General features: G+C 47.0%; 53 protein-coding genes. 25 read left to right on the top strand and 28 right to left on the bottom strand.

Going from position 1 to position 53,345, the window contains the following annotated elements; all coding sequences use genetic code 11:
* Positions 1-70: 70 nt before the first annotated feature.
* From ccmE to MBO_RS03205, 3 genes are read right to left on the bottom strand one after another with little or no spacing between them, the layout of a single operon-like run.
* A complete protein-coding gene (gene ccmE / locus MBO_RS03215) occupies positions 71-580 on the bottom strand; it encodes a cytochrome c maturation protein CcmE (protein ID WP_036363567.1) in 510 nt (169 codons plus the stop codon).
* A gap of 36 nt (positions 581-616) precedes the next feature.
* Complete coding sequence (gene ccmD, locus MBO_RS03210; protein ID WP_036363564.1) at positions 617-850, bottom strand: heme exporter protein CcmD; 234 nt, start codon at positions 848-850, stop codon at positions 617-619.
* A gap of 18 nt (positions 851-868) precedes the next feature.
* Positions 869-1,669: a heme ABC transporter permease gene (locus tag MBO_RS03205; RefSeq protein ID WP_036363561.1), complete on the bottom strand. Its 801-nt coding sequence runs from the start codon at positions 1,667-1,669 to the stop codon at positions 869-871.
* Positions 1,670-1,878: 209 nt separating this feature from the next.
* On the opposite strand from MBO_RS03205, the gene MBO_RS03200 reads away from it, so the two are divergent.
* The gene (locus MBO_RS03200; RefSeq protein ID WP_052585273.1) at positions 1,879-2,484 is read left to right on the top strand and encodes a hypothetical protein; all 606 of its coding nucleotides are present in this window, start codon (positions 1,879-1,881) and stop codon (positions 2,482-2,484) included.
* Positions 2,481-3,623 (top strand): glutathionylspermidine synthase family protein, encoded by a 1,143-nt coding sequence (locus MBO_RS03195; protein WP_036363559.1) that lies wholly within the window; start codon positions 2,481-2,483, stop codon positions 3,621-3,623. Before MBO_RS03200 ends, MBO_RS03195 begins: the two co-directional genes overlap by 4 nt.
* Before the next feature lie 93 nt (positions 3,624-3,716).
* Here MBO_RS03195 and MBO_RS03190 read toward each other — a convergent pair whose 3' ends face one another.
* A complete protein-coding gene (locus MBO_RS03190) occupies positions 3,717-5,063 on the bottom strand; it encodes a NarK family nitrate/nitrite MFS transporter (RefSeq protein WP_036363556.1) in 1,347 nt (448 codons plus the stop codon).
* A gap of 222 nt (positions 5,064-5,285) precedes the next feature.
* The gene (locus MBO_RS03185) at positions 5,286-6,548 is read right to left on the bottom strand and encodes an MFS transporter (protein WP_036363554.1); all 1,263 of its coding nucleotides are present in this window, start codon (positions 6,546-6,548) and stop codon (positions 5,286-5,288) included.
* A gap of 314 nt (positions 6,549-6,862) precedes the next feature.
* Between MBO_RS03185 and MBO_RS03180 the strand changes: the two genes are divergently transcribed.
* A complete protein-coding gene (locus MBO_RS03180; RefSeq protein ID WP_036363550.1) occupies positions 6,863-8,839 on the top strand; it encodes an ATP-binding protein in 1,977 nt (658 codons plus the stop codon).
* Positions 8,840-8,920: 81 nt separating this feature from the next.
* A complete protein-coding gene (gene narL, locus MBO_RS03175; RefSeq protein WP_036363547.1) occupies positions 8,921-9,580 on the top strand; it encodes a two-component system response regulator NarL in 660 nt (219 codons plus the stop codon).
* Between the two features lies 1 nt (position 9,581).
* On the opposite strand, the gene MBO_RS03170 is transcribed toward narL, so the two are convergent.
* A complete protein-coding gene (locus MBO_RS03170) occupies positions 9,582-10,406 on the bottom strand; it encodes a Crp/Fnr family transcriptional regulator (protein WP_152545091.1) in 825 nt (274 codons plus the stop codon).
* 158 nt (positions 10,407-10,564) lie between these two features.
* Here MBO_RS03170 and can point away from each other — a divergent pair, with 158 nt between their 5' ends.
* A complete protein-coding gene (gene can, locus MBO_RS03165; protein ID WP_036363543.1) occupies positions 10,565-11,188 on the top strand; it encodes a carbonate dehydratase in 624 nt (207 codons plus the stop codon).
* A 13-nt stretch (positions 11,189-11,201) separates the two neighbouring features.
* On the opposite strand, the gene MBO_RS03160 is transcribed toward can, so the two are convergent.
* From MBO_RS03160 to moaA, 10 genes are read right to left on the bottom strand one after another with little or no spacing between them, the layout of a single operon-like run.
* On the bottom strand, positions 11,202-11,813 hold the full coding sequence (locus MBO_RS03160; RefSeq protein WP_036363541.1) for an ATP-binding cassette domain-containing protein: 612 nt from the start codon (positions 11,811-11,813) through the stop codon (positions 11,202-11,204).
* 3 nt (positions 11,814-11,816) lie between these two features.
* Positions 11,817-12,500: a molybdate ABC transporter permease subunit gene (modB, locus tag MBO_RS03155; protein WP_036363539.1), complete on the bottom strand. Its 684-nt coding sequence runs from the start codon at positions 12,498-12,500 to the stop codon at positions 11,817-11,819.
* A gap of 25 nt (positions 12,501-12,525) precedes the next feature.
* Positions 12,526-13,269: a molybdate ABC transporter substrate-binding protein gene (gene modA, locus MBO_RS03150; protein ID WP_052585276.1), complete on the bottom strand. Its 744-nt coding sequence runs from the start codon at positions 13,267-13,269 to the stop codon at positions 12,526-12,528.
* A gap of 35 nt (positions 13,270-13,304) precedes the next feature.
* A complete protein-coding gene (locus MBO_RS03145) occupies positions 13,305-13,793 on the bottom strand; it encodes a molybdenum cofactor biosynthesis protein MoaE (RefSeq protein WP_036363537.1) in 489 nt (162 codons plus the stop codon).
* 1 nt (position 13,794) lies between these two features.
* A complete protein-coding gene (locus MBO_RS03140; protein WP_036363535.1) occupies positions 13,795-14,064 on the bottom strand; it encodes a MoaD/ThiS family protein in 270 nt (89 codons plus the stop codon).
* The gene (moaC, locus tag MBO_RS03135) at positions 14,054-14,527 is read right to left on the bottom strand and encodes a cyclic pyranopterin monophosphate synthase MoaC (protein ID WP_036363533.1); all 474 of its coding nucleotides are present in this window, start codon (positions 14,525-14,527) and stop codon (positions 14,054-14,056) included. Before moaC ends, MBO_RS03140 begins: the two co-directional genes overlap by 11 nt.
* Positions 14,524-15,228 carry a molybdenum cofactor guanylyltransferase gene (mobA, locus tag MBO_RS03130; RefSeq protein WP_227712658.1) on the bottom strand — a complete coding sequence of 235 codons (705 nt, stop codon included), beginning with the start codon at positions 15,226-15,228 and terminating at the stop codon, positions 14,524-14,526. The genes moaC and mobA overlap by 4 nt, the downstream gene beginning before the upstream one ends.
* Positions 15,229-15,231: 3 nt before the next feature.
* Positions 15,232-15,798: a molybdenum cofactor biosynthesis protein B gene (gene moaB / locus MBO_RS03125; protein WP_052585272.1), complete on the bottom strand. Its 567-nt coding sequence runs from the start codon at positions 15,796-15,798 to the stop codon at positions 15,232-15,234.
* A 34-nt stretch (positions 15,799-15,832) separates the two neighbouring features.
* Positions 15,833-16,534 carry an MOSC domain-containing protein gene (locus tag MBO_RS03120; protein ID WP_036363531.1) on the bottom strand — a complete coding sequence of 234 codons (702 nt, stop codon included), beginning with the start codon at positions 16,532-16,534 and terminating at the stop codon, positions 15,833-15,835.
* A gap of 48 nt (positions 16,535-16,582) precedes the next feature.
* Positions 16,583-17,587 carry a GTP 3',8-cyclase MoaA gene (gene moaA, locus MBO_RS03115; protein WP_406812848.1) on the bottom strand — a complete coding sequence of 335 codons (1,005 nt, stop codon included), beginning with the start codon at positions 17,585-17,587 and terminating at the stop codon, positions 16,583-16,585.
* 382 nt (positions 17,588-17,969) lie between these two features.
* Here moaA and MBO_RS03110 point away from each other — a divergent pair, with 382 nt between their 5' ends.
* Positions 17,970-19,346, top strand: coding sequence for an MATE family efflux transporter (locus tag MBO_RS03110; protein ID WP_265013582.1), 1,377 nt, complete (start codon positions 17,970-17,972; stop codon positions 19,344-19,346).
* A 126-nt stretch (positions 19,347-19,472) separates the two neighbouring features.
* A complete protein-coding gene (locus tag MBO_RS03105; protein WP_036363529.1) occupies positions 19,473-20,915 on the top strand; it encodes a lytic murein transglycosylase in 1,443 nt (480 codons plus the stop codon).
* 90 nt (positions 20,916-21,005) lie between these two features.
* Here MBO_RS03105 and MBO_RS03100 read toward each other — a convergent pair whose 3' ends face one another.
* From MBO_RS03100 to MBO_RS03090, 3 genes are all read right to left on the bottom strand, one after another.
* Positions 21,006-21,179, bottom strand: a complete 174-nt coding sequence (locus tag MBO_RS03100) for a hypothetical protein (protein WP_226997789.1) — start codon at positions 21,177-21,179, stop codon at positions 21,006-21,008.
* Positions 21,180-21,281: 102 nt separating this feature from the next.
* Positions 21,282-22,145, bottom strand: a complete 864-nt coding sequence (gene murI / locus MBO_RS03095; protein ID WP_036363525.1) for a glutamate racemase — start codon at positions 22,143-22,145, stop codon at positions 21,282-21,284.
* Positions 22,138-22,755 (bottom strand): DUF1285 domain-containing protein, encoded by a 618-nt coding sequence (locus tag MBO_RS03090; RefSeq protein ID WP_227712657.1) that lies wholly within the window; start codon positions 22,753-22,755, stop codon positions 22,138-22,140. The genes murI and MBO_RS03090 overlap by 8 nt, the downstream gene beginning before the upstream one ends.
* Before the next feature lie 259 nt (positions 22,756-23,014).
* On the opposite strand from MBO_RS03090, the gene MBO_RS03085 reads away from it, so the two are divergent.
* The 3 genes from MBO_RS03085 to MBO_RS03075 all read left to right on the top strand — a co-directional run bounded on the left by MBO_RS03085 (position 23,015) and on the right by MBO_RS03075 (position 26,805).
* Positions 23,015-24,685 carry an electron transfer flavoprotein-ubiquinone oxidoreductase gene (locus MBO_RS03085; protein ID WP_036363521.1) on the top strand — a complete coding sequence of 557 codons (1,671 nt, stop codon included), beginning with the start codon at positions 23,015-23,017 and terminating at the stop codon, positions 24,683-24,685.
* A gap of 175 nt (positions 24,686-24,860) precedes the next feature.
* Positions 24,861-25,496 carry a 2OG-Fe dioxygenase family protein gene (locus MBO_RS03080; protein WP_052585271.1) on the top strand — a complete coding sequence of 212 codons (636 nt, stop codon included), beginning with the start codon at positions 24,861-24,863 and terminating at the stop codon, positions 25,494-25,496.
* A gap of 73 nt (positions 25,497-25,569) precedes the next feature.
* Positions 25,570-26,805, top strand: a complete 1,236-nt coding sequence (locus tag MBO_RS03075; RefSeq protein ID WP_052585270.1) for an aminotransferase class V-fold PLP-dependent enzyme — start codon at positions 25,570-25,572, stop codon at positions 26,803-26,805.
* Between the two features lie 34 nt (positions 26,806-26,839).
* Here the strand turns inward: MBO_RS03075 and MBO_RS03070 are convergent, their stop codons facing one another.
* Positions 26,840-27,295 carry a DMT family transporter gene (locus tag MBO_RS03070; RefSeq protein WP_036363580.1) on the bottom strand — a complete coding sequence of 152 codons (456 nt, stop codon included), beginning with the start codon at positions 27,293-27,295 and terminating at the stop codon, positions 26,840-26,842.
* A gap of 80 nt (positions 27,296-27,375) precedes the next feature.
* Entirely contained in the window at positions 27,376-28,932 is a 1,557-nt protein-coding gene (gene ahpF, locus MBO_RS03065; RefSeq protein WP_036363515.1) for an alkyl hydroperoxide reductase subunit F, read from the bottom strand.
* Between the two features lie 288 nt (positions 28,933-29,220).
* Here ahpF and MBO_RS03060 point away from each other — a divergent pair, with 288 nt between their 5' ends.
* Positions 29,221-29,442 carry a YdcH family protein gene (locus MBO_RS03060; protein WP_036363512.1) on the top strand — a complete coding sequence of 74 codons (222 nt, stop codon included), beginning with the start codon at positions 29,221-29,223 and terminating at the stop codon, positions 29,440-29,442.
* A 110-nt stretch (positions 29,443-29,552) separates the two neighbouring features.
* Here MBO_RS03060 and ahpC read toward each other — a convergent pair whose 3' ends face one another.
* Entirely contained in the window at positions 29,553-30,119 is a 567-nt protein-coding gene (gene ahpC, locus MBO_RS03055; protein WP_036363509.1) for an alkyl hydroperoxide reductase subunit C, read from the bottom strand.
* Between the two features lie 194 nt (positions 30,120-30,313).
* Between ahpC and MBO_RS03050 the strand changes: the two genes are divergently transcribed.
* The gene (locus MBO_RS03050; RefSeq protein ID WP_036363506.1) at positions 30,314-31,222 is read left to right on the top strand and encodes a hydrogen peroxide-inducible genes activator; all 909 of its coding nucleotides are present in this window, start codon (positions 30,314-30,316) and stop codon (positions 31,220-31,222) included.
* A gap of 6 nt (positions 31,223-31,228) precedes the next feature.
* On the opposite strand, the gene MBO_RS03045 is transcribed toward MBO_RS03050, so the two are convergent.
* Entirely contained in the window at positions 31,229-31,882 is a 654-nt protein-coding gene (locus tag MBO_RS03045; RefSeq protein WP_227712656.1) for a M48 family metallopeptidase, read from the bottom strand.
* A 92-nt stretch (positions 31,883-31,974) separates the two neighbouring features.
* Positions 31,975-32,634, bottom strand: coding sequence for an OmpA family protein (locus tag MBO_RS03040; protein ID WP_036363500.1), 660 nt, complete (start codon positions 32,632-32,634; stop codon positions 31,975-31,977).
* A 499-nt stretch (positions 32,635-33,133) separates the two neighbouring features.
* Here MBO_RS03040 and MBO_RS03035 point away from each other — a divergent pair, with 499 nt between their 5' ends.
* From MBO_RS03035 to minE, 5 genes are all read left to right on the top strand, one after another.
* Positions 33,134-34,096, top strand: coding sequence for an acyltransferase (locus MBO_RS03035; RefSeq protein ID WP_036363497.1), 963 nt, complete (start codon positions 33,134-33,136; stop codon positions 34,094-34,096).
* A 34-nt stretch (positions 34,097-34,130) separates the two neighbouring features.
* Entirely contained in the window at positions 34,131-35,237 is a 1,107-nt protein-coding gene (locus MBO_RS03030) for a hypothetical protein (protein ID WP_152545090.1), read from the top strand.
* Between the two features lie 127 nt (positions 35,238-35,364).
* Positions 35,365-36,117: a septum site-determining protein MinC gene (minC, locus tag MBO_RS03025; RefSeq protein WP_036363494.1), complete on the top strand. Its 753-nt coding sequence runs from the start codon at positions 35,365-35,367 to the stop codon at positions 36,115-36,117.
* A 205-nt stretch (positions 36,118-36,322) separates the two neighbouring features.
* Positions 36,323-37,138, top strand: coding sequence for a septum site-determining protein MinD (gene minD, locus MBO_RS03020; RefSeq protein WP_036363491.1), 816 nt, complete (start codon positions 36,323-36,325; stop codon positions 37,136-37,138).
* Between the two features lies 1 nt (position 37,139).
* Complete coding sequence (minE, locus tag MBO_RS03015) at positions 37,140-37,415, top strand: cell division topological specificity factor MinE (protein WP_036363487.1); 276 nt, start codon at positions 37,140-37,142, stop codon at positions 37,413-37,415.
* Between the two features lie 59 nt (positions 37,416-37,474).
* On the opposite strand, the gene MBO_RS03010 is transcribed toward minE, so the two are convergent.
* A complete protein-coding gene (locus MBO_RS03010) occupies positions 37,475-38,011 on the bottom strand; it encodes a cytochrome b (RefSeq protein WP_080702173.1) in 537 nt (178 codons plus the stop codon).
* A gap of 169 nt (positions 38,012-38,180) precedes the next feature.
* On the opposite strand from MBO_RS03010, the gene MBO_RS03005 reads away from it, so the two are divergent.
* From MBO_RS03005 to MBO_RS02995, 3 genes are all read left to right on the top strand, one after another.
* Entirely contained in the window at positions 38,181-39,257 is a 1,077-nt protein-coding gene (locus MBO_RS03005; protein ID WP_036363484.1) for an efflux RND transporter periplasmic adaptor subunit, read from the top strand.
* Positions 39,258-39,456: 199 nt separating this feature from the next.
* Positions 39,457-40,179 (top strand): response regulator transcription factor, encoded by a 723-nt coding sequence (locus MBO_RS03000; protein WP_036363481.1) that lies wholly within the window; start codon positions 39,457-39,459, stop codon positions 40,177-40,179.
* 58 nt (positions 40,180-40,237) lie between these two features.
* The gene (locus MBO_RS02995; RefSeq protein WP_052585269.1) at positions 40,238-41,782 is read left to right on the top strand and encodes a sensor histidine kinase; all 1,545 of its coding nucleotides are present in this window, start codon (positions 40,238-40,240) and stop codon (positions 41,780-41,782) included.
* A gap of 62 nt (positions 41,783-41,844) precedes the next feature.
* Here MBO_RS02995 and MBO_RS02990 read toward each other — a convergent pair whose 3' ends face one another.
* Complete coding sequence (locus tag MBO_RS02990; protein WP_036363570.1) at positions 41,845-44,019, bottom strand: carboxy terminal-processing peptidase; 2,175 nt, start codon at positions 44,017-44,019, stop codon at positions 41,845-41,847.
* 169 nt (positions 44,020-44,188) lie between these two features.
* Between MBO_RS02990 and nagZ the strand changes: the two genes are divergently transcribed.
* Genes nagZ through MBO_RS02975 form a run of 3 tightly spaced genes read left to right on the top strand, consistent with a single transcriptional unit; the run spans position 44,189 to position 46,704 of the window.
* The gene (gene nagZ / locus MBO_RS02985; RefSeq protein WP_036363478.1) at positions 44,189-45,265 is read left to right on the top strand and encodes a beta-N-acetylhexosaminidase; all 1,077 of its coding nucleotides are present in this window, start codon (positions 44,189-44,191) and stop codon (positions 45,263-45,265) included.
* Positions 45,266-45,274: 9 nt separating this feature from the next.
* Positions 45,275-46,252, top strand: coding sequence for a manganese-dependent inorganic pyrophosphatase (locus MBO_RS02980; RefSeq protein ID WP_036363475.1), 978 nt, complete (start codon positions 45,275-45,277; stop codon positions 46,250-46,252).
* Between the two features lie 11 nt (positions 46,253-46,263).
* On the top strand, positions 46,264-46,704 hold the full coding sequence (locus MBO_RS02975) for a LysE family transporter (RefSeq protein WP_227712655.1): 441 nt from the start codon (positions 46,264-46,266) through the stop codon (positions 46,702-46,704).
* A gap of 303 nt (positions 46,705-47,007) precedes the next feature.
* Here MBO_RS02975 and MBO_RS02970 read toward each other — a convergent pair whose 3' ends face one another.
* Together MBO_RS02970 and MBO_RS02965 are read right to left on the bottom strand one after the other, a co-directional pair.
* Positions 47,008-49,170 (bottom strand): malate synthase G, encoded by a 2,163-nt coding sequence (locus MBO_RS02970; RefSeq protein ID WP_036363473.1) that lies wholly within the window; start codon positions 49,168-49,170, stop codon positions 47,008-47,010.
* A gap of 92 nt (positions 49,171-49,262) precedes the next feature.
* Positions 49,263-50,864 carry an isocitrate lyase gene (locus tag MBO_RS02965; protein WP_036363470.1) on the bottom strand — a complete coding sequence of 534 codons (1,602 nt, stop codon included), beginning with the start codon at positions 50,862-50,864 and terminating at the stop codon, positions 49,263-49,265.
* Between the two features lie 439 nt (positions 50,865-51,303).
* Here MBO_RS02965 and MBO_RS02960 point away from each other — a divergent pair, with 439 nt between their 5' ends.
* Both MBO_RS02960 and glyA read left to right on the top strand, forming a co-directional pair.
* Entirely contained in the window at positions 51,304-51,756 is a 453-nt protein-coding gene (locus MBO_RS02960; RefSeq protein ID WP_036363467.1) for a chorismate--pyruvate lyase family protein, read from the top strand.
* A 180-nt stretch (positions 51,757-51,936) separates the two neighbouring features.
* Entirely contained in the window at positions 51,937-53,319 is a 1,383-nt protein-coding gene (gene glyA, locus MBO_RS02955; protein ID WP_036363464.1) for a serine hydroxymethyltransferase, read from the top strand.
* Positions 53,320-53,345 lie beyond the last annotated feature (26 nt).

Here is a 53,345-nt window from a genome sequence, read left to right as displayed (position 1 = left end):
AGTAGTAGTAGTTTTTTTTGTTGGTATGGTTAAATCTTCACAACTAATATCATTACGATTTTTAAGTGCATTATTTTTGAGCGTTACGCTCATCAATCTCCGACATCGGCACAGCAGGCGTGAACTGTTCACCGCTCACATCTGCACCACGTTCGGCGTGTTCTTGTTTGAGCGATTTGGCGACTTCTGGCGGCATGTAATTCTCATCATGCTTGGCAAGTACTTCAGATGCAACGAACACGCCATCTTTTAGCTCGCCAGTCGCCACAATGCCTGAATTCTCAGCGAATAAATCAGGCAATACGCCGCGATAAGTCACAGGCACGACTTCTTTGTAGTCCGTGATTTCAAATTGAACGTTAAGCTGGTCGCTAGGATCGCGCTTAACGCTACCTGCAACGACCATACCGCCCGCGCGGATGCGCTTTTCTTCAGGGGCTTTACCTGCTGCGATGGCTGTCGGGTCAAAATAATAATCCGTCTGCTGGCGAATGGCGTACAGAATCAGACCAACGGCAATCACCGCGCCAACGAGCATGGCGATGACCCACATAAGCTTTTTTTGTCGAACGTTATTCATGATTTCTTTGTCTTTATAAGTGTATTTAAAAGGTGGTTAGCGTGGTGCACCAGTGCCTAATTCTTTGCGCTGTTTATTGGTTAGGCGATTGGTTTTTTTGGTGGTATTGGCTTGGCGCTGCAGTCGAACGATGGTTGACGTACGTTCAGAGATCGCATGCCAAATCAACACAGCGATCGCCACAAAGGTGATGCTGTAGCACGCCCATACGAACGCGCCATGACCACCCATCTGCACAAAGTCGCTGACATTAGAAAAATATGGTTTCATCGCTTGCTCCCCTGTTGTTTAGTTTGGGTTGGCTGGCTTGTTAATGAGTTTTTGCACCCATGATTTATTATAATCACGAGCCAAGATCAGTGAATTGGTGCGATAGATGGCAAGTGCCGCCACCAAGAAGTACATGCCAAACAGCATGATAAGCAATGGCACCCACATACTCGCTGACATCTTTGGCGCATTCGTCACGGTAAAAGTCGCGCCTTGATGTAGCGTATTCCACCATTCCACCGAGTACTTGATAATGGGCAGATTCACCGCACCCACGATCGATAGAATCGCTGCTGCCTTGCCGCGGTTCTGACTGTGCTCAAAGGCAGAAAACAGCGCCATCACCCCAACATACAAAAACGCCAAAATCAGCATCGAGGTCAGTCGCGCATCCCACACCCAGTACGTTCCCCAAGTTGGCTTCGCCCAAATCGAACCTGTCAAAAGACTAAGTATACAAAACACAAAGCCGATCGGGGCGACCGCCTGAGCGACGATGTTGGCAGTCTTAATTTTCCACACCAAAAAAATCACCCCAAGCACCGCGAGCGCAAAATAAATACTCATGGCAAGGCTGGCCGCCGGCACATGAATAAAAATAATACGATAGCTGTTGCCCTGCAGATAATCAGGTGGTGCAAATCCCAAACCCCATACCGTACCAATGCCAAGCAGTACCGCAGCGATAAGCGCAAGCCATTTCACCCATGGGGAGAAAATATTAAAAAAACGCTCTGTGCCGACCGTCGTCAAAAAACCTTGCCATAGACGACCAAAAAAACCTACTTTGGCGACATTTTTGGGATGAGTATCAGGCATGAGATATTACCGCATCAAGGGGTTAAATTAAAAACATAAATCAGCTAGATTATAGCATGACTTGGCGTTTTGGGAAATATATTGGCAATCAGCAGACAGCATTTATGCCAAAAATTCCTTGTAAAATCACTCATTTATCCGCATAATAATCATTACCGGTGCGATTTGATCGCCCTTTTTAAATTCTGGCAACTAAGGCAGTCTATTTAATGAACCAAAAAACTCGTAAATCATCCAAAAATATCTCACTGGTACTTCTAGGTGTTGGCGCGCTAGGTCTGTCCGCCTGTGCGCCTGCACCAAGTGAAGCACCCAAGACCAGCGAGCAGTCCTTGGCAGATGCTGAGCGTGAACTTATCGCTGCCCAAGAACGTCTGGCCGCCGCACAAGCCAAAGCAGAAGCAGAACAGCTCAACAACGCCGCTGCACAGCTTGAAGGCGATGCGACTGCCGTACTAGATGAGCAAGCAGCCGTCGAAGGTGAAGCGAGCGCTGAGGGTGGTATGGGCGCAGGTGGCGCACTCTTAGCGGGTGCAGCAGCAGGTGCAGCGGCGGGTTATCTTGCCACCAAGGCCGCCAATAACCGTGTGGCAAATGCATCACAAAACGCGCAAACCCCCACCATGACACAGCAGCCAGCCGCCACCAACCAAGCGCAATCTGCTCAGAGTGGTCAAGCAGCTGGCGCGCGTCAAAGTGCCGCCCAAAGCACCCAAAACTATCAAAGCAATCAAGCACAAAATCAAAACCAAACCACCAACCGCAGTGGTTTTGGCAGCACAGCCAAATCATCAAGCGTGGGAGCGACTTCGTGAAGCGAGTTAATATCGCCCCACGTCCGAATTGGCAAGATGAGATGCTTCGCATCGGCTTTGATTATCACAGTGTCGATGGCAACTACTGGCAAGAAGATGCCTGTTATGTCTTTAGCGAAGCGCAGATTGATGAGATTGAGCGCGTTACCGAAGAGCTGCATCAGATGTATTTTGCCGCGACCAGACACGTCGTGCAGACAGGCGATTATGCCCGCCTTGGGGTAAATGATGTCGCAGCCGCGTTGATTGAGTCGAGTTTTAAGGCACAAGAGCCGACTTTATATGGGCGTTTTGACTTGTGCTATGATGGCACGAACACGCCCAAGATGTACGAGTATAATGCCGATACGCCAACTTCTCTGTTTGAGGGCAGTGTCGCGCAGTGGTACTGGCTACAAGCCAGAAATGGCGAGCTTGCCGATGCTGATCAGTTTAACAGCATCCACGAAAGGCTGATGGTCGAATTCAAGGCACTAAAAGGCGACAGCCCTCTATACTTCACCGCTGTCGCAAGCAACGAAGAAGACTATATCACCACGCGCTACCTACAGGACGTGGCGGTACAAGCTGGTCTTGATACGCGTTTTATTGACATTCATGACATCGGTCATCGCACATCAGATGGTAAATTCGTCGATTTGCATGATGCGCCAATTCGTCAGCTGTTCAAGCTATACCCGTGGGAATGGCTGGTTGAAGAAGACTTTGGTAAGCACATCCTAGGTAGTGGCACGCAGTTTATCGAGCCTGCTTATAAGCTATTATTTAGCAATAAAGCCTTGCTTGCGGTGCTATGGGAGCTGTTTCCAAACCACCCAAATCTACTGCCTGCCTATCTGGATGAGGGTCGCTTATCTGGGGATTTTGTCAAAAAACCTTTCTTCTCTCGTGAAGGCGCAAACGTCAGCCTGCACACCTCGGCAGGCATCGAGACCACCGATGGCATCTACGGTAAAGAAGGTCACGTCTATCAGCAGGCGCATGCTCTACCGACTTTCGTCAACGCCAGAGGTCAGACCATGCATACGCTCATCGGCAGCTGGATCGTCGGACATAGTGCCGCAGGCATCGGAGTGCGCGAAGATTACACCGCCATAACCAAGGACACGAGCCTGTTCGTGCCACATGTGTTTAGATGACGATATTATAAATCTTTTTAAGATTTGTTTTATATCTTTAATGCAACAAAAAACAGCCCATGAAGAGCTGTTTTTGACGCTTTTATGGTGCGATTAGCACGGATATTCCGCCCCTTTACGGCTATAATACCACCATGTAATCACAAGGCAAAGCACATAAAAAACGATGAGCATGATAAGCGTGCTGTTCGCCCCAAACCAGCCGAACATCTTAGGGATAAAGAACCCGCCATAAGCAGCGAACGCCCCTGTAAAGCCGACCACCGCCGCCGATTCTTTGCGAGCGACATTGATAAGGTCGGGCGAGTTTTTGCGTTCGTGCAGGGTGCGAAAGATGACGGGAATCATGCGAAATGTCGAGCCGTTGCCGATACCCGTGGTAATAAATAGCACCATAAAGCACGCAAAATACCCTGCAAAACTACCGCCTGTGCCATCTTTTGGCAAAAAGACAATCACACCAACGGTCGCTGCCGCCATGACAATGAAGTTAAAAAACGTCACCCTAGCCCCGCCCATCTTGTCAGCGAGCCAACCCCCAACAGGACGGAACATCGCCCCCACTAACGGTCCTAAAAAAGCGACTTTTAGCGGGTCAACATCGGCAAAAGACTGCTTGATAAGCATGGGGAACGCCGCCGAAAAGCCGATGAACGAGCCAAACGTGCCAAGATATAGGATGCACATAACCCAGTTGTGATGGCGTTTGAAAATGACAGACTGGTCTTTAAAAGACGCTTTGGCGGACGATAAGTCATTCATAAAAAACCACGCAAGTGTCGCCATCAAAGCGATAAACGGCACCCATACAAAGGCAGCGTTGTGCAGATACAGGGTCTTACCGTTATCAAGCGTAACAACCGTGCCAATGACTGACAAGCCGATGACCGCAGGCACGACAAACTGCACGGTAGATACGCCCAAGTTGCCAAGCCCTGCGTTTAGACCCAAAGCCATGCCTTGCTTGGATTTGGGATAAAAAAACGAGATGTTGGACATACTAGACGAGAAGTTACCACCACCCAATCCGCAAAGCAGGGCGATGATGACAAAGACACCAAATGGCGTATTGGGGTTTTGTAGAGCAAATCCCATCCACAGCATGGGAACAAGCAGGCTTGCCGTGGACAGAGCCGTCCACCGCCGTCCACCAAACACAGGCACCATAAACGAATAAAAAATCCGCAAAGTCGCCCCTGATAAGGCAGGTAAGGCGGTAAGCCAAAATAGTTGGTCTTTGGTAAAATTAAAGCCAGCGTCAGGCATACGCACGACCACCACCGACCAAATCACCCATACCGCAAAGCCTAGCAGTAGAGCAGGAATAGAAATCCATAGGTTGCGACTGGCGGTCTGCTTACCGCCATTTTCCCAAAACTCATCATCTTCGGGTCGCCAGTCGTGAATCACGCCCCCGCCTTTTAGTTCTTTATTTGTCATATCTCCCCCTTCTAGGAATGATGCGATCTGCAGATCACTCACTTGGATTGATTAAAGTTAAGGATTTTTGATGATTGACATTGTAGACAGATTTGCGCAAAATTTCGCTTATCCTAATGACTGACAAACCCAGCCAACTATGATACTTTGGGGGTAGATGAATTTGTTTAGACAATAAAAAACAGACAATCCATAAAGATTATCTGCCTATATCAGTCATGCTCATTTTTGGTTTTTCATTTTTAGCATGGCTTGATGACCTTCTTCCATCTTAGGCTTAACTTCCGAGATGTAGATCCAGATCAAGCTCACCCACACCACGCCAAACATGATCATAAACGCTGATGAACGAACGCCTGTAATGTCCACCGCCGCGCCGAACATGATGGGCAAGATGAATCCGCCCAAGCCCCCTGCCAGACCGACCACGCCAGAGACCGCACCCATGTTGTCTTTATATTCGTCCGATAGGTATTTGAACACGGACGCTTTACCGATGGCAAAGGCAATGCCTAACAGGAAAATTAAGACGGTAAAGACAGCAGAATTTAGGCCGATGTTAAAGGCGCGCTCACCATCGACGGTTTGTACGATAAGGCTTGTCTGCGGATAAGACAGAACGAACAAGAACAAGAATGACGCCCACAGTACCCACCATGTTACAGTATGGGCTGAGTATTTGTCCGACAACCAGCCACCCAGCGCCCGCAGCACACCACCAGGCAAACTAAAGCACGCTGCTAGGAATGCCGCTGTTTGAAGTGTAAATCCATACTCATTGACATAGTATTTGGTCATCCACAGAGCAAGGGCGACATAACCACCGAACACGATAGAATAGTACTGACTATAACGCCATACGTTCGGGTCTTTTAGCACCGCCAATTGGCTGGCCACGCTGACATTACTTGCGGTGTGGTGTTCTTTTTTGTCAAATGATAAGAACCAAAAACCAATGGCAGTGATCAGCATAATGCCTGCATAGACTTTTGGTAAGAACTGCCAGCCACCATACGCAATGATCGCAGGGCCTACCATCTTAGTCAGTGCTGAACCTGCATTACCCGCACCAAACACACCCATGGCAAAGCCTTGACGCTCCTGCTTGAACCATTTGGCGACATAGGCGATACCCACCGAGAACGAACCGCCTGCCAGACCTGCAAACAGACCCAAGATCAAAAACTGCCAATACTGCGTGGCGTAACTCATCAAGAAAATCGGCACAACGGTCGCCATCATCAGCACAAAAAACACAATGCGTCCGCCATATTTATCCGTCATCATGCCCAGCGGCAGACGAATGAGAGAGCCTGTCAATACTGGTGTCGCCGCCAGCAGACCGAATTCAGTTTCATTTAATCCAAGCGCTTCTTGGATGGGAATCCCCAGGACCGCAAACATCATCCAAATCATAAAGCATACAGTAAATGCGATCGTGGACGACGCCAGCACGAGATTTTGTTTGGTTGCTTCTGTTGCCATCATCTTCTCCTTGTCAGAAGGTTGGCGTTATTAAGATTGAGAAAATTATTGCCAAAGCCTTATAAACTCTGCATATTTATTAGTCTTATGATAAAAAATATTTATTCTAAAAAAATTGATTCTAATCAATTTTTCCTTTGGTTATTTTTTGTTATGATGCATGCTTAATACTTTAGTGGTATGGAAAAAAATACGGAATTATATTATAAAAACACCATATTTTTCATGGATTTAAAAGATGAATTCTGGCAGGATTTTTGGAATAATTGCTAAAAATCAACACCAATTCATCATGGCAATTCTTTAGGGGTATCATGGCGAATAATGACATGATGAGCGGTATCTTGAAGCGATTTGATTTTCATCATTCCTTTGTCACGCGTGCGTGGACGATGGTGATGTTTATTACGCTGATCATCGCAATCTTAGGCGCGATGAGTTTTTCTTTATCTAAAGTCGCCAAGGCGGACGCCCAAGCCATCAACCAAGCCGGTGCCATTCGCATGGCAACTTACCGCATCAGTCACGCCCTAAGCATCGATGCCAAAGGCACACCCATTGACGTTCAGGCATTGAACGAAGACATGCTGATGCGCCTGTCACAGCTACGCAATTACCAATCCCTAGCCGGCAACCAACATGACAACATCGATCAATCCTTAATAAAAATAGAAAATCTATGGCATGACAATCTACAACCACGCCTGCTATCAGAAGATAATATCGGCTTTTATGAATCGTCGCTGGTTTATCTGACCAAAGTTAATAACTTCGTGCTAGACATTCAAAAACGCAGCGAAGTGCGTAGTCAGCAGCAGCAATACCTGCACATCGGTACGCTACTGCTGATCTTGACCGCCATGATCATCGGCATGCACGAGCTAAATAAAAACGCCCTAATCCCCCTAAAACGACTCACCGAGACCACCAACTCCTACAGGCAAGGCAGCCTAAAGCTTGCCGGTAGCAATCTGTCAGTCAAGGGCTACCGAGAAATCAATCAGCTCTCCGATGCGATGAGTGCGATGCTTGGCACTATTAACACGCATCAAAGCCAATTAAAAAGCGAGGTTCGCCGCACTACCGCACACCTTACGCAGGCCAATCAGGCGATCTATGCGCTGTATAACTTCGCTCAAAAAATCGTCACAGGCAACCTATCCAGCCTACAACTTCAATCTCTAGTTAAAGAATTCTCCGCTCTGCTCCCCAACAGCGAAATGTCATTGTGCCTACACGAAGAAGACAATCAGAACAACATCATCCTATCGCTGTCAGATAAAGAGATTCCTGAGTTTTGTACTCCTGAGGAGTGTGATGAATGCCAATTAAAAGCGCACAGCAACACACGCATCATCCCCATCGAAGCATCGGGCAAACGCTGGGGCGAGCTGCTCGTCAATAACGCCAAAGAAAGCCAACTAAAAATCGACGTGGTGAATCTGGACGACAATCAATTCTTACCTCAAGAGGATTTATTGATTGCACTGGCCAACTTGGTTGCGCTGGCACTCGTCTCAAAAGAAAAGAAGAAACAAGAACAAGAGCTGCTACTGTCAGAAGAACGCAACACCCTAGCGCGTGAACTGCACGACTCCATCGCTCAATCATTATCATATCTAAAGATACAGCTAAGCATGCTAAAAACACTCATGCAGCAAAGCCAAAACTCGCTTGATGATGGGACTCGTTCCCTTCTATCAGAATCACATGCCAAACAGGCTCAGCTACTCACTCAGATGACCGAAGGGCTAAATGCCGCCTATGGACAGCTTCGCGATCTATTGACCACATTCCGCCTGCGCATCGATGGCGGGGATTTTAATGAGATTCTGTCTGCAACAATGGATGAATTTGCCCAAAAAGGCGGATTCAGCACCGCGTTTGACAATCAGATTCTAACCGTGCATCTGTCCGCTTCAGAGCAGATTGACCTACTACAGATCATACGCGAGGCACTCTCCAACATCCTAAAACACGCCAGGGCCAGTCACGTAAGCCTAGCACTATGCCAAGACAGCGCCAGCCAAGATGTCGTCATGATAATCAAAGACGATGGCATCGGCATCGAACAAAGCGACAAACAAAAACAAGGTCATTACGGGCTTAGCACCATGGGTGAGCGCGCCGTAAACCTTGGCGGCATGATTGATATCTCTAACGCCGTACCGCACGGCACACAAGTCTCGGTACGATTCATGCCGCAGTTTTTCTTAAAACAATCCAAATCACCACCCCCAAAACCCAAACTAAACAGCTGGAGCGATGACCCAATCAACACCCTAACTTAGGCACTCGATGACGAATTAAATCATCAAGTGACCAATTAAATTAATAAAGCCAATATTGCAATATCAGCCAAAAGGTAACTCATGAGTCAAAAGATATACACCGCCGAAAATCCCGCCAAACTACTGCTCGTCGATGATCATCCGATGCTAAGACGCGGACTGTCTGATTTACTAAATCTAGAGATTGACGTTAGTGTCATAGGACAAGCCAATCATGGTGGTGAAGCGCTTGACTTCTTAGCCCAGCACGATGTCGATCTTATCGTATTAGATCACAACATGCCCATCATGAATGGCATTGAGACACTAAAAGCCGTGCGCGAACGCGAGATTGGTGTAAAGGTGCTATTATTCACAGTGTCAGACAATCTAAAAGATGTGCAAGACGCGCTAGAGCTGGGTGCTGATGGGTATCTATTAAAGGACATGGAGCCAGAGAAAATCATCGGTAATATTCGCCGAATCCTGCGCGGTGAGCTGGTGATCAGCCCTGCACTTGCGCCCATCCTAGCGGCTGCCATGCGAAAGCCCAACCAATCAGAAGCCACGCTAGACCTTACCGACAGAGAATTACAAGTACTTCACATGATCAAAGACGGCATGAGCAATAAGATGATCGGTAATAAGCTGGGTATTGCCGAATCCACCGTCAAAGTACACGTTAAGCACATATTGGCAAAAATCGGACTTCGCACGCGCGTGGAAGCTGCCGTGTGGGCGGTTAATCATTTACCAAGCTAGCTTATTCGCTAACAAGAGCCAGCAGCCCTTCGATGTCGATGATTTGATAGGTGGCGCCTTCTTTTTTAATGAGGTTTGCCGCCATCATTTCTTTTAAGGTGCGCGATAAAGTCTCTGGGCGCAGACCAATTTGTCCCGCCAATTGCTTTTGGGTGCATAGCAGCTTAAAAGGCTTATCAATCGGATAATGCGTGATAAAATAATAGCTTAGCTTAGATTTTGCCTGCACGAAAGCCAGTAAATCACTGCTGACAATGTGATGATGCAATCGCTTGCTGATGCATTCGCAGAACCATTTTAACAGCCCACCAAGCTCAAACTCATCAAGCGTCTTAAAATAACTCTCCACGCACAGGCTTGCCACGAGTGACGTACCGCGACTGGTGGCAGTGAGCTGATGGATACCGCCTTTGGTGCTAAGCAGCGCCGAATGCTTAGCAGCGATGGTTTCTTTGTTTTGAAGTGCAGATAAGTCTTCACGATCGGTCTTTTGCCAATCCCAAAGCACGCTTTCGTTAATAAGTCCGCTGCTGTCGTACTGAGCGATGAGCGATTCTTGACCGCTGGGCAGCTGCCGATGGCAATCCACTCGCCCATCCAATAAAAAATATAAATTCACCACAGGGCTATGCTGCAAGAACACAATCTCGCCTTTGGTGTATTCGTGGATAGACACCATCGACAATAGGGATTTTTTGATATCAATGCCCTGCTGGGTATTTGGCAGCAGCGCAAAGATGGGATGGCTTTCTAGCGCTAATAGATACGCCTGGTGAGATATGTCATTTAATTTCATGATGTTATTGGTATGGCTATTTTGTGCCATCTTAGCCAAATCATCCCAAAAACCACATTCCCCAAAAGTGCTGATCCCCACACCAAAACTACCCCCTTTGGCTAAGCCATCCTACCTGTATTTGGTATGGTAGATTTAGGCGGGTGTGCTATTTTAAAGTCATAATTTGGCTTTATTTGGTATTCATCATGCTATCCGACCTATTAGAATCCAACCGTTTCTGGGCAGAGAGTCTGTCTGCCCGAGACCCTGATTATTTTCCACGCCTTGCCCGCCAGCAGTCGCCCAAGTATTTTTGGATTGGCTGTTCTGACAGTCGCGTGCCTGCCAATGAAGTGGTGGGACTGATGCCAGGGGAGCTGTTTGTCCATCGCAACGTGGCGAACATGGTCGTCGCCACCGACATGAATCTACTATCCGCCCTACAATATGCGGTGGATATGCTAAAGGTTGAACACATCATCGTCTGTGGGCATTATGGCTGTGGTGGGGTGCGGTCAGCACTGTCGCACCAAGAGTTTGGGCTGATTGACAATTGGCTACGCTCACTCAAAGGCATTCATTATCAGTATTTGGATAAATTTACCAATCTTACCCTTGATGGACAGACTGACCTGCTCTGTGAGCTCAATGTCAAACGCCAAGTTACCAACGTCTGCCACACCACCATCGTCCAAAACGCATGGCACAGGGGACAAAAATTGTCCGTACACGGCTGGATTTATGGGCTAGAAGATGGGCTGATTCATGACCTGAAGGTCAGCGTCAATGGCTTTGATAAACTGGCAGATGCGTTTGTGTATGAGATGTAATTGACCAAAACTTTTATAAATAAAGCATCTCATCTGTCAATCGCTCAATCTCGCTTTTGTCGTGGCTAACGTACAGCATAGGGATAGCCAGCGTATCACGAATATGTTCAAAAAACGGTAAAATCTCATCCTTATGCTCACGGTCTAAGGCGGATAATGGCTCATCGAGTAACAGGAGCTTTGGCGAGTATAGCAACGCACGCCCCAAGGCGACACGTTGTTTTTCACCTCCTGATAGGTTTTTTGGGTGGCGGTGGGTTAGGGTATCAAGTTTTAGTAATTCAATAATCTCATCAGGGTTAAATCGCCTATCACTTGGCGTGATGTTGTTGTAGCCAAACAGCAGATTATCCATGACCGATTTATGCGGAAACAGCTGGGCATCTTGAAAGACAAGCCCCACACGCCGACTTTGGGGTGACAGATTGGTCTTATCATCAAACCACACCTGCCCATCAATGATAATATATCCCTCTGTGGGCGTGATAATCCCTGCCAAAGCGTGCAAAATGCTACTTTTGCCCGCTCCCGACCGTCCAAAAATACCCACCACAGGGGCGGATTTGACAAGGTGGATATCAAGCATTTTTTTACCAAGGCTTAGGCGAAATTGACAATCAAACATGGCTTATCCTTGTAATTTGGCGGACTGATGGCGGATGTACCACTGCGAAAACCACAACGCACAAAACGCCACCGCCACCGACAAAATCAAAAGTCGCATGATGGCATGGTCGCTATCGGCTTGCTGGAGTAGGCCATAAATGGCAAGGGGCAACGTGCGAGTCTCGCCTGCCACATTGCCCACAAAGGTGATGGTCGCCCCAAATTCGCCAAGACTGCGACAAAAGGACAGTATTGCCCCCACCAAAATCCCGCCCCACGCAAGGGGCAGCGTTATCCCAAAAAATACCGCCACATCAGACGCCCCAAGCGTGCGAGCGGTCATTTCAAGTCGCCTATCCACCATCTGCATGGCAAGGCGTACCGACTGCACCATAAGCGGAAAGCCCATCACCGCACTTGCCAGCACCGCCCCTTTCCAATTAAAAGCAAATTCTAGCCCCAAAGCCGATAGGTGCTTGCCAATTATCCCTTGATTGCCAAACAGCACAAGCAAAATATACCCTGGCACAACAGGGGGCAACACAAGGGGCAAAAAAATTACCGTCTCAACAAGCGACTTACCCCAAAATTCCTTACGAGCAAGCCAATAGCCCACCAATACGGCAGGCACGATGTTGATAAGCAAACAACAAAAAGCAACCTTGAATGATAAGGTCAAAATGGCGATTTCATCAGGGGTTAGCATGGATAATGGCGGTTAATCAAAGGCTCTATTCTACCACACCAAAGCCGTATTTTTGATACACCGTTTTGGCGGTGTCGCTTTGTAGGTAGTCATAAAAGGCATGGGCGTTGGCACTTTGGGTAAGTTGCACCACAGGATAGACGATGGGTGCGTGGTCGGTTGTGGCAAATTCGCCAGCAATGCCCACCTCATCGCTCATCTTGGCATCGGTGGCATAGACAATCCCAAGCACGCATTCGCCCCGAGCAACAAAGTTTAGGGCGGTGCGTACATCTGCCGTCTCCACCAATCTGCCTTGTATGCCTTGCCACCAGTTTTTGGCGGTTAGGGCTTGCTTGGCGTATTTGCCCGCAGGTACACTGTCGGTCTGCCCTGTGCAGAGCTTGCCATCAAACTGCCCATCCAATGTCTGTGCGGTCATGTCGATTGTGATGGGCATATTTTTGGGATAGATAAGCACAAGGCGGTTGTTTAGGAGTGGTGTACTTGCTTGTGCTTTGTCGGCTTTAACAAGATATTCCGCCCAATCCATATCTGCCGATACAAAGATATCCGCCCCTGCTCCCTGCTCAATCTGCTTGGCTAGGGTTGATGACCCCGCATAAGAGACGTTGACTTTGGTTTGATGGGCGGTTTCATAATCTTTGATAAGCTCATTCATCACATCGCTCACACTAATGGCGGCGTAGAGCATGATGGTATCAGCTGAGGCAGGTGTGGCATTGTTATCATCGTGGCAAGCTGTCAAAAGTAGCATGCCACACGCCATTAGGCTAAATTTTGTCATATTCACCCCAACTACCCCTAGCCATTATTAGACAACCACAAACTGCTGTCGTCATCATAAAATTCCTGCTTCCACACAGGAATGTCGGCTTTGATGGCGTTCAGTAGCCACTCGCAGGCATCAAATGCAGGCGTACGATGAGACGCACACACCCCAACCCACACCGCCATATCGCCAATGCCAAGCTCGCCAAGGCGATGAATGGCGACAGCGTGTGTGATGTCAAACTTGGCTTTGGCTTCGCGGATGAGCTTCGCCCCATGATTGATGGCAAGCTGTTCATAGCCATAATAAGTCAGACGGCTCACCGCTCGCTTATTATTATGGTTACGCACCCACCCCTCAAACGTGACGAGCGCCCCTGCCGTGTCATTTAGTAGATACGATTTTAACAATCTATCATCAATGAGGCAATCCGACAAAGCAAAACCGTCCACTCGGGCAAGCTCATAGGCTTCATCCTTGGGCAGGCTTGTGATTAACGCATTATCATGAACCGTTTTCATATCAGCCCCCTGCCACAGGTGGAATAAAGGCAATCGTATCGCCTGATGAGACCTTATCACCCCAACTGCCAAACTCGTGATTGATGGCAACCGCCACTTTGTCTTGGGGCAAATAAAAGCCGTATTTGGCGGACAATTTGGCATAAATCATCGCCAAATCATCACTATCAGTCTGCACAGTCTCGCTATCCTTACCTGCCTGCTCGGCAAGGCTGGCAAAGTACAGCACAGTAAGGCTTATCGTATCAAGCGTTTGATTGTTATTTGTCATAATCGGATTTCCCCCCTGTTTTTTGGATAAGATGAATATCAGTTATCATGATGTCATGGCTGATTGCCTTGGTCATGTCATAGATGGTAAGGCACGCCACCGACACGGCGGTCAGGGCTTCCATTTCAACGCCTGTCTTATGGGTAACTTTGGCGGTCGCCCCCACCACGATGGCACACTCATCATCAGCATAACGAAAGCTCATCTTGATGGTGTCAAGGGGCAAGGCGTGGCATAAGGGTATCAGCTCATGTGTTTTTTTGCCTGCCATAATCCCTGCAATGTGGGCGGTCTGAATGATACTGCCCTTTTTGGTCATGCCGTCTGTGTCTTTGATGTGGCGGTACACGTCAGGGGCGAACACCACCTTGCCCTGTGCACTCGCGGTGCGTGCGGTGGCGAGTTTGTCGCCCACGTCCACCATGGTGATGTTGCCGTCTTTGTCTAAATGGGTAAGGTTCATGATTGCTCTTTTTGTGGGTTGTTTTTAAAATACGACAATGCCAATTTAAATTCATCGGGCGTATTAAAATTGGCAAGATTTCGCCAATCAGTTGGCGTGGATAGTGGCATGGGTATTTGGCAAATATCTTTATCCTTTAAAAATTTCATCACAGACCGCCCGCCCTTATCCAAATATATTTTTAATTCATCATATAAAGACAACGAATAACAGCCTAATAACGGATAATCTTTATCGCCCGATGTGTCTTTTAAATATGCCCCCTGATGATTTTTTAAATTAGACTTTTTTAATAAATTAAAAATTTGGCTAACATCAATCAAATTATCACAGCTAATTACCATCAAAAATTTATCGGATAAATTATTGTCCGTTGTTTCATCTTGATTAACAAAATGAGTTTGACAATAATGAAAAGCCGATAAAAGACACGATAACGCCCCTGCATTTTTGATATAGTCATCAATCACAATGAGCGATGAATCGATTGGATTGGCGTTTTTAAAAAAAGATTTATCCAAAAGACCCTTGTCATTATCACCAAGTAATATTGGCAGATTTAACATATTGGCATTATTGATGTGAAAGTCGAGCAATGTTTGATGAGTTGGCAAGGGCAACAACGCCTTGGGCGACCCCATACGGCGAGAATTACCCCCTGCCAAAATCAATAGACCAATCACACTCATGGCTTTGCCCATCGTTTAGCCGTGCATGGGATTTTGACGCATAAGATGTGGCACAAAGTTGCATGGGCGTGTGCGGTTATCAAGCTGTTCTAACAAAATACCCTCCCAGCCCGTACGGCACGCCCCTGTCGAACCCGGCAAGCAAAAAATTGCCGTGCTGTTCGCCATACCTGCCACCGCCCGAGATTGCAAGGTGGATATGCCGATGTCATCTTTGGAGAGCAGGCGAAACATCTCGCCAAAGCCTGCCACTTCTTTGTCGAACAGCACCGACACCGCCTCTGGCATATTGTCCCGATGATAAAAGCCCGTACCGCCCGTACTGATGACGGCATGAACATTGGGGTCAGCAATCCACGCACTCATCACGGCACGGATTTGGTAGATGTCATCTGTTGTGAGTTTGCGGTTGATGAGCGTATGCCCTGCTTTGACGATACTGTCTGCCAGATATTGCCCTGATGTGTCTTCGTCCAGCGTGCGAGTGTCGGAGACGGTCAGCACAGCGATGTTGAGCGGAATAAATGGCTTGTCCGCTTTTGGCGGGGCGATGTGATTGGGGTTATTGCAAAGTTTGCACATAGGATTGCCCTTGTAAATTAAAATAAATAAAGTATCAATGAGTTTTACGTTTGTCGTGGATTTTCTTTTTCCAGCTGATTTCTAGACAGTCAATACCAAGCCATTTATCCGCCGTCTGTGTCTCAATGCCAGATTTTTGGTTAATCAATGACCATAACGCTGTCAAATTAGCAAAAGGATAAGGGCGATTAATAAGATAAACAGGCATGTCCGCATGAAGCACCCCAGTTCGCACCACCTGATAATACCACCCTGCAATGCCCTCTCGTGCCACGAAATAGGACACGCCTGCGTTGCCAAGCTTATCATTAATCTTATAGCAGGGGCGACGTGGCTGTATCAGACGCACCTGTACGCTGTCATCGCCCTCGCCAAACTGATAAATGTCGCCAATGCAGACATTATCCTCGCACATCGGCTCGCCTGCTGTCATCACGGTTAGGTTCTCGCCCAATGAACCGATGGGCGCGTTCAAATTAAATTCTTGATTGATGGCGTCATAGGTCGTGATGGGCATTTGATGCAGGGCTTTTAGGTGTCCGCCGTGAAATTTATGTTCTGCCTGCTCATCCTCGGACAGACCCAGCAGATTTACCGTCATGCTACCGTCAATCGCTATTTTGTTAATGGCACTCACGCCACGCACGAACGGCTCTACCTTGCCTGCTCGTACATCGGTTAATGTGCCGATAAGTCTGGGCAAATCATCTGCTTGTGTGATTGTCTCTGCGGTCATGATTGAACACCTAATGCACTAAAAGCCATATCATATCATAAGATATAACTAACCACCCACCAGCGATAAATTATTCATAATACCGCTATGACTGTCTAAATAATGGTGTTCAGGTTTAATTGGCATTAAGCCTTTTAGTGCTGTCATTAGCCCTTTTTTATCTTGTGTGGTAAGATAAGGGCGAATGTCATAATTTTGAGAATCAAATAAGCACAAATGCACTTTGCCAAGACTGCTGACTCTTAAGCGATTGCAACTATCACAAAAGTTTTTGGCATACGGCTCAATAATGCCAATACTGCCTGCATAATCAGGGTGGATATATTCAATAGCAGGTCCATCGTCTTGGGCTTTAGGCTTGGGTTGCCAGCCATGTGTAACAAGGTAGTCCTTGATAAACTGGGCGGTTTGATTTTGAGCAAAAAACAAATCGGCATTATCACTGGTTTGCATAAATTCAATAAAGCGATAAGTAACAGGACGCTCTTTGACAAAATCAAGGGCGGATAATAAATTATCATAAGCGGTATCGTGCATTAAAATACCGTTCATTTTTAATTTAATGTCGGTCGTTTGCAATAATTTATCCACATCATTTAATAGCGTGGGCAATATGTCAAAGCCTGTGATTTTTTTGAATATGTCTTTATCAAAACTGTCAATACTAAGATTTAATTGATTCAGCCCAGCGTTTTGCCAAGAGGGTAGGTGTTTGGCAAGTTTGTAGCCGTTTGATGAGATGGCGATTTTGGCAATGCCATGCTGTTTGGCAAGGGCGATGATGTCCGCCAAATCACGACGAACGGACGGCTCTCCGCCTGTCAGACGTAATTTTTTTGTACCAAGACTGACAAAGCCGTCAAAAAGCGTGTCAATCTCGGCAAGTGTCAGCTCGTCATCCGCTCGTTTGCCTTGATAGCCGTTCGGCAAGCAGTAATCACAGCGAAAGTTACAAAAGTCAGTAACGGATAGGCGTAGGTAGGTCAGCTGTCTGTTAAATCCGTCCACAAGTGGGGTGGGGGTAAGCTGGGTGTGTGAGCCTTGCCCGCCCATGTCAGCAAAGGGGGCTTTGGCGTGGTAGGTGGGGACGGACGTTTTCATGTTAATCGGCTGGGCGTTGCCTCGGCTATGGGTGTAATCTAAGTCTAACAAAACAAACAGCAATCGTCATCCATCTAATAGGGCGTGGCATACTACTTTAGAAGTATAAATTGACAATAATCAATTCAAATTTGACTCTATTCACGCCCATTGTGTCAGCGTATGATTTTAAGATGGATATACTGCTCTACTTTTGTATTTATTTATCATAGATACGACTGGGCTTTACGTGGACTTTTTGGGCGTTTTTCTTTATAATACACACCAACGAATTTCATCTGTTTTTTTGATCTGTCTTGGCGAAATTCACCCCATTCATCACATTCGGCTCATCATGCTAGACGTCACTGCCAATTCTATCAGCACCTACAAAAAAGAACTAAAAACCCTCATCGCGCTCGCCCTACCTATGCTACTGGCTCAGGTTGCCCAAGTCGGCACTAGTTTCGTCGATACCGTTATGGCAGGTGGTGCAGGCAAGAGCGACTTGGCGGCGGTAGCGCTAGGCAGCAGCCTGTTCGTTACTGTCTATGTGACTTTGATGGGCGTGATGACCGCGCTTAACCCCATGATCGCTCAGCAGCACGGTGCCAAAGCCACTCATGAGATCGGTGAGATGGGACGTCAAGGTCTGTGGTATGGACTACTGATGGGCATCATTGGAATGCTGGCGATGTGGGTGGCGATCGCGCCATTTAAGGCGTTTTTCGATTTAAGTCAACAGACGCTTGCCATTACCGAGATCTATATTTGGTTTATTGGTCTTGCCATGCCTGCCGCCATGGTGCATCGTGCGCTACATGCTTATGCGTCTAGTCTTAATCGCCCTCGTGCAATCATGATCGTCAGCTGGATTTGCTTTGCGCTTAACATTCCTTTGAATTGGATTTTTGTGTATGGTAAATTTGGCATGCCTGCGCTTGGCGGTGCTGGCTGCGGCTTGGCGACTGCGGTCGTATTTTGGGTGAATGCCATCGTTTTGGCTATTTATATCGCCAAAGACGTGTATTTTAAGCCATTTGGTCTAACAGATAAAATCACCGCTCCCAACCTAAAAACCTTCATCGAGATTACCCGCCTAGGCGCACCAATTGGTTTGTCTTTTTTTATTGAAGTCAGCTTATTTACCTGCATCATGTTCTTGGTGGCGCGTCTTAGTGGCGATACGGAGAACTATGTCGCTGCCCAGCAGATCGTGATTAGCCTGACCAGTATTATCTTTATGCTGCCTCAGAGCATGGGCATCGCCTCGACCGTACGCACCGGCTACTATCTAGGGCAACAAAAACCAGAACGTGCACGCTACGTCTCAGGTGTCGCCATCTCATCTGCCATCGTTGTCTCATTCATCACGGCGGCGTTTTTGATTGTTCTACGTTATCCATTGGCGGACATGTATACCGACGATCTGACGGTGATTGGTATCGCTGCGACCGTGATTTTATTCGCTGCGGCATTCCAGCTGTTCGATGCCATTCAATGCGTGGCAAGCTATGCCCTGCGCGGTTACAAGGTCACAAGCGTTCCGATGGTGATTCATCTCATCGCATTCTGGGGCTGTGGCCTGATTCCAGGGTATTTTTTGGCATTTCATTATGACATGGGCATCTATGGATTCTGGACGGCGCTTGTGATTTCTCTGGCGGTGGCGGCGGTTTTCTTGTTGTGGCATCTTGAACGCCACAGCCAAAAAATCGCACAAAATCTCTAAACAAGCTCAAAAATCAGCCGATACCTTACTCAAATCTTGCCCGTCGGTTGATTTTATCAATTTTACTTTTTTTAATGGGCAAAAATTTTGTACTTTATAGCTACTTTTGCCATTTTTAGGACAATTATGAAAACCTTAGCCAAAATCAGCCTTGCCTTAACAAGCATCGGCGCATTCTCGAGCGTGCAGGCCAATGATTTACCTTATCTGTCAAATGCACAGTTCCAGCAGTGCCTAGATAATCTAAAGCATTCATCTGCCTTTCGCAGCATCTCTGGCAGCACCTTTGAGATGTATCGACCTAGCGAACCTGACCCAAGCGTTATCCGCTCACTAAACTATCAACCTGAATTTAAAAAAGACCCGTGGGATTATCACGCATCACTTGTTGACAGTGAGCGTGTGGCAGATGGTCTGGCAGCTCGTGCTGAGCAGGCCGATGTGCTGCGCCGCATCGAGTCGCGCTATGGTGTGAAGCCTGAACACGTGCTTGGCGTGTGGGGCGTTGAGAGTAATTTTGGTCAGACCTTAGGTGGCAAGAACCTATTTACCAGCCTGGCGACGTTGTCTTGCTTTGATCGTCGTCAGAGCTATTTTCGCGGTGAATTTGCCAGCGCACTCAAAATCGTCCAAAACGGCGACATCCGCCCATCTGACATGACAGGTTCATGGGCAGGTGCATTCGGACAGACGCAGTTCATGCCGAGCACCTTTTTGGAATTGGCGGTGGATTTTGACGGCGATGGACGTAAGGACTTGGTGAATTCTAAGGCAGACGCGCTTGCCAGTACCGCCAATTTCCTAAACAAACGTGGCTACCGTGCAGGCGAGCCATGGGGCTATGAAGTCCGCCTAAACGGCTACACAGGTTCAAGCGGACGCACTGCCAAAAAATCCATCAGCCACTGGCAGAATCAAGGCATCACTCTACCAGATGGTCGCCCATTACCGAATAACATGGCATCGGCAGGACTGCTACTGCCTGCGGGTCGCCAAGGTCCTGCGTTCTTGGTTGGTAAGAACTTCGATACCTTCTATTCTTATAACGCATCAGAGAGCTATGCACTTGCCATCGCTCATCTATCGACGTTGATTGAGAATTCTGATACGAATACCAATTTTGCCACCCCTTGGCCAACTGACGATCCTGGCATCAGCCGCCGTGAAGCCAAAGAAATTCAGCAAGCACTGCTAAATGCAGGCTACGACATCGGTAAAGTCGATGGTATCATCGGTGATAATACGCGCCGCGCCATCATGGATTATCAAAGACAAGTGGGTGTTAGTCCAGATGGTCGCGCAGGTCAAAAATTCCATCGCTTAATCACAAGCCGCGTCAGCACTAGCCCTAACGCAGCTCAAGTCAATCCAGTCGCCCAGCCTGCTCAAGTAGTACTCCCTGTCGCACAACAAGCACCATCGGTCGCGCCTGCACAAGCTCAGCCGCGTCCAGCTCAGCCGACTTATGCGCCTGTACGCACCATTCAAGTACCAGCTCAGACGGTTGCACCTAAGACGTATCGCCGTGTGGTGAATGCTGATGGCACCATTTCATTAGTACCAAACTAATCTAAAAGACAGACAAAAGCCCAATCACTACGATTGGGCTTTTTATATCGAATTTAGAATTATACACTCATTGCACCAGACGGTAAGACATTACTCCTCTTCTTGGTCGTCGTCCCATTTGGCATAGGATTTCGATGGGTCAATGCCTTGTGACTTTAGGTAGGCTACTTGCTCTTCTAGCGTGCGGTTTTTTTCAGCTTCGTGCATGCTGTCTTGCAGCTCATCGAATTTTTTGATCTGTTCATTTAGCTTTGATTCTGACATGGTCATCTCCTTTTTGGTTATTTTGGTCTGATACCATTAGACCAAATTTTGAACGCTTTGACAATGTCAATCCATGCATATTTACATTTTTCTACATTTGGCTTACAGCACATCATCAGCCAACGGCAAAAAATCATAACCTACGAATTTCACCTGATCATCAATCAGACCGCCCACGGTTCTAGCCATCTGCTCATCGAAATGACTGGCGTACAAAGTCAGCGGTAGATTCTTGGGTGAATTGGCACTAACCTGATAAGCACTCAGCAGCGATTTGACACGCTGGGCGATGGCAGCGCCCGAATCAATCAGATGCATGCTAAGGTTGTTTTTGTCGATATAGGCTTGTAAAAACTCTCGAAAAAATGGATAGTGCGTACATCCTAGCACCACCACATCCACGCCATCAGCTGACCACAGGCGCATCTGCTCGATGAGTAGGTCTGCCACATGGCTGTCGATGGGCATGCCGCCTTCCACCCATGGCACGAGCATCGGTTCGAAGTGTTTTTGTACCGTGATGCCATTGGGGGTCGCCACTTCACCGATAACGTCATTAAACAGATGCCCCGACAATGTGGCGCGCGTCGCCAGTACAGCGATTTTGTTTGTCTGGGTCTTGGCGCATGCAGGCTTCACAGCAGGTACCAGACCTACGATGGGTACACTGCATCGCTTTCTGATGGTGGGCAGTGCGTTCGCTGATGCGCTGTTGCACGCGATGACGATGAGCTTACAGCCCCGTTTACATAATCTTGCCACTGCTTGCATGGTTAGCAATAGAATCTCATCGGCAGACTTATTGCCATACGGGACATTTGCTGTATCGGCATAATAGATGAATCTCTCATTAGGCAGTAACGCCTTTAGATGTCGATAGACCGACAGCCCGCCAACACCTGAATCAAACATGCCAATCGGCGCATTCTCTGGATCATTAACATAATCAGGATGCTGATTAATCATGGCTCACCTCAGTTACCACGCGGTGTGTGCGTCCACCGCTTGTGAGCGTAAGCATCGTCCGCCCGCCCTCTTCGGACAGCTCACCCATCTGTATAAGGTGATAGAGCACATTAGCGCCCACGCGTGCCGTCAACTGATGGCGTGTGTCAATGTACAAACGATCTTCTGCTTTGCCATCTTTGATAAATTCTTTAAAATACAATGGACTACCATTAAGAATAATCTTATCTCCATTAGTCGTGCCAAATTCAATCCACGTCACGCCATCTTGCTCGATTTGATCTACGGTGTTAATCAGTAGCGGCGCGTCGAACACCTTAATCTGATACATGTCACTGGGCGTCTTCAAAAAATAACACTTCACGCCATCATCACCCACCTGACCCCACAGTACGCTGGCAAATAAATCAACCAATGACTGACGAGTCATCTTATCGCCTTCATGATACCATTCTGCATTATCCGCGATAAAAATATCAAAGTCGTGAATGCGCGTGGGTGACCATTTCTCAAGCGGGGGAATTTTGCGGTTATTTTGAGGTGATGAATGACTAAGAATGTCCTGCAAGACATTGTTTTTATTATTAATTTGTGTATTATCATCTGTCATTATATCACCTGAATCATTAGGCTAGATTTGGATTAATTGTATCTGAATTAACCCCAAAAAATCAATCATCCCAACAATCATTCGCCACAATTTTTTATAAAATTATCATCGCATGCGCGCAAATCTCTGATTAATTGGATAAATTGACTTGCTTAAAAATCTGATGTTGGTAAAATAATGAAATTTCCCGTATTTTGTTATTTTTAATCAATAAAAGCCAGTTGGCAGCCCCTGCCCACAAGCGATTTAAGGAATGTATATGCACAATGAAATTCAGCGCGAATCCATGGAATTTGATGTCGTCGTCGTAGGTGGCGGTCCTGCAGGACTTGCCACTGCCATCCGTCTAAAACAGCTCGCCAATGAGCGAGGTTTGGATGAGTTCATGGTGTGCGTCATCGAGAAGGGTTCGGAATTTGGCGCACACACGCTTTCAGGTGCAATTCTTGAGACGCGCGCGCTTGATGAATTATTCCCTAACTGGCAAGAGATGGGCGCACCCATCACCGTTAAAGCCAAAGAAGACCGCGTGTATATGCTTGGTAAGAACAGCACAAAACGCCTACCAAATGGTATCGTCCCTAGCAGCATGCACAACGAAGGCAATTATATCGTCTCACTGGGCAACGTCGTACGCTGGCTAGCACAGCAGGCCGAAGCGATGGAAATCATGCTATTCCCAAGCTTTACCGCAAGCGAAATACTATATAACGAGGACGGCTCAGTACGCGGCATCTTAACAGGTGACATGGGTGTTAATGCGCGCGGCGAGGCTAAGCCATCTTTTGAGGCAGGCTATGAACTGCTTGCCAAATACACTGTGTTTGCCGAAGGCTGCCGTGGACATCTAGGCAAACGCCTAATCAGCCGCTTCCACCTTGATAAAGACAAAGATCCACAGCACTACGGCATCGGCCTAAAGGAACTTTGGGAAATCGATGCAGACAAGCACGAAGAAGGCGTGATTTTACACGGCTCTGGCTGGCCATTGAACGAAACTGGCACGACAGGCGGCTGGTTCTTATACTTCGCTGAAGACAATCAAGTAAGCTTCGGTCTGGTGGTGGATCTGTCCTATCACAACCCATACGTTTCGCCATTTGACGAATTACAACGTCTAAAGCTTCACCCGCTGATTCGCCCAATCCTAGAAGGCGGTAAACGCCTATCTTATGGCGCACGCGCCCTAACCAAAGGTGGTCTAAACAGCCTGCCTAAGCTTAGCTTTGCTGGTGGCGTATTGGTGGGTGATGATGCAGGCTTCCTAAACCCTGCCAAAATCAAAGGCTCGCACACTGCGATGAAGTCAGGCATGCTGGCCGCCGAGAGTATCTTTAAGGCGCTACAGGCAGGTCGTCAGCATGATGAAGTCACCGAATATCAGACCGCCTTTGAGAATTCATGGCTATTTGAAGACGCACACAGCGCACGCAACTTCTCGCCTGCCATGCACCGCATGGGTCAATGGATGGGCGGTGCGTTTACCTTTGTTGAGCAGAATCTGCTGGGCGGTAAGATTCCATTTACCATACATGACAATGCTTATGATCATGCACAGCTTGATAAGGCAGATCACGCCTACAAGCCTGACTACCCAAGACCGGATGACAAGCTGACCTTTGATAAGCTATCAAGCGTGTTCATCTCAAACACCAACCACGCCGAAGATCAGCCATGCCATCTAAAGCTGACCGATCCAACCGTGCCAATCACCAAGAACTTACCACTGTATGCCGAGCCTGCACGCCTATACTGCCCTGCTGGTGTGTACGAAGTGGTGGCAGATGACAACGCACCACATGGCGCACGCTTTGTCATTAATAGCCAAAACTGTGTCCATTGCAAGACCTGCGACATCAAAGATCCATCGCAGAACATTACTTGGGTGACGCCAGAAGGTGGTGGCGGTCCTAACTACCCAAACATGTAATAATATCAAGCCCAAAAAGCCAAACGATCAAGCGTTTGGCTTTTTTATTGTTCGAATAAGCCATCACGATAATATGGTTTTCTATCATTGGATTTTTATAAATAAATTTTATTTGTTACCAAAATAACTTTTTGTTATATTATGCAGACTCCTAACGCCAATATAAGGACATATCATGAGCGCACTTCTACACACAGGTAATCTGCCTACCGACATCATCGCCCCACTTCGTACTGATTTTGACAGCTTAACGCCCAGCCTATACAAGGACGGTAGTTATCGCTTGCGCCGCTATTCTAAATTCACCTACAACCAAGACAGTCAAGATATCGAGCTAATTCGTGGTAGCCAATTCGTCCAAAGTAGCGAATTAAATAAATTCCAAGGCGACGTGGTTCGTCAATATGACGACGTAAGTGATGAGTTGCTACAGACCGAGGGGTTCTTAACCATCGTTGATACCTTCGCCAAGCAAGGCGGACTGCCTAACCATGCCACCATCGAAGTTCATCAGATGCGCATCGTCTCTAAAGACCCTGCCAAGCCCACCATCACCACGCCAGAAGGTCTGCACCAAGACGGCTTTGATCGCATTGGCATGTTTACCGTCAGCCGTCAAGATGTAGAGGGCGGTGATCTGTGCGCTTATCAGACGAACGATCCAGACAGCATGCTGGTCAGACTACCAAGCGAGACGGGCGTATATTGCGTGATGGATGACAGCAAGCTTTGGCACTATGCCAATGAGCTTAGCACCACAGGCGAATCGGGCTTTTGGGATCTGTTCGTATTGACAGCCAATATGCAGTAAGCTATTTTGAGCATATTTTTAACGCAAATTCATCAATTGGCATTATTTTCCGTTATTAGATTTAGGAAAAATCATGTACAACGTTACCAAGATTCGTGAGCAGTTTTTGGCATTTTCTTGCAAGGATAAGCAGGGACAGACCCCGATTTTCTTTGATGGTCCTGGTGGCAGTCAAGTGCCTAAGGCAGTCATCCAAGCGATGGGCGATTATCTGGGCTGCTACAACAGCAACATGGGTGGTCATGCAGATGCCGGCAGACGCACCAGCACCATTAGTGCTACTGCGCGTAAGATGGCAGGCGCTTGGCTTGGCTGTCCTGCCGAACAGGTGGTTTTTGGGCTAAACTCCACCAGTCTGATGTTCCAGTTCTCGCGAGTTTTATCACGGGATTGGCAAGCAGGTGATAACATCGTCCTAAGTTCGATTGATCATTTCTCGAACGTCTCATCATGGCAAACCGCCGGCATCGATAAGGGCGTAGAGATTCGCCGCATTCCTTTGACTGCTGATGGCAGCACACTTGACTTGCAGTCACTAGAGACGCTCATCGATGAGAACACCCGTCTGGTGGCGGTGTCATTGGCGTCGAATGTGCTAGGAACAAGGACTCACATTAGTCCGATCATCGAGCGCACCAAGGCTGTCGGCGCATTCATGGTTGTTGATACGGTGCACGCTATCGTACACGAGAAAGTCAATGCCACCCAGATGGGCTGCGATCTACTCTTCGCCTCCAGCTATAAACTTGGCGGTGCCCACCTTGGCATGGCTTACGCCTCTAATCGCGTGCTGGATTTACCCGCTTATAAAGTGGAGCCTGCCACTGAGATTCGCCCTTTTGCCTTTGAACAAGGCACACAGTCATTCGAGGCAAAGGCAGGCATGATTGCATTGATTGAGTATTGGGCGAATCTAGGTGGTATAGATGGCACGCTAGATGAACGACTACAGCAAGCATACACCATCGTACAACAATACGAGCAAGGGTTATCCAAGTTATTCTTAGAATACGCCAACCAGCGACCTTATTTTATCCTATACGGCAAAAACACCACCGAGGGGCGCACACCTACGTTCGCCTTTAACCTTGTCAAAGATGGCAAAGTCTTAGATCCTGCCAACATCGCTAAGTGGTTTGGCGAGCGCAACGTTGCCTTGCCATCGGGTAATTTTTATGCGCTGGATGTGGTGCGTCATTTAGATCTGGTTGAGACGGGATTCTTGCGTGTAGGATTTTTGCACTACTCGACAGCAGATGAGATTCATCGACTGTTCGAGCTGCTTGACGAATATGTGCAGTCCATCTAAACATAAAACAAAACACAGCAATGCGCCGTGTTTTTTATTTAAAAACTTTATCGCCAAACATAAAAAAGGTCAGTCCAATCAGCATCACGCCAAGACCAATGTATTTATGCAAGCCTAACGAACGAACAGGCATCTCAATCAGCCCAAAGTGATCAATCACCATGCCTGCAATCAGCTGCCCTAAGATGATTAGAAAGGCCATGTTCACAAGCCCAATCTTCGGCGCCAAAAATGCCGTAATAAACACAAATACCGCACCGATCGCCCCACCAACCCAGCGCCACCAAGGCTGATCGGTGATGTTATCTAAGACACTTTGCCAGTCGCCCTGCCACATCATAACCAACCCCAAACACAACGTACCAATGGCAAAAGAGAAAAATGCCGCCGCTAATGGCCGACCGCCCAGACCAATGGCAAGGCTTGAATTAATCGCCGCCTGCACAGCGATGCCCATGCCAATCCCAAACGCCATCAAAAAATACCACATAACCGTCCCCACAACATACGCAATAAAAAACACACTTTATCATAAAGTGTGTTTTTTTGGATATTGAACATCACAATAAATTAAGAATTCATCATCAGATATTCAAACGCTGCCAAGCCTGCTTTTGAACCTTCGCCCATGGCGATGTTGATTTGCTTAAATGGTACGGTTGTCACGTCACCACATGCGAACACGCCTGGCTTATCGGTGCGACATTTGGCATCAATCTCAATCTCGCCATGAGCTGTCACATCCACCAAGTCCTTAACCACATCAGAGTTTGGCACCAGACCAATCTGTACAAACACCGCTGACAATGGCAACGTCACGTTCTTGCCACTCGCTCGGTCTTGATAGATTAGGCTATCCACTTTACCACTATTAGCGGTGATTTCCTGAGTGGCGGCATTTTTGATGATGGTGATATTATCACGCGCTTCAGCTTTATCGATCAGTACTTGGTCAGCACGAAGCTTATCACCAAACTCTAGTACGGTCACATGCTCAACGATACCCGCCAAGTCAAGCGCTGCTTCAACGCCAGAGTTGCCGCCGCCGATAACCGCCACAGGCTTACCCTTGAAGAATGGGCCATCACAGTGTGGGCAGTACGCCACGCCATTGCCGATGTTCTCATCTTCGCCTTTAACGCCAAGCTTACGCCATTTGGCGCCTGTTGCGATGATTAGTGTGCGTGACGTCCAGCTTGCACCCGTGTTTAGGGTAACTTGATAGCCATCCTTCACTTCTTCAATACTTGATACGCTCACGTGCTCTTTGACGGTGATGTTGTATTCTTTGATGTGCGTGGATAGGTTGCCAGCTAGCGTATTGCCATTGGTTAATGGGATTGAGATTAGATTCTCAATGTCTTGAGTATCTTTAACCTGACCGCCAATACGATCAGCCACTAGAGCCACGCGCAGACCCTTACGAGCGGTATAGATGGCAGCTGCCGAACCTGCAGGACCGCCACCGATGACGGTCACGTCTTGGGTTTTTAATTCTTCGGCCACGCCCTCAGACAGCAGATCAGGGTATTTAGCTTGTAGCTTATCGATGATACGCGCGGTGTCCACTTTACCGTTTAAGAATGGTTTGCCATTTAGGAATACCGCAGGCACGCCTTGAATGTTGTTAGCTTTTACAAGCTTTGGGAACACACCGCCGTCAATCATCTCGTTTTCGATGCCATCGTTTAGTACGGCAAACTGATTCAATGCCTGTACGACATCTGGGCAGTTATGGCAAGACAGCGATACGAAAGTTTGGAATTTTAATGGTTTTTGGATTCGCTTAACAAGGTCTTGAATGCCTTCGTCTAGCTTCATGGTGTGACCACCAACATGCAAAATCGCAAGCAGCAGTGACGTGAATTCATGACCGCCAGGGATACCGCTAAACACAATACCAGTATCGCGATTATCGGTGGCAATTTTAAAGCTCATCGCAGATAGGTCGGTATCCACAACACTCTTATCAAAGCCGATCTTATCAGAGGTGCTGGCGATTTTTTCAAGAAAATCAATCAGCTCAGCACGTTTGGCGTGCTCACCTTGACCTAAAATCATCTGAATCGGACGAGTCATGTTGGCGCTGTACGTTTGAACAGCATCTAATAATGATTGGTCTAACATAATAACCACCTTAAAACTAAATAAAATAAATAAATCAGAATGTACGATGTCATTATAAGCCGACGGCAGGATAATGCAAATTTGAGAATTTTGAACATTCGTATTGCTAAAGCTCAACAACTTAAATCAAACAATATCACTGCTTGTTATTATATTGCAATTGTGTGGATGACGCTTATTTTTATTGCTTGCTAAGACTCATCATTCTTGGTAAGATAATCTTAACCACAGAATAATTCTTATGTGGTGAATTTCGTCATTATGACACCAAACTCAAAGGAGAATTCTATGTTTCCAGAATACCGCGAACTAATCACCAAACTAAAAACTAATAACGACCTACATTTCGTTAAACTATTCGACGAGCATAACGAACTTGATGAAGAAATCACCAACCTAGAGAACGACCCAGTTGCTGCAGCCAGCCGCGCTGAAGAAATCGAAGGTCTAAAACGCAAAAAACTTGCCCTAAAAGACGAACTATATCAGTATCTACTGACCAAAGCATAATTGTAAGATTATTCGCTTTAAAAACACAAGTCTTTTGGGCTTGTGTTTTTTATATATTAGCAAACAAAAAACCACCCAAGATTGGATGGTTTTTAAGATTAGCTTAGAGCTTAGATTTTACCAACTAGGTCTAGGCTTGGCTTCAAGGTCTCTTGACCTGCTTCCCATGCTGCTGGGCAAACTTCACCGTCGTTTTCACGAACGTATTGAGCTGCTTTTACTTTACGGATCATGTCTTTAGCAGAACGGCCGATGCCTAGGTCGTGGATCTCAGCTACTTTGATGAAGCCGTCTGGATCTACTAGGAAAGTACCACGTAGTGCTGCGTGCTCGTCTTCGATCATGATGTTAAAGCCACGAGTGATTTTACCAGTACCATCACCTAGCATTGGGTATTTTACTTTACCGATTGCAGGAGATGAATCGTGCCATGCTTTGTGTACGAAGTGGCTGTCAGTAGATACTGCATATACTTCTACGCCAAGACCTTTTAGCTCTTCGTAGTGATCAGCCATGTCTTCAAGTTCAGTTGGGCACACGAAAGTGAAGTCGTGTGGGTAGAACATGAAGATAGACCATTTGCCTTTGGTGTCTTGTGTAGAGATGGTTTTGAACTCACCGTTTACAAATGCTTCGGTGGTAAATTCAGGAATCTGTTGGTTGATGATTGCGGTCATAATTACACCTATATGTTAATGGATGGAAATTGTACAGCTGGACGATAAACCCTTGCCCAAAACTGCCCTACCCGTCTATCATAACAAAAATACCGCTTTTATACATTTAAAACTTTTAATTATCCTGTTTTGTTTTATAAAACTTAGGTGTAAAATAGGGGTCATAATTTTATGTTTGAATTGGGATAACTTTTATGATTACTTTACGTCAGTTGGAATTCGCTCTGGCGGTCGCCAAACACAAGCACTTTAAGCGTGCCGCCGAAGAATGCAATATCTCACAGTCTGCATTAAGCCTTGGCATTGCCGAGCTTGAGAAACAGCTTGACACACAGATCTTTGAGCGTAATAACAAACAAGTACTCATCACCCCAATCGGCGAAGAGATTCTAGACAGAGCGCAGCGCGTTTTTAGCGAGATCAGCGATTTGGTCACGCGCGCGCACAATCATCAGACGCCACTTGCCTACCCGATGACGATCGGCATCATCCCAACTGTCGCGCCTTACCTAATGCCCAAGGTGCTGCCTACCCTAAAGAAAAGCTATCCCAACTTTGAGCTGTCCATCACTGAAAAACAAACCGAGCGCCTCATCGATCAGGTACGCTACGGACACATTGACACCGCCATCATCGCCCTGCCATACCCCGTGGAAGGTCTGCACACCTTTGAATTTTGGGCGGAAGATTTTTTTGCGATTTTCCCAAAAGGGGATGAACACGACAGCTCCAAGCACATCACCAGTGGCGAGCTATCTAAGACTAACTTACTGTTACTGGGTGAAGGTCACTGCTTGACCGATCAAGTACTGTCTGTATGCCAAATGAACAAGAGCGAGATCAAGTCAGGATTCTCTGATGCCAGCCTCAACACCATCATTCAGATGGCGCTGTCTGGCATGGGGACGACGCTCGTGCCTAAGATGGCACTTGATCAGCTATCGACCATCCATGACCTAACTTCTGTACCACTGTCAGAACCCGGGCCACATCGTCGACTGGCATTCATCACACGCCTTAACTACGCACGCGTTGATGATGTGCGCATTCTAAGCGAGGTCTTCCATCAAGCCATGACAGAAGACGCCAAAAAGCACAGATAACCGCCCTTACAAGCTTTCATCACGCGCTTTTAGAAGGTCATGCCATTTTTTATAATCTGGCATGGCTTTTTTGACTTCCGCCCAAAATAATGGGCTGTGATTGGCATGAATGAGATGGCAAAGCTCATGCACGAACACATATTCGGTGCATTCATAGGGATATGCCGCCAAATATACCGACAGCCACACTCTACCTTCACGAGTATTACATGTACCCCAGCGAGTTTTCATTTTCTTTAAGCGCACTTCTCTGGCGACCCTACCGACGATGGGTTGCCATTTGGCAATCAAATCAGGCAACCGAGAAGATAACGCCTGCCGATAAATTCGTAAAATCTGACTTTCATCAGCGGGCAAATCCACACTCTCACCCCATAATCTTCGCTCATAAGCATGGCGAAAATGCGCTTTTTGTTGTAGTTTATGATGCGCCTGAAACACCCAAGACAACCGCGCTCGAACCGCCTCTATGACAGCACGCTCAGATGCCCATCTTGGCACGCTGACATGACATTCGCCCGCTTTCATGCGAAAGTTAATGTTCTTTACTGATTTTTTGGTGATGCTTAGAACGATTCCTTGTTCGGCAAAGTCTTGGTGTAGTCTTAATAACTGCTCTGATCGCATGAGCGTATTTACTCTTTGGGATAAATAAGTCATTATAGCAGTCTCATCATCCGCATAAAAATTAAATCAACACAAAAAAACAGGCTGGATAATCCAACCTGTTTTTGAATGATCAACGCTAAAAATTAACGAAGTTCTTGTGGTGCGTTGATGGTTAGCTCTACGCGGCGGTTTTGAGAACGACCTGACTCGTTCGCGTTGCTTGCGATAGGCTGAGTTTGACCATAGCCTACTATTCTGGTGCGGTATGCTGGTACACCACGAGATACCAGGTAGTCAGATACTGCTGCCGCACGACGTTGTGAAAGTGCTTGGTTATAAGATGCAGCACCTGTGCTGTCAGTGTGACCTGCCACGACGATGGTGGTTTGATCATACTGGATCATTGTTTGTGCCAATTGGTTTAGGCTGTTATAAAATGAGGAATTGATGGTTGCATCATCATGAGCGAACGTGATGTTGCCTGGCATTACTAAGTTGATGTTACCTTGTGAGTCTTGACGTACTTCAACGCCAGTACCTGCCATTTGTTGTTCGATTTGCTTAGCTTGGCGACCCATGTACGCACCAACGCCTGCGCCCAATACTGCGCCGATCGCTGCGTCACGACCAGTCTTCTCACCGCCAGTCGCTTTAGAGATGGCAGCACCACCTAGTGCGCCTGCCAATGCGCCGATACCGGCTTTTTTGGTTTGATCGTTGACAACTGGACCGCCAGTGGTCGCACAGCCTGTGATAACCATGCTAGATGCCAATGCTGTTACAGCAAGTAGTTTGATTTTCATGTTAAACTCCCTAAGTCTTTTATAAAATTTAAAATTTTTGAAGTTATCTCAAGCAGATTAGGTGATTAATTCGCTTGCTTTGATTGTATTATGAATGAAAAAACTTGCTTGTCTGTTGTAAGTGTGTATCTCATCAGTGTACTTTTGATTAGCTTTCTTGAAAGATTCACCGTAATTTTAGGAGATTTTTACCGAAATTCCCTAAAGCTGCCCAACAAGTAGCGAAAATCGCAATATTTTTCACCAGAATTAATAATCTACCTTTCAAATTTTGGTCGTTTGGAAACAAATGTTGGGTAATATTGTATCAAAATTTTTCAAAAATTAGATTTCAATGGATTTTTTCGGACAAATTTACCGTTTTTTTATCAAAATTTGATAAAATGCGTTTAAATTTTTGAATTTCGCAGAATTTTTCATATTTTGTTACACAATTTGTAACACCTGCGCAATTTAGAACCTCTTTTATTGATTAAAAATAAGATTTTTAGGATCAGTCATGAGCGCAAATTCTCGTAAGACCTTGCCTTTTTTTCAAAAATTACACGAAACCAAGCCGAAACTTGCCCAAAAACTCTCCTTTGCAATCGGCACAGGCAGCATCGCAGCCAATAGCTTAGCATTGTCAGCACCACTTTACACGGCCGGACTTGCTAAGATGTTCGGCAAATCAAAGCGCGCCGACAAAGTGGTCATCGGCATGGCAGATTATTGGATTCGCTCGAATAATTTCATGATTGATAAGGTATTGCCCACCAAAGACTGGCGCATCAGCCTGCCTGAAAACCTAAACCCAAATGGCAAATATCTGCTCATCTGCAACCATCAATCATGGGTGGACACGAGCGTCATTCAGTACGCCAGCGAAGGTCGCCTGCCGATCACGCGTTTTTTTGCCAAGCATGAGCTGATATACATCCCTGTTGTGGGTCAGACGTTTTATTTTTTGGACTTTCCGATGATGAAACGCCATTCAAAAGAGCAAATCGCCAAAAACCCAGAGCTTGCTAGACGCGACTTAGACGAAGCAAGACGCGCGTGCGGACTGCTCGCTGACAAGCCTTTTGTGTTACTCAACTATCTAGAAGGCACGCGCTTCACCAAAGCCAAACACGCCGCCCAAAAATCACCTTATAAGCACCTACTAAAACCAAAAGCAGGTGGTTTTGCACTTGCCATCAGCAGCCTTGGTAAGCAAATAGATGGCATCTTAGACATGACGCTCGTCTATCCTGATGGCGCGCCTAAATACAGTGATCTTTGGCAGGGCAAACTTACCCGTCTGGGCGTCGACATTCGCCACATCAAGATGGAAAACGACCTATTTAACGCCCTAAAAAATGGTGAATACGACAGCAATGATGACGTAAAAGTCAAACTGTTCTCATGGCTGGATGAGATTTGGCAAGCCAAAGATGCTCGCATCGATGAGATGCTGGCTGAATTTGACCAAGCGCCATAATAACAGCCCAATACTTTTAATTTACGATAATTCTATGCGACAAACACCCGACCTAGACGAGCTAAGCATCCCACAATCTCACGAAGTACCTAATGACGTCGTGCCTTTATTTGGCAGTGATTCAGACGATCATCAGCCAAGCAAACTTAAAATCGGCTACGACATCCTGATGCTCGGTCTTCTCGTGGTGGACTTGACACTAATCTTTATAGATAACATTCTGATGAGTGCGCTCGTCGAGAAGCTCGCAGAATGGATGAACTTTGGCGCACCTTTGCAGGTGTACCAAGACCAGTATCATGAGACGCTTGCGGCAGTTGGAGGTATGTTTACGCTACTGTGGGTGGCAGAGCTTACGGTACGCTGGTTGCTTGCCATCGTGAACCACACTTATCATCGATGGTTTTTCTTTCCTTTTTTGCATTGGTATGAAGTGTTGGCGTGTTTCCCTGCCTTGCGTGCGCTCAGACTGCTCCGCGCTGGCATCATCATTAAGCGCCTGCACGAAGTGGGCATCAAGGTCATTCCACAGCGTTGGATCAATTCAGCCAGATTCTACTATGGCGTAATTTTAGAAGAACTGTCAGATCGAGTGATTCTAACCGCCACCGACAACATCCGCGAACAAATCAAACGCTCCAAGACTCACGACAAGCTCATCCAAGACACCATCGACAAAAACCGTGATGCCTTTGAAAATGCCATACTCGAGCTTCTACGCGCAGAACTTAGCCCAAAGCTAAGCTTAGCTTTTAACAATCAAGTTGGCGAACAGCTCTCATCTGACATCGGGACTGCGGTTGAGCGCGCACTCATTGACACCCCAGAGCTCAAAAAATACCTAAAACTCATCCCGATCGCAGGCAATCTCATCGAAAATCAAATCACCACCATTGGCAAGAACATCGGGGAGAATGTCACCACTTCGGTGAATTCGCACCTGTTCGATGATAAGACGTTAGATGCGCTCATGGTACAGATCGCCAAAGGCGTGGCAAGCATCAACACCGATCGCCCAGCACTCCAAAAACTCGTTGCTAATGTGGTCGAAGATGCGCTGAGTGCGTTTGAACAACAAATTAAAGCTCAGCAATGGAAACACAGCGCACAAATCAAAGCAGCGGTATCAGAACATCAATAGCCTAAGGCTAACTGCGATAGATATTGTTGGAAATTCAAGCAATTAAAGAAAAGCGGTGTTCTTTCGACACCAAAAAAATGCTACAATCTTAGCGTTTTATTTTATTTCATTGAGACGGTTTATTATCATGAGTAAAGCCATTCAGTTATTCGGCAAGATGCTGACCTTCAGCCGAATCAAAATCACCACAGATAATCTAGGCGACATTCAGGCTGAATTGACCGATGCATTGTCAGGTAATTCAGCAACCGCGAACATCCCCGTCGTGATCGACAGCGATGTCAATCTAGACCTAGAAGTACTGCTGGACACCTTGTGGCAGCTTGGTTTGCAGCCGATTGGCGTGGTCGATGGCGCACTCAACACCCAAGCCAAACAACTTCGCCTTGCCATCCTGCCTCCTGATGGCAAACGACTTGAACGCATCCAAGCCAAAGAAGATCGTCCTGTCAAGTCTGCGGTGATTAATAAGCCTGACAGCAACTCCAACAACAATACCAACACAGTCGTCGGCACACCAGTACAGGCACCCGCCTACCAGCCTCAGCCAAGCAGTACCTATGCACAGATGGTGCGCTCAGGTCAGAGTATTCATCACTTCGGTGGCGACCTCACCATCATCGGCGGGGTGAATCAAGGCGCTGAAGCCATCACTGACAGCAACCTGCACATCTATGGTCGCGGACTGGGTCGATTGGTGGCGGGTGCGACAGGCGATAAGGACGCTCGTATCTTCTGCCAGAAATTCAACCCAACATTGGTGTCTGTCGCAGGCACTTACTGCCTATCAGAAGACATCCCAAGCGAGATGATCGATGAGGCGGTACAAGTCAGTTATGACGAAAAAGAAGGCTTAGTATTTACCAAAATTGATACCTAATTGTCATTTTTATTTAAAAAAATAAAAACCTGTTTATTTTTTATCAATTTACTGATGAAACTACTTATAATTTTTCGCAAAATTATTCATAAATTGGTAAAATATGTTATGCTTATTAAATAATTTTTTGATAAATTTGCATTTGTTTTATTTATTAGCATAACTTAATAGATAAAATGATTGTATTTAACTAAGGAGTGCCATTGTGGCAAAAATCATCGTAGTAACTTCAGGTAAAGGCGGTGTTGGCAAGACCACCACGAGCGCATCTTTTGGTGCAGGCCTGGCCAAGCGTGGCTATAAGACTGTCATCATCGACTTTGATGTGGGCTTGCGTAATCTTGACCTTATCATGGGCTGTGAGAACCGCATCGTATATGACTTTGTTGATGTTATTAGTGGCAATGCCAAACTGACCCAAGCATTGGTTAAAGACAAGCAATTAGAGAATCTGTACATTCTGCCTGCTTCACAGACTCGTGACAAAGACGCACTGACTGACGAAGGCGTTGCTGCTGTTATGAAAGAGCTGGCAGAAGACTTAGCATTTGACTTCATCATCTGTGACAGTCCAGCAGGTATTGAGCGTGGCGCACAGCTTGCCATGTATCATGCGGACGAAGCCCTAATTGTCACCAATCCAGAAGTATCTAGCGTACGTGACTCTGACCGCATCATCGGCATCCTACAGTCTCGCACCAAGAGAGTCGAGGAAGGCGGCAGCGTACGTGAACACCTGGTGATCACTCGCTACAACCCAGAGCGCGCCGCTCAAGGCGAGATGATGGACATCGACACCATCGCGAACGAGATTCTACGCGTGCCGTTGATTGGTGTGATCCCAGAGAGTAACGCTGTGCTAGAAGCATCTAACCACGGTCAGCCTGTGATTCACTACCCTGAATCAGCAGCAGGTCAGTGCTATGATGACATCGTTGCACGTTTCTTGGGTGAAGAGCGCCCACTGCGCCACCTAGACGTGAAGAAAAAAGGCTTCTTTGCAAAACTGTTCGGAGGCTAATATGAAAAAAGGATTCTGGGCATCCCTATTTGGGGGTAATGACACACCTAGCAGCGCAGACATCGCCAAAGACCGCCTAAAGGTCATTGTGGCAAGCTCTGATCGCCTAAATACTCGCCTAACAGCTGATCGTATCGAGCAGATGAAGCGCGAGATCCTAGAAGTGGTCAATAAATATGTCAACGGCGTACAAATAGACAATGTTAACATCAACCATCACCACGAAGATCATATTGACATGCTTGAGATGAGCATCAGCCTACCTGATCGCAAATAATATCTCACAACAAAAACACCCAAATTTGATTTGGGTGTTTTTTGTTGTCTAAGGGCATATCAGCGCATTCTGGCGATGAGATTATCCTTGACGAGAAATTGATGATACAACGCCGCACCGATATGCGCCACGATTAGCAGCCACATCGCCGTCCAGATAAATTCAGTATGCCAAAGGTTCATGAGTTTTGACATATCACGATCCACGCCAACGATCATCGGCAGCTCAAATAGCCCAAATACACTCACGCCGCGACCGCCATACATTGACATCAGTGCGCCTGTGATTGGCATGGCAAGCATCACCACATATAATGCCAGATGCACCAAATGCGCAACCAACGTCTGAAATGCAGGTGCTGGTACGGGCGCTGGCGCTTTGGTGACAAAGCGGGTAATGATGCGAAGAATTGTCCAAATCAAGAAGCTAGCTCCGATGGATTTATGCACGCCAATAAAATCATCGCCTTGGTTAATGGTGATGAATGCTGCCAAGATCAGCAACGCCCCCACCCAATGAAAGATACGCACGGCAAGTGCATATTTTTGTACAGGTTGCACAGAACTGGCGTTAAGCTTGTGATGTGCAGAACTCATAAAATCTCCCACGTTAAATTAAACACCTTTGTAGCCTAACGGATTACTCAAAAAAATCCATGAGTTTTTCGTTTATTATTTCGCCAGTCGTCTCTCATTTTCAAAAAATCTCATTTTTTATAAAAAAACATGCTAAGATAATCCAAAATTCCATGTCTTACCAATCATCATGCGTGCTATTTATTGTTTACCTTATTTCTTTGCATTACTCATCGGCTGCCAAGACATGGGCAGCGCGGATTTGGCAGAACATCTGGACAATAAAATCGACAACCGTGATGAATCCGCCGCCAAAAAGCGCGACCAACTCCTACAAGACGACATCACCGCCCACCCCGTACGCTTCGACGGTGAAGAGGTTATTCTCAATGGCATACATCTATCCTCGGTCAAGATGTCGCGCTATCAGCCCAGTTTTGGCTTACAAGGCATCATCGCACCCATCCAAAGAACCAATCTCGTTCAGCCGATCGACATCACAGTGGTTGATGTTCTTGTCAAATCAGGTGACGCTGTCAAAAAAGGCGACATACTCGCTCATCTTCAACCAGCGCCAATACATACGATCAATGAAGAGGCGGAACAAGAGCAAGACAGTCGCGCATCAAAAGATGAGCAAATCATCACACTGACCGCGCCTTTTAGTGGGGTGGTGGATAATTTACGCCTAAATACTGGCATGACCATCAGAGCCAACACACCTCTACTAACCCTCGTTGATGAATCAAAATATCAGTTCATCAGCCGTCTGCCCGCCTACCTAAAACCACATCTAAAAATCGGAAAAACCGTCGACATCAGCGTTGACGATGCGCCATTTAGCGGACAAATCGCTCACGTGACCAAAAGCCCAGAATCATTCAGCACGATTGATGTCAGCGTTGAAATCTCACCAAAAAAAGACAGCGCCAACAGACTCAACTCAGGACAATTCGCCAAAGGCATCGTGGAATACGGTCAGATTAGCGTTGGCGCACTCGTGCCTAAGTTTGCCATCGTTGATGACAACTTATCACCGCTTGATCTAACCAAGCTCCACGCCCCACCCCACAAGCCGCAAGCGCCCATCGCCGCGAATATCTGGGTGGTCAAGCAAGATGCCAGCCTTACGCTGTCGCGCGTGCACATCATCGAATACCTGCCAGAATCGCGCAGATTCTTGGCATCAGGCATCACCGAAGACAGCTTAATTGTCTTGGTCGAACTACCGATGCAAGCCGATGGCAAGCGCGTGGTCGTCGATTAATACACGATAATGCGAATTGTTACTGACAATTTTCAAAAGCCGCTTAGTTTTACGCGATTCTTGGAAAATTTACGCAAATTTTCATAAAAAGGGTTATTTGCTACAAATTAACACTTGTCAAGCCAAGCAAACATTGGCAAGATATACACACTAGATTTTAATTTAATTTTTGAAATAGCTTACTTAACTAGGATAATCCATGAATAAACAAATTTTACTTATCGAAGACGATCCAGATTTGGCAGAATTAATCAGCGACTACCTGTCAATGAACTATTATGAAGTACATCACGCCGCCACAGGCCAAGGCGGACTTGACCTGCTAGATGCCAAAGAACGCGACATCAGCTTAATCGTGCTAGACTTGATGCTGCCTGACATGGATGGCATGCAAGTCTGCCAAAAAGTTCGTGGCTCTAAGAACCTACACATCAATAAAGTGCCAATTGTCATGCTCACCGCCAAAGGTGATACCACTGACCGCGTGTTAGGCCTTGAGATGGGTGCTGATGATTATATCTCTAAGCCATTTGAGCCGCGTGAATTGCTTGCGCGTATTCGTGCGGTACTTCGCCGTCACGAGACGCCAAACCAAGCCGACCTACACTCTGGCAGTCTAACATTTGGTCGCTTAACTGTATTTCCTGACAGCCACGAAGTGACCATCGATGATAAGATCGTACGTCTGACCACGCACCAATTCCAGCTACTGCATTACTTTGCAACCCATGCTGGCAAGGTGCTAAATCGCGAACAACTTTGGCAAGCCATGCCAAACGATGACAGCTCAGAGAATATAGATCGTGCCATCGACGTGCACATCTCACGTCTGCGCGCACTCATCGAAGACAACCCGCGTCAGCCTAAACGCATCATCACCGTGCGCGGTGTGGGTTACCAGTTCGCGACCGACCAAGTATAGGTCTGTCCGATAAAAGACCATCGCCATGATGGTCTTTTTTATGTGATTTTTAAAGTTTATGAAGCAATTTCAATTCGCCCCAAACTCTGTTTTCGCTCGCTTATTTATTAGCGTTTTTTTGGCAATTGTGGCTTTTGCCATTGCCATGATTGTCCTGTCTCAGCTTGTGCATAACAACTCCGACAGCGTACGATCGCGCGCCATTGCCGAGCAGATCGTCACACAGATTGACCCTTTGGTGACCCAAGCTGAAGCCCTAACCAAAGAAAACGAACTACTAAAAGCACGTTTCATCTTAGCCGTGGTCAAAAAAAGCTTTGACATCTTTGATGAAAGCCTAAATGCCAAAATCGGTCTGTACAGCCCCACAGGAGAGCTCATCCTGCAGACCGAGAACAGCGATCTACCTCCAAAGCTTATCGGAGAACGCACGTGGATTGACAATGTCGCCCCTGGGATATTCTCTCCTGCGCACCACCACATCACCATCAAGAACAGCGCAGGCTATCAGGTGTGGTATGAAAGCCGTATCCTACCAAAAGAACGTCCATTCTCTCGTCTGCTAAACCTATTTACAGGTACACTCCTATTAATCATCATGATGGCGGCGGTGCTGTGGTGGATTGCACGCAATATCACAAGGCGAATCAATCAGATGAGCCAAGAGATGGACAAGCTGGGTAATGGCGATTTTAGTGTGCGCGTGAATGAAGGCGGCAATGATGAGATTGCAGCATTGGCACGCGGTTTCAATCAATCCGCCAAAAAAATCGAACAGCTCATCAACGCCAATAACCTTCTGCTTGCTCATGCATCGCACGAATTTCGCACGCCCATCACGCGCATTCGATTGCAGATTGAGATGATGGACATGCTCGCCCATAAGCTAAATGATAATGATAAGGCAAAGTTTGAAAAACGCGCCGCAGCCATCAATCGAGATCTGACAGGGCTTGATGATCTGGTCGAGAGCATTCTGTTGGTGTCGCGCCTTGATGCGGGTCATGCCCTGCAAGCTGCCGAACAGGTTGATCTGTATGATCTGGTGCGCACAGAGTGTCAGCATTACCCCGAGGTGACTCTGACCGCCGAAGCCATGACCATCATCGCGCAGCCCAAGCTACTCACCCATCTGGTAAGAAATCTTCTAAATAACGCCATGATTCATGGTGTGCCGCCCATTGAAGTCTATCTGTACGAAGCGGCGGATTTATCAAGCGCGCAGAACATTCCAGATAATCTTACCCAGATTACCCCTGAGATTAATAGCGAAACAACCAAGCCAGCCAAGAAACCTTTGCTGCGTTTCTCTCGCCAAAAAGACGCACCACCAAAAGAAGCAGACTTTGCGGTGCTTGCCTTTATCGATCAGGGCGGTGGCATTCCAGAAGATAAGCGCAAAGACATCTTTAGCCCCTTTGTGCGCCTAAAGCAGGAGAAAAAAGGTTCAGGTCTTGGTCTATCCCTAGTGTCCCAAATTGTAGAAGCCCATGGCGGACACATTAGCACAGACACATGGCAAGGCAAGACTCGATTTTTAGTTGTGCTGCCCATCAAAGGCAAAGATGCCACAAAAGACGCTCAGAACACAACCAAGTCATAAATCATTTGCAAGCCCAAATAAAAAGCCATCACGATGATGGCTTTTTATTTCTTTGCTTTGTGTTATTTCTTGGCATCGAACATTAAGCGCGCCGCCTCAAAGATATAAGCTTCTTCTTCAGGCAATTTTGGGCGCTCATGCTCTTTCATTGCGCCGCGCTCTTCAGCCAAGGCATCGACGCTTGCTTGATAGGTTGCCCAATCAGTATAAGGCGTCTCACCCATTGCCTGACGACGCGCATTCTCAGCTCTTAATGTCAAAGCTTCAATTTCTTTGGCTTTGGCTCGGCGCTTATCGATGTTCACAGCGACAGATTTTTTATCATCATCAAGTGCACGGATGGCATTGAGCTCGCTTAGGTATCTAAACTGCACGTCTTGATCTTGGCGCACCTTGGATTCTTTGGTTAGGCGCTCAATTAACGCTTGGCTGTATTTACCCTCAGGAGTATATTGAGTAGTTGCAATGGTATCCCACTCAAGTGGATTCTTGTATTCGCGTTCGCCAAATTCAATGCCCTCATAGATATTCACCAACGGAATGTCTGGCACGACGCCTTTATTCTGAGTACTGCCGCCATTGATGCGGTAGAATTTCCGCTGGGTAATCGCTGCTGTACCAAGCGCCAGATCGTCGCGTCGCGCCTGAGCTGAGCCCTTACCTGTGGTGGTGCTACCCACCACCAGACCGCGTCCATAGTCTTGGATCGCCGCGGAGAAAATCTCTGACGCCGATGCTGAACCTAAATTAATCAACACAGACATATCGCCTGCATATAGCTGACGACCGCCGTCTTTATCGGCGTAGATCTGGACGTTGCCGCGGTTATCTCGAATCTGCACCAGTGGGCCTTCTTTGATGAATAAGCCCATCATCTTGGCAACTTCATCCAGTGAACCACCAGGGTTGTTGCGCAGATCAACCACAAGCCCATCGATGTTCTCTTGATTTAAGGCTTTTAGGGCTTTTTCGGTATCAATGCTGACCGAACGATAATTATCAGCACTTAGGCCACTGCGTCGCGCCTGAAAATTAAGATAAAAACTTGGAATCTCTAACACGCCAACGCGCTTGACGCCGCCCTCATACGGCATCTCAACGATACGATGATGCACCCCTGATTCATCTTGCTTGATGACATCACGCAAGATGGTGACGTTGCGCGCTGAGCTGTCAGGCGTATTCGGCTGCTTGACCTTAATAGTGACGGTTGTGCCTTTTGCGCCGCGGATGAGTGCCACTATCTCACGCGTGCTAAAGCCGATGGTATCCACCATCTCTTCACCATCTTGAGCCACGCCTAGGATGAGATCATTGGCACGGATCTGACCTGTTTTTTGGGCAGGGCCACCATCGACCAAGCTGATGATACGCGTATAATCAGGGTTCTTACGATCGGGGCGAATGGATACACCAATGCCCTCTAACTGTAGATTCGACTGAATCTGCATTTCGTTCGCCTGCACTGGCGCGTAGTAGTTGCTGTGCGGATCGTATGCCATCATCGCTGCATTTAGCACGCTTTCCATGATTTCATCATCTTTTAGGCGCGCCAACTGCTGCTGCTGACGATTGATACGATTTAATAAAATCTCGTTCGGCGTACGCTTCTCACCTTTAACCAAATCCTGACCACGAGACAGTTCAGGATTATCAATAAATGCCTTATCCTTAGCTTTATCATCTTCTTGGTTTAAGGTGATGTTAATCAGTGCATAAGTGGTTTGATTTTGCCAATAGCGTAGCTGTTCTTCTTTGCTGGCGAAACGTGGCGCTTCTTCGCGATCTAGAATGATGGACTCATTCGTGCGAAGGTCAACATCTTTTGCCAGCATCTCTTTGGCGGTATCATAGTATTCATTGGCGCGCGTGCGATAACGCTCAAAAATCTCAATACCTGCTGTCAGATCGCCACGTTTTAGGCGCTCAGCATAGGTGTCGCCGTATTTTGCCATGAATTCATCCACGTCCGACTGTAGCAGTAGAGTGCGTGATGCATCTAAATTATCAAAGTAAGTTTCAAGGATTTTTTTGCCCATTTCGCGGTCTAGTGGCTGATCTAGATAATGCGCACGATCGAGCAACAACGACACCTGACGGGCGGTGACTTTTTGTTCGACATTTGGCTCAAAGCCTTGTTTGTCCGAAGCTGTCGCCACAGTGCTGACGCTCTGAGCAAGCAGCACACCCACCACAGCGGTCGCCACACCCGACAATAAAAATTGCTGTTTCATAATATATTCCAATGTTATTATCAATCGGTGAAATTAAGAAAAATTCGCATTATCTTACCATACTCAACCTTGCTTGTGTGATGGTTTTTGTGAGTAAATTTCTACCGATTGATACATTTGTCCAAATTCATCGTATAATAAGCAAATTTATTTCACTACACTAAGGTAAGTTATGGCAACTGGCATCATCATGGCAGACATGGATGGTCTGACCCTAACCGACGACGATAAGGACTTCTTAGCAAATGACGCATTGGGCGGCGTGATTTTATTTAAGCGTAACGTGGCAGACCCTACCCAAGTGCGCGCCTTAACTGACAGCATGAGAGCCATCAATCCCAATCTTATCATCAGCGCCGACCAAGAAGGCGGCCGAGTGGCGCGCTTTCGCGATGGTTTTACACCCCTGCCTGCGATGGGACGACTCGGAGAGATTTATGATGACAATCAAGAGCTTGCCTTATCGCTCGCCTATGATACAGGCTACCTAATGGCGTGCGAGGTACTCGCGGTGGGCGTGGATATCAGCTTTGCGCCTGTCATGGACATTGATGGTTGCAGTCTGGTTATTGGTGATCGCGCCTTTCATGCCAACCCAGAGGCTGTCACCGCTCTATCAGCGCTCTTTATCGATGGTATGAATGATGCAGGCATGAAAGCCACCGGCAAGCACTTCCCGGGTCACGGCTCCATCGCCCCTGACTCGCACGTCTCGGACGCGGTGGATGAGCGCACCCTCGACGAAATATGGACCTGCGACCTCATCACCTTCAAAAATAACTTATCAAAACTCGATGCACTCATGCCTGCGCATGTGATATTTAGCCAAATCGATGACAAGCCAGCAGGCTTCTCAAAAGTCTGGCTACAAGACATTCTAAGACAGCAATTAGGCTATGATGGCGTGCTATTCTCAGACGACCTATCAATGAAAGCTGCTCATGTCGCAGGCGATGTCACCGCTCGCGTCAAGTCCGCCATCGAAGCGGGCTGCGACATGGTGCTGGTCTGCAATAACCGTGATGATGCCATGCGCGCGGTAGAATTTGCCAAGACCATGCCTGAGGTGGTAAACCGATTCAGCAAAATGAAAAGCATCATCCCAACATGGCAAGGCGATCTCATCAGCACCTGCCAAGCCTTCGCGCATTACAACACTGCCAAAGACAACGTCATGAAGGCGTTCTTTGGTGAGGCGATCACCGCCAAGGATGGTAAAGACCCTACCAACTACAGCACGAATTCATAAAGGCTTATCATGCATCATATTTTTGGTCACACTTCTCCTGATACCGATGCGTTCGCCTCTGCGTTCGCGTTCGCTCATTGGTTAAATGCTCAAGACATCGCCGCCACACCCTATCGACTTGGCGTGCCAAACCTTGAGACGAAGTTTGTGCTGGATTATCTTTGGCAGCATTATTCTGATGAATTAGCTGGTTTGACACCTGAGATTTTGCCTTACTTAGATCCCAATCAGCCCTTAAGCACATTAAGCCTGGGCGACTTGATTGGCTTGACCGATCATAATGAACCTGCTCAATCGATTGCGCATTTGGCAGACTTTGATATAAGATACATCATCGATCATCATAAGCTAGGCATATCAACGCCTACACCCGCCTACGTTCGCATCTACCCTGTGGGCTGCACCTGCACGATCCTGTATGAGATGTTCATCCAAAAGTCCATCACCATCACACCCTTGCTGGCGACGTTCATGCTGTCTGCGATTCTATCAGACACCCTAAACTTAAACAGCCCCACCACCACAGATGATGATCGCATGGTGGCAGCAGAGCTACTTGCTATCGCCAACATGAGCGAATCGCAAAAGGATGATTTCGCCCAAGCCATGTTCTTAGCAAAAAGTGACGTCAGCCATCTATCTGCCCGCGACATCCTACTGATGGATTACAAAGAATATCAATTCGGCACGAGCAAATGGGGCATCGCAGGGATCGAGACCATGAATCTGCCTCAAATCATCGGACGAATGGACGATCTCATCACGACCGCCCAAACCCTAAAACAAGAAAAGCAACTTGACCACCTGATGATAGCCATCGTGGACATCGCACAGCGAACAGGCTATGCCATCGCTTACGATGATACTCAAAATACCATCTTATCCAAGGCATTTAACACCGCCGCCCAAGACGGTCTATTTAGCCTAACAGGCATCGTCAGCCGCAAAAAGCAAATCGTCCCCGCTCTTGAGGTATATCACAACTAGACGGAAAACCCATGTTCGGCATCACAGACCTGACTGCTTATCTCATCGGCGTGATTATCATCATTACCTTGCCTAGCGCCAACAGTCTGTACTGTCTATCGGTGGCAGCATCTCGTGGCAAAAGAGCCGGCGGACAGACCATGTCAAGAATCTTGGTGGGTGATACAATACTGATACTGGCGACCGTGTTCGGAGCGGGGACACTACTAAAGCTCTACCCCAGCACGTTTGATGTCATCAAGCTTATTGGCGGCTGTTATTTGGCATACCTTGGGATACGCCTAATCATCGGGGCTTATCACACATTTAAGAACAGGCATCTCATCGCCAATCAAAGCTTTAACCCACCAAAAGTAGCAAATCAAAACTACTTTCACCGATTGTTGTCGCTCAGCCTGACCAACCCTAAGGCAATTTTGTTTTTCTTGTCGTTTTTTTGTGCAGTTTGTTAGTCCGACTTACGATAAGCCGTTTTTGACGTTTTTTGTATTAGCAGTGATTTTGCAACTTGTCAGCTTTTTGTATTTGCTGCTGTTGGTATTTAGTGGCAAAAACTGGCAGATATATTCGGATCTCGTCCGTTCATTATGACGCTCGCCATGTTTGGCGTGGGGTGTTTATTTGTTGGTTTTAGGATGAATTTGTGGTTGGTAAGGTTGTGATTAAGCTTACTACTTAACGAGAAATAACCTACATTTAAACCAAAAACCCCAAACCTAAGTTTGGGGTTTTGTTAGCTATTTAGGTAACTTATATCAGTCGCCTTGATAGCCTTTAAGTTTCAATCTTGCCTTGTGCAGCAATGGCTCAGTGTAGCCAGACGGCTGTGTCGCGCCTTTGAAGATTAGGTCAGCAGCAGCATTAAAGGCGATGTTATTATCAAAGTCATCCGCCATCGGACGATACGCAGGATCGCTTGCGTTTTGCTCATCCACAACTTTCGCCATGCGTTTTAAAACTTCCATCACCTCATCAGACGTTACGACGCCGTGAGCCAACCAGTTGGCAACGTGCTGCGACGAGATACGCAAGGTCGCACGGTCTTCCATCAGGCCGACGTTATTGATGTCAGGCACTTTTGAACAGCCCACACCCAAATCAACCCAGCGCACAACATAGCCCAAGATGCCTTGACAATTATTCTCAAGCTCACGACGCTTCTCATCTGCTGTCCAGTTCGTATCGGTGGCAAGTGGAATGGTCAGAAGATCATCAAGGCTTGGCGTGGCAAGCTTGGCAAGCTCTTCTTGACGATTCATAACATTACACTGATGGTAATGGATAGCATGAATTACCGCACCGCTAGGTGATGGTACCCAAGCACAGTTCGCGCCAGCTTGTGGGTGTTCGATCTTAGCGCGGTACATGTCAGCCAACTCGTCAGGTTTTGGCCACATGCCTTTACCGATTTGCGCTTTGCCGCGAAGCCCTGCTTTTAGACCGATAGACACGTTGCGCTCTTCGTAGGCACCGAACCAAGTTTGACCTTTTACGTCGCCCTTACGCACAAATGCGCCTGCATGCATGGCGGTGTGAATCTCATCGCCCGTTCTATCCATGAAGCCTGTGTTAATAAAGATGGTGCGCTCTGGTGCTTTTTCGATACAGTTTTTAAGGTTGGCAGACGTTCTACGCTCTTCGTCCATGATGCCCATTTTTAGGCTGTTCTTAGGCAGGCCGATTACTTGCTCGGCACGCTCGAACAGCTCTACTGCAAATGCCACTTCATCAGAGCCATGCATTTTTGGCTTCACAATGTACATCGAACCTGTGCGAGAGTTGCGCAGCGTGTTCTCACCACGGATGTCCACGGCAGTCAGCATTGGCGTGACAAGCGCATCCATGATACCCTCAAAAATCTCTTCGCCATTCACCAAAATCGCAGGGTTCGTCATCAGGTGACCCACGTTACGAAGCAACATGACCGAACGACCGTGTAGCTTCTGAGTGTTGCCCGACAAATCGGTATAAGTACGATCAGCGTTTAGTGTGCGAGTGATGGTTTTGCCATTTTTTTCTAGAGTTTCAGATAAATCACCCTTCATTAGACCTAGCCAGTTGCGATAGCCTTCTACTTTCTCTTCAGCATCGACAGCGGCAACTGAGTCTTCTAAGTCCTGAATCGTGGTAACGGCCGATTCTAGAACGACATCCTTAACACCTGCTTTGTCGTCTTTACCGATCGGGCTATTTGGATCGATTTGGATGATGACGTGTAGGCCGTTATTTTTTAGGATAATTTCGGTTGGCTCGTCAGTCGCGCCATTAAAACCAGCAAGTTTATTGTCTTTTAATGTGGTCTTGGTATCGCCTAATGATACTGATAGCTGACCATCTTTGATGGTGTAAGCGGTCGCGTCTGCGTGTGAGCCACTTTGTAGCGGGAATGTCTCATCTAAGAAATTCTTAGCGAATTCAACGACTTTGGCGCCGCGCACAGGGTTGTAGCCTTTGCCTTTCTCTGCGCCATTCTCTTCTGAAATCACGTCAAAGCCATACAAAGCATCATACAAGCTGCCCCAACGAGCGTTAGCAGCGTTCAATGCATAACGTGCGTTACGCACAGGCACAACAAGCTGAGCGCCTGCGATGGTCGCAATCTCATCATCCACATTCTGCGTGGTGATCTCAAAGTCAGCAACTTCAGGCTCAAGATAACCAATCTTAGTCAAGAAATTCTTATAGGCACCAAGCTCATAGGGATTATTCTTGTGCCAGTCATCGATCTTGGCTTGTAGCTCTTCACGGCGAGCAAGTAGTGCTTTGTTTTTTGGGGTTAGGTCAAGAACAACTTGTTCAAAGTTTTTCCAATAAGTGTCGCTGTCAAGCTTAGCAGCTGGCAAAGCCTCATTCTCAATAAAATCAAATAGAATCTTATCGATGGCAAGAGCGCCTTTGGTAATACGAGTAGTAGCCATAATTTTATCCTTAAAATCAAAATTTAAACAAAAACGGTGTTCTACCTTGACAGCAGAACACCGTTTGGATTAGTCATTTAGACAGCGAATGATTAGCCGCCAAATTGGTTCATGGTGTTCTTGCTCGCATCGCCAGCTTTAAGAGCATTCTCACCAGAGAAGATCTCTTTGTGGTCGTCGCCGATGTCAGAACCAGCCATTGCTTGGTGTTTCACGCAAGCGATACCGCCGCGGATTTCTTTACGTTGTACGCCTGCTACGTATGCCAACATGCCTTCATCACCGAAGTAACCTTGTGCTAGCTCGTGAGTAGATAGAGCTGCGGTGTGGTAAGTTGGTAGTGTGATTAGGTGGTGGAATACACCTGCTTCACGAGCTGCGTCTGCTTGGAAAGTACGGATTTTTTCGTCAGCGTCACGAGCCAACTCTGAATCGTCGTACTGTGCGTCCATTAGCTTAGCACGGTCGTAGCCTGATACATCTTTACCTTCAGCAACCCAGCGATCGTACGCTTGTTGACGGAAGTTGATGGTCCAGTTGAATGATGGTGAGTTGTTGTAAACCAATTTTGCATCTGGAACTTGCTTTTTGATGTCGTTTACGAAGCTTGCGATGCCTGCTACGTCTGGCGTTGGAGTTTCGATCCAGATCATGTCAGCGCCGTTTTGTAGCGAAGTTACGCAGTCAAGTACAACGCGGTCGTGCTGAGTGCCTTCGCGAAACTGATATAGACCAGAGGCTAGGCGAGTTGGGCGGTGTAGCTTGCCGTCACGCTTGATTAGGATTTCGTCTTCTTTCGCATCAGCGATGTCGATTTCAGTAGTTTCTAGGTAGCTGATGTACTTAGAAGCTAGGTCGCCTGGCTCACGAGATACTGGGATTTTTTGAGTTAGGTCAGCACCTTCTGAGTCAGTACGTGCTACGATAACACCTTCGTCAACGCCTAGTTCTAGGAACGCGTAACGTACTGCGTTGATCTTAGCTAGGAAGTCTTCGTGTGGCACAGTTACTTTGCCAGCTTGGTGACCACACTGCTTAGCGTCAGATACTTGGTTTTCGATTTGGATTGCACATGCACCCGCTTCAATCATTTGCTTGGTTAGTAGGTAAGTCGCCTCTTCGTTACCAAAACCTGCGTCGATGTCAGCGATGATTGGCACAACGTGAGTTTCGAAGTTGTCGATTTGGCTTTCGATTTCTTTAACTTTTGCGCTGTCGCCAGCTTCTTCAGCCTTTTGAAGGGCACGGAATAGATCGTTTAGCTCTTTTGCGTCAGCTTGACGTAGGAAAGTGTAGATCTCTTCGATTAGCTTAGGCACAGCGGTTTTTTCGTGCATAGATTGGTCAGGTAATGGACCGAATTCTGAACGAAGTGCAGCAACCATCCAGCCTGATAGGTAGATGTAACGCTTGTTGGTAGTGCCGAAGTATTTTTTGTTAGCAATCATTTTTTGCTGAGCGATGAAACCGTGCCAGCAGCCTAGTGATTGAGTGTATTTGGTGTTGTCAGCATCATACTCTGCCATGTCTTTACGCATGATGGCAGCGGTGTATTTAGCAATGTCAAGACCTGTTTTGAAGCGGTTTTGAACAATCATACGAGCAGCGTCTTCTGGACGGATAGCGTCCCAAGTGCCACCCAATTTTTCTTTAACACTGCGAACGTGTTCTAAAGCTGATTGATAAGTCATGATAGTCTCCTAGATTCCATGGTGGATTGTCATCAGTACAGCGCCCGCTGCACTAACCAAATCACTGCCTATACCGATGGGTAATTAGTTGCCTGCGATTCTTAAAATACAGAATACCCAAAAGTTTTGCGTTTATCCAATAGGCGACCATAATGTTCGGTATTTTAAAAATAAATGATAGACCAATTTTCATTACATCAAATGATGATTATTCAATCATATTTTTGTGCAACTTCATGAAAATTCAAAATATTTATCAAAATTTCTCATGTGTCAGTTATGTGAAAACCCACAAAAACCATCAAAATACTCCCTAAAATTTTTAAGAAATTAACCCCAAATTAACCTAAATTTGTAACAATTTATCTTAAAAAATCGCCATTTCTGCCAAAAAACCCACTTTTATGCTAAAATTTTTGCATATTTTTGATCTGTTTTATAAATGAATCCGCCAGATTATTTGATACCCTATTTGACCGCCGAAGGTTCATTGACCGCCCTGCTAGAAGCAAAGTCAGGGCAGTCTTTGCGCGTGCAAGTCATCAAAGAAGGCTATCAAGCCATTGATTTATGTCATAAAAAATTACTAAACTTACCTTCTCATCGCCCTGCCTTGGCTTGGGTGCGTGAAGTGCTGTTATTCGGCAGCAGCGAATCTGCATGGGTGCGCGCCAAGAGCGTCTTTCCTGTGAATAGCCTAGTTGGTGATGCCAAGCGCTTACGCCACCTAAAACGCACCCCCATCGGCTATGTGATGTTCAAAAAGAACCGCAAACTACCCTATGATCGGTATATTTTTTGTTATGATGGGCGGTATGGTCGGGCAACCGTCTATGACTGGCACGGTCGAAAGCTATTAATCGAAGAGCATTTTTTGGATGCATTTCATCAATAAAAATACAAAGTCTATTTGCTGCTGATTGATATGCAAATGTATGATACCGATATCATCAATATGGTATGAATTTTATCGCTAGATTGACGCTCAAAAGCGGTAAACGGCTGTGTTATTTTTGGCAAATTATGATACACTAATGGGGATTTTTTTATTCCCCACACTTTAAAAGGTATATCCATGTTTAAAGACATCTCGCTACACGCTTACGACCCAGAACTTGCCGCTGCCATCGATGCTGAAAGTCAGCGCCAAGAAGATCACATTGAGCTGATCGCATCAGAAAACTACTGCTCTCCTGCTGTTATGGAAGCTCAAGGTTCATCACTGACCAACAAATACGCCGAAGGCTACCCAGGTAAGCGCTACTACGGCGGATGTGAACACGTGGACGTGATCGAGCAGATCGCCATCGACCGCGCCAAAGAGCTGTTCGGTGCAGACTACGCGAATGTACAGCCTCACGCGGGCTCTAGCGCGAACGCTGCGGTGTATCTTGCACTACTAGAAGCAGGCGATACCGTTCTTGGCATGAGCCTGGCTCACGGTGGTCACCTAACTCACGGTGCCAGCGTATCATTCTCAGGCAAGACCTATAATGCCGTGCATTATGGCATCGATGATAATGGCTTGATCGATTATGATGAAGTGGCGCGTCTGGCTCGTGAGCATAAGCCAAAGATGATCATCGCAGGCTTCTCAGCTTATTCACAAGTCATGGATTGGCAAAAATTCCGCGACATCGCAGACGAAGTAGGCGCATACCTATTCGTTGACATGGCGCACGTGGCAGGCCTGGTAGCCGCTGGTGTATATCCAAGCCCCATTCAAATCGCTGACGTCGTCACTACCACAACCCATAAGACCCTACGCGGTCCGCGTTCAGGTCTAATCCTGGCCAAAGCCAACGAAGAGATCGAAAAGAAACTAAACTCAGCGGTATTCCCCGGCTCGCAAGGCGGTCCACTCATGCACGCCATCGCCGCAAAAGCTGTCTGCTTCAAAGAAGCGATGTCACCAGAGTTCAAAGAATACCAACAACAAGTCGTCAAAAACGCACAAGCCATGGCGCAGACCATCGTCGATCGTGGCTATGACGTGGTATCAGGCGGCACCCAAAACCACCTAATGCTGATCAGCCTAATCAAGCAAGGCATCACAGGCAAAGAAGCGGACAAATGGCTTGGCGATGCTCACATCACCGTGAACAAAAACTCTGTGCCAAACGACCCTAAATCACCATTCGTGACCTCAGGCATCCGTCTAGGCACGCCTGCTGTTACTTCGCGCGGCTTCAAAGAAGCTGAGTGCGTTGAGCTGGCAGGTTGGATCTGCGACATCCTAGATGCCAAAGGTGACGAGAAAGTATTGGCAGAAGTTCGCGAGAAAGTCACAGAAGTATGCAAACGCCTACCTGTGTACCAAAAATCAAAAACCAAAGAGCTGTTCACCAAAATCAGCTCAATGATCGACGAGCAAGCCGATCATGAATTCGTACACACCGCCAAAGAAAAATTCGGCGACCTATATGAAAAAGCCATGCAAAAAATCAACAAGGCTTAATCACTAAACTCAATCCAATAAAAANA

Origin of the sequence: Moraxella bovoculi 237, from assembly GCF_000696305.2 — a bacterium.
Classification (GTDB): Bacteria; Pseudomonadota; Gammaproteobacteria; order Pseudomonadales; family Moraxellaceae; genus Moraxella; species Moraxella bovoculi.
This window is presented reverse-complemented; position numbering and strand designations above follow the sequence as displayed.

Bases quoted from the DNA above. Each gene is read 5' to 3' on its own strand.
- ccmE (WP_036363567.1), bottom strand. From the start codon at position 580: ATGAATAACGTTCGACAAAAAAAGCTTATGTGGGTCATCGCCATGCTC.
- ccmD (WP_036363564.1), bottom strand. From the start codon at position 850: ATGAAACCATATTTTTCTAATGTCAGCGACTTTGTGCAGATGGGTGGT.
- MBO_RS03205 (WP_036363561.1), bottom strand. From the start codon at position 1,669: ATGCCTGATACTCATCCCAAAAATGTCGCCAAAGTAGGTTTTTTTGGT.
- MBO_RS03200 (WP_052585273.1), top strand. From the start codon at position 1,879: ATGAACCAAAAAACTCGTAAATCATCCAAAAATATCTCACTGGTACTT.
- MBO_RS03190 (WP_036363556.1), bottom strand. From the start codon at position 5,063: ATGACAAATAAAGAACTAAAAGGCGGGGGCGTGATTCACGACTGGCGA.
- MBO_RS03185 (WP_036363554.1), bottom strand. From the start codon at position 6,548: ATGGCAACAGAAGCAACCAAACAAAATCTCGTGCTGGCGTCGTCCACG.
- MBO_RS03180 (WP_036363550.1), top strand. From the start codon at position 6,863: ATGGCGAATAATGACATGATGAGCGGTATCTTGAAGCGATTTGATTTT.
- narL (WP_036363547.1), top strand. From the start codon at position 8,921: ATGAGTCAAAAGATATACACCGCCGAAAATCCCGCCAAACTACTGCTC.
- MBO_RS03170 (WP_152545091.1), bottom strand. From the start codon at position 10,406: ATGGCACAAAATAGCCATACCAATAACATCATGAAATTAAATGACATA.
- can (WP_036363543.1), top strand. From the start codon at position 10,565: ATGCTATCCGACCTATTAGAATCCAACCGTTTCTGGGCAGAGAGTCTG.
- MBO_RS03160 (WP_036363541.1), bottom strand. From the start codon at position 11,813: ATGTTTGATTGTCAATTTCGCCTAAGCCTTGGTAAAAAAATGCTTGAT.
- modB (WP_036363539.1), bottom strand. From the start codon at position 12,500: ATGCTAACCCCTGATGAAATCGCCATTTTGACCTTATCATTCAAGGTT.
- modA (WP_052585276.1), bottom strand. From the start codon at position 13,269: ATGGCGTGTGGCATGCTACTTTTGACAGCTTGCCACGATGATAACAAT.
- MBO_RS03145 (WP_036363537.1), bottom strand. From the start codon at position 13,793: ATGAAAACGGTTCATGATAATGCGTTAATCACAAGCCTGCCCAAGGAT.
- MBO_RS03140 (WP_036363535.1), bottom strand. From the start codon at position 14,064: ATGACAAATAACAATCAAACGCTTGATACGATAAGCCTTACTGTGCTG.
- moaC (WP_036363533.1), bottom strand. From the start codon at position 14,527: ATGAACCTTACCCATTTAGACAAAGACGGCAACATCACCATGGTGGAC.
- mobA (WP_227712658.1), bottom strand. From the start codon at position 15,228: ATGGGCAAAGCCATGAGTGTGATTGGTCTATTGATTTTGGCAGGGGGT.
- moaB (WP_052585272.1), bottom strand. From the start codon at position 15,798: ATGTGCAAACTTTGCAATAACCCCAATCACATCGCCCCGCCAAAAGCG.
- MBO_RS03120 (WP_036363531.1), bottom strand. From the start codon at position 16,534: ATGACCGCAGAGACAATCACACAAGCAGATGATTTGCCCAGACTTATC.
- moaA (WP_406812848.1), bottom strand. From the start codon at position 17,587: ATGGGCGGGCAAGGCTCACACACCCAGCTTACCCCCACCCCACTTGTG.
- MBO_RS03110 (WP_265013582.1), top strand. From the start codon at position 17,970: ATGCTAGACGTCACTGCCAATTCTATCAGCACCTACAAAAAAGAACTA.
- MBO_RS03105 (WP_036363529.1), top strand. From the start codon at position 19,473: ATGAAAACCTTAGCCAAAATCAGCCTTGCCTTAACAAGCATCGGCGCA.
- MBO_RS03100 (WP_226997789.1), bottom strand. From the start codon at position 21,179: ATGTCAGAATCAAAGCTAAATGAACAGATCAAAAAATTCGATGAGCTG.
- murI (WP_036363525.1), bottom strand. From the start codon at position 22,145: ATGATTAATCAGCATCCTGATTATGTTAATGATCCAGAGAATGCGCCG.
- MBO_RS03090 (WP_227712657.1), bottom strand. From the start codon at position 22,755: ATGACAGATGATAATACACAAATTAATAATAAAAACAATGTCTTGCAG.
- MBO_RS03085 (WP_036363521.1), top strand. From the start codon at position 23,015: ATGCACAATGAAATTCAGCGCGAATCCATGGAATTTGATGTCGTCGTC.
- MBO_RS03080 (WP_052585271.1), top strand. From the start codon at position 24,861: ATGAGCGCACTTCTACACACAGGTAATCTGCCTACCGACATCATCGCC.
- MBO_RS03075 (WP_052585270.1), top strand. From the start codon at position 25,570: ATGTACAACGTTACCAAGATTCGTGAGCAGTTTTTGGCATTTTCTTGC.
- MBO_RS03070 (WP_036363580.1), bottom strand. From the start codon at position 27,295: ATGTGGTATTTTTTGATGGCGTTTGGGATTGGCATGGGCATCGCTGTG.
- ahpF (WP_036363515.1), bottom strand. From the start codon at position 28,932: ATGTTAGACCAATCATTATTAGATGCTGTTCAAACGTACAGCGCCAAC.
- MBO_RS03060 (WP_036363512.1), top strand. From the start codon at position 29,221: ATGTTTCCAGAATACCGCGAACTAATCACCAAACTAAAAACTAATAAC.
- ahpC (WP_036363509.1), bottom strand. From the start codon at position 30,119: ATGACCGCAATCATCAACCAACAGATTCCTGAATTTACCACCGAAGCA.
- MBO_RS03050 (WP_036363506.1), top strand. From the start codon at position 30,314: ATGATTACTTTACGTCAGTTGGAATTCGCTCTGGCGGTCGCCAAACAC.
- MBO_RS03045 (WP_227712656.1), bottom strand. From the start codon at position 31,882: ATGACTTATTTATCCCAAAGAGTAAATACGCTCATGCGATCAGAGCAG.
- MBO_RS03040 (WP_036363500.1), bottom strand. From the start codon at position 32,634: ATGAAAATCAAACTACTTGCTGTAACAGCATTGGCATCTAGCATGGTT.
- MBO_RS03035 (WP_036363497.1), top strand. From the start codon at position 33,134: ATGAGCGCAAATTCTCGTAAGACCTTGCCTTTTTTTCAAAAATTACAC.
- MBO_RS03030 (WP_152545090.1), top strand. From the start codon at position 34,131: ATGCGACAAACACCCGACCTAGACGAGCTAAGCATCCCACAATCTCAC.
- minC (WP_036363494.1), top strand. From the start codon at position 35,365: ATGAGTAAAGCCATTCAGTTATTCGGCAAGATGCTGACCTTCAGCCGA.
- minE (WP_036363487.1), top strand. From the start codon at position 37,140: ATGAAAAAAGGATTCTGGGCATCCCTATTTGGGGGTAATGACACACCT.
- MBO_RS03010 (WP_080702173.1), bottom strand. From the start codon at position 38,011: ATGAGTTCTGCACATCACAAGCTTAACGCCAGTTCTGTGCAACCTGTA.
- MBO_RS03005 (WP_036363484.1), top strand. From the start codon at position 38,181: ATGCGTGCTATTTATTGTTTACCTTATTTCTTTGCATTACTCATCGGC.
- MBO_RS03000 (WP_036363481.1), top strand. From the start codon at position 39,457: ATGAATAAACAAATTTTACTTATCGAAGACGATCCAGATTTGGCAGAA.
- MBO_RS02995 (WP_052585269.1), top strand. From the start codon at position 40,238: ATGAAGCAATTTCAATTCGCCCCAAACTCTGTTTTCGCTCGCTTATTT.
- nagZ (WP_036363478.1), top strand. From the start codon at position 44,189: ATGGCAACTGGCATCATCATGGCAGACATGGATGGTCTGACCCTAACC.
- MBO_RS02980 (WP_036363475.1), top strand. From the start codon at position 45,275: ATGCATCATATTTTTGGTCACACTTCTCCTGATACCGATGCGTTCGCC.
- MBO_RS02975 (WP_227712655.1), top strand. From the start codon at position 46,264: ATGTTCGGCATCACAGACCTGACTGCTTATCTCATCGGCGTGATTATC.
- MBO_RS02970 (WP_036363473.1), bottom strand. From the start codon at position 49,170: ATGGCTACTACTCGTATTACCAAAGGCGCTCTTGCCATCGATAAGATT.
- MBO_RS02960 (WP_036363467.1), top strand. From the start codon at position 51,304: ATGAATCCGCCAGATTATTTGATACCCTATTTGACCGCCGAAGGTTCA.
- glyA (WP_036363464.1), top strand. From the start codon at position 51,937: ATGTTTAAAGACATCTCGCTACACGCTTACGACCCAGAACTTGCCGCT.